This window comes from Bradyrhizobium commune (assembly GCF_015624505.1).
GTDB classification, from domain to species: Bacteria; Pseudomonadota; Alphaproteobacteria; order Rhizobiales; family Xanthobacteraceae; genus Bradyrhizobium; species Bradyrhizobium commune.
Window position 1 is genome coordinate 4,482,896 of the sequence record NZ_CP061379.1, and the last position, 57,671, is coordinate 4,540,566.

46 protein-coding genes (2 of these 46 running past the window's edge) are annotated in these 57,671 nt (G+C 63.9%); 17 read left to right on the forward strand and 29 right to left on the reverse strand.

All coding sequences use genetic code 11. The features are described 5' to 3' along the window. Positions 1–517, forward strand: partial view of a methyl-accepting chemotaxis protein gene (locus IC761_RS21280; RefSeq protein WP_283814444.1) — the end only. Its footprint begins 1,625 nt before the window's first position; only the last 517 of its 2,142 coding nucleotides appear in the window; the start codon falls outside the window, past its left edge; it ends in the stop codon at positions 515–517. 70 nt (positions 518–587) lie between these two features. On the opposite strand, the gene guaB is transcribed toward IC761_RS21280, so the two are convergent. Beyond that, the gene (gene guaB / locus IC761_RS21285) at positions 588–2,081 is read right to left on the reverse strand and encodes an IMP dehydrogenase (RefSeq protein ID WP_195798587.1); all 1,494 of its coding nucleotides are present in this window, start codon (positions 2,079–2,081) and stop codon (positions 588–590) included. Between the two features lie 442 nt (positions 2,082–2,523). On the opposite strand from guaB, the gene IC761_RS21290 reads away from it, so the two are divergent. Further along, on the forward strand, positions 2,524–4,014 hold the full coding sequence (locus tag IC761_RS21290; protein ID WP_195798588.1) for an MFS transporter: 1,491 nt from the start codon (positions 2,524–2,526) through the stop codon (positions 4,012–4,014). Between the two features lie 27 nt (positions 4,015–4,041). On the opposite strand, the gene IC761_RS21295 is transcribed toward IC761_RS21290, so the two are convergent. Both IC761_RS21295 and IC761_RS21300 read right to left on the reverse strand, forming a co-directional pair. After that, entirely contained in the window at positions 4,042–5,511 is a 1,470-nt protein-coding gene (locus IC761_RS21295) for a hypothetical protein (protein WP_195798589.1), read from the reverse strand. Between the two features lie 576 nt (positions 5,512–6,087). Beyond that, positions 6,088–7,563, reverse strand: a complete 1,476-nt coding sequence (locus IC761_RS21300; protein WP_195798590.1) for a hypothetical protein — start codon at positions 7,561–7,563, stop codon at positions 6,088–6,090. 266 nt (positions 7,564–7,829) lie between these two features. On the opposite strand from IC761_RS21300, the gene IC761_RS21305 reads away from it, so the two are divergent. After that, a complete protein-coding gene (locus IC761_RS21305) occupies positions 7,830–8,771 on the forward strand; it encodes a class I SAM-dependent methyltransferase (protein ID WP_195798591.1) in 942 nt (313 codons plus the stop codon). Positions 8,772–8,795: 24 nt separating this feature from the next. Here IC761_RS21305 and IC761_RS21310 read toward each other — a convergent pair whose 3' ends face one another. Then, a complete protein-coding gene (locus tag IC761_RS21310; protein WP_195798592.1) occupies positions 8,796–9,488 on the reverse strand; it encodes an RlmE family RNA methyltransferase in 693 nt (230 codons plus the stop codon). Position 9,489: 1 nt separating this feature from the next. Beyond that, positions 9,490–10,563 (reverse strand): Ppx/GppA phosphatase family protein, encoded by a 1,074-nt coding sequence (locus IC761_RS21315; protein WP_195798593.1) that lies wholly within the window; start codon positions 10,561–10,563, stop codon positions 9,490–9,492. Between the two features lie 213 nt (positions 10,564–10,776). Between IC761_RS21315 and IC761_RS21320 the strand changes: the two genes are divergently transcribed. Beyond that, positions 10,777–13,149, forward strand: coding sequence for a xanthine dehydrogenase family protein molybdopterin-binding subunit (locus IC761_RS21320; protein WP_195798594.1), 2,373 nt, complete (start codon positions 10,777–10,779; stop codon positions 13,147–13,149). 14 nt (positions 13,150–13,163) lie between these two features. Here the strand turns inward: IC761_RS21320 and IC761_RS21325 are convergent, their stop codons facing one another. Together IC761_RS21325 and IC761_RS21330 are read right to left on the reverse strand one after the other, a co-directional pair. Continuing rightward, a complete protein-coding gene (locus IC761_RS21325) occupies positions 13,164–14,606 on the reverse strand; it encodes a DUF5107 domain-containing protein (RefSeq protein ID WP_195798595.1) in 1,443 nt (480 codons plus the stop codon). Then, positions 14,607–15,407: a hotdog family protein gene (locus IC761_RS21330; protein ID WP_195798596.1), complete on the reverse strand. Its 801-nt coding sequence runs from the start codon at positions 15,405–15,407 to the stop codon at positions 14,607–14,609. Positions 15,408–15,512: 105 nt separating this feature from the next. Between IC761_RS21330 and IC761_RS21335 the strand changes: the two genes are divergently transcribed. The 3 genes from IC761_RS21335 to IC761_RS21345 are packed head-to-tail and all read left to right on the forward strand — an operon-like array spanning position 15,513 to position 18,900. Then, complete coding sequence (locus tag IC761_RS21335) at positions 15,513–16,004, forward strand: YaiI/YqxD family protein (RefSeq protein ID WP_195798597.1); 492 nt, start codon at positions 15,513–15,515, stop codon at positions 16,002–16,004. 2 nt (positions 16,005–16,006) lie between these two features. Continuing rightward, positions 16,007–17,818: an ABC-F family ATP-binding cassette domain-containing protein gene (locus tag IC761_RS21340; RefSeq protein ID WP_195798598.1), complete on the forward strand. Its 1,812-nt coding sequence runs from the start codon at positions 16,007–16,009 to the stop codon at positions 17,816–17,818. A gap of 2 nt (positions 17,819–17,820) precedes the next feature. Beyond that, positions 17,821–18,900: a D-TA family PLP-dependent enzyme gene (locus tag IC761_RS21345; protein WP_195798599.1), complete on the forward strand. Its 1,080-nt coding sequence runs from the start codon at positions 17,821–17,823 to the stop codon at positions 18,898–18,900. Between the two features lie 93 nt (positions 18,901–18,993). Here the strand turns inward: IC761_RS21345 and IC761_RS21350 are convergent, their stop codons facing one another. From IC761_RS21350 to IC761_RS21380, 8 genes are all read right to left on the reverse strand, one after another. Then, positions 18,994–20,172 carry a TIGR03862 family flavoprotein gene (locus IC761_RS21350; RefSeq protein WP_246791293.1) on the reverse strand — a complete coding sequence of 393 codons (1,179 nt, stop codon included), beginning with the start codon at positions 20,170–20,172 and terminating at the stop codon, positions 18,994–18,996. Between the two features lie 38 nt (positions 20,173–20,210). Continuing rightward, positions 20,211–21,128 carry an SDR family NAD(P)-dependent oxidoreductase gene (locus IC761_RS35910; RefSeq protein WP_246791294.1) on the reverse strand — a complete coding sequence of 306 codons (918 nt, stop codon included), beginning with the start codon at positions 21,126–21,128 and terminating at the stop codon, positions 20,211–20,213. A 230-nt stretch (positions 21,129–21,358) separates the two neighbouring features. Beyond that, positions 21,359–21,838, reverse strand: coding sequence for a MaoC family dehydratase (locus IC761_RS21355; RefSeq protein ID WP_195798601.1), 480 nt, complete (start codon positions 21,836–21,838; stop codon positions 21,359–21,361). Beyond that, entirely contained in the window at positions 21,839–23,557 is a 1,719-nt protein-coding gene (locus tag IC761_RS21360; protein WP_195798602.1) for an AMP-binding protein, read from the reverse strand. It lies immediately after the preceding gene. Continuing rightward, positions 23,557–24,447 carry a 3-hydroxyisobutyrate dehydrogenase gene (mmsB, locus tag IC761_RS21365; protein ID WP_195798603.1) on the reverse strand — a complete coding sequence of 297 codons (891 nt, stop codon included), beginning with the start codon at positions 24,445–24,447 and terminating at the stop codon, positions 23,557–23,559. Before mmsB ends, IC761_RS21360 begins: the two co-directional genes overlap by 1 nt. 24 nt (positions 24,448–24,471) lie before the next feature. After that, positions 24,472–25,539 carry an enoyl-CoA hydratase/isomerase family protein gene (locus tag IC761_RS21370; RefSeq protein ID WP_195798604.1) on the reverse strand — a complete coding sequence of 356 codons (1,068 nt, stop codon included), beginning with the start codon at positions 25,537–25,539 and terminating at the stop codon, positions 24,472–24,474. Continuing rightward, positions 25,536–26,681, reverse strand: coding sequence for an isobutyryl-CoA dehydrogenase (locus IC761_RS21375; protein WP_195798605.1), 1,146 nt, complete (start codon positions 26,679–26,681; stop codon positions 25,536–25,538). Before IC761_RS21375 ends, IC761_RS21370 begins: the two co-directional genes overlap by 4 nt. Before the next feature lie 22 nt (positions 26,682–26,703). Further along, a complete protein-coding gene (locus IC761_RS21380) occupies positions 26,704–28,200 on the reverse strand; it encodes a CoA-acylating methylmalonate-semialdehyde dehydrogenase (RefSeq protein ID WP_195798606.1) in 1,497 nt (498 codons plus the stop codon). A 98-nt stretch (positions 28,201–28,298) separates the two neighbouring features. Between IC761_RS21380 and IC761_RS21385 the strand changes: the two genes are divergently transcribed. Then, complete coding sequence (locus IC761_RS21385) at positions 28,299–29,207, forward strand: LysR family transcriptional regulator (RefSeq protein WP_195798607.1); 909 nt, start codon at positions 28,299–28,301, stop codon at positions 29,205–29,207. Between the two features lie 108 nt (positions 29,208–29,315). Here the strand turns inward: IC761_RS21385 and IC761_RS21390 are convergent, their stop codons facing one another. Further along, positions 29,316–29,936 carry a TetR/AcrR family transcriptional regulator gene (locus IC761_RS21390; protein WP_195798608.1) on the reverse strand — a complete coding sequence of 207 codons (621 nt, stop codon included), beginning with the start codon at positions 29,934–29,936 and terminating at the stop codon, positions 29,316–29,318. Between the two features lie 59 nt (positions 29,937–29,995). Continuing rightward, positions 29,996–30,535: a PaaI family thioesterase gene (locus tag IC761_RS21395; protein WP_195798609.1), complete on the reverse strand. Its 540-nt coding sequence runs from the start codon at positions 30,533–30,535 to the stop codon at positions 29,996–29,998. Positions 30,536–30,690: 155 nt separating this feature from the next. Between IC761_RS21395 and IC761_RS21400 the strand changes: the two genes are divergently transcribed. Beyond that, positions 30,691–31,461, forward strand: a complete 771-nt coding sequence (locus IC761_RS21400) for an enoyl-CoA hydratase (protein ID WP_195798610.1) — start codon at positions 30,691–30,693, stop codon at positions 31,459–31,461. Here the strand turns inward: IC761_RS21400 and IC761_RS21405 are convergent. After that, complete coding sequence (locus IC761_RS21405) at positions 31,458–31,868, reverse strand: hypothetical protein (protein ID WP_195798611.1); 411 nt, start codon at positions 31,866–31,868, stop codon at positions 31,458–31,460. The two genes, IC761_RS21400 and IC761_RS21405, sit on opposite strands and share 4 nt — an antisense overlap. A 187-nt stretch (positions 31,869–32,055) precedes the next feature. Between IC761_RS21405 and IC761_RS21410 the strand changes: the two genes are divergently transcribed. Continuing rightward, positions 32,056–33,252: an acetyl-CoA C-acyltransferase gene (locus IC761_RS21410; RefSeq protein ID WP_195798612.1), complete on the forward strand. Its 1,197-nt coding sequence runs from the start codon at positions 32,056–32,058 to the stop codon at positions 33,250–33,252. 113 nt (positions 33,253–33,365) lie between these two features. Continuing rightward, the gene (locus IC761_RS21415; protein WP_195798613.1) at positions 33,366–34,661 is read left to right on the forward strand and encodes an MFS transporter; all 1,296 of its coding nucleotides are present in this window, start codon (positions 33,366–33,368) and stop codon (positions 34,659–34,661) included. 6 nt (positions 34,662–34,667) lie between these two features. Here IC761_RS21415 and IC761_RS21420 read toward each other — a convergent pair whose 3' ends face one another. The 3 genes from IC761_RS21420 to IC761_RS21430 all read right to left on the reverse strand — a co-directional run bounded on the left by IC761_RS21420 (position 34,668) and on the right by IC761_RS21430 (position 37,993). Then, positions 34,668–36,071 (reverse strand): carbohydrate porin, encoded by a 1,404-nt coding sequence (locus IC761_RS21420; protein ID WP_195798614.1) that lies wholly within the window; start codon positions 36,069–36,071, stop codon positions 34,668–34,670. Positions 36,072–36,089: 18 nt separating this feature from the next. Then, on the reverse strand, positions 36,090–37,109 hold the full coding sequence (locus tag IC761_RS21425) for a transporter (protein ID WP_195798615.1): 1,020 nt from the start codon (positions 37,107–37,109) through the stop codon (positions 36,090–36,092). Between the two features lie 101 nt (positions 37,110–37,210). Continuing rightward, on the reverse strand, positions 37,211–37,993 hold the full coding sequence (locus IC761_RS21430) for an acetoacetate decarboxylase (protein ID WP_195798616.1): 783 nt from the start codon (positions 37,991–37,993) through the stop codon (positions 37,211–37,213). Positions 37,994–38,230: 237 nt separating this feature from the next. Here IC761_RS21430 and IC761_RS21435 point away from each other — a divergent pair, with 237 nt between their 5' ends. The 3 genes from IC761_RS21435 to IC761_RS21445 all read left to right on the forward strand — a co-directional run bounded on the left by IC761_RS21435 (position 38,231) and on the right by IC761_RS21445 (position 44,112). Continuing rightward, positions 38,231–39,424: a patatin-like phospholipase family protein gene (locus IC761_RS21435; protein ID WP_195798617.1), complete on the forward strand. Its 1,194-nt coding sequence runs from the start codon at positions 38,231–38,233 to the stop codon at positions 39,422–39,424. A gap of 524 nt (positions 39,425–39,948) precedes the next feature. Continuing rightward, positions 39,949–41,322 carry an aldehyde dehydrogenase family protein gene (locus IC761_RS21440; protein WP_195798618.1) on the forward strand — a complete coding sequence of 458 codons (1,374 nt, stop codon included), beginning with the start codon at positions 39,949–39,951 and terminating at the stop codon, positions 41,320–41,322. A 306-nt stretch (positions 41,323–41,628) separates the two neighbouring features. After that, positions 41,629–44,112: an alkaline phosphatase family protein gene (locus tag IC761_RS21445; RefSeq protein ID WP_195798619.1), complete on the forward strand. Its 2,484-nt coding sequence runs from the start codon at positions 41,629–41,631 to the stop codon at positions 44,110–44,112. A gap of 249 nt (positions 44,113–44,361) precedes the next feature. Here the strand turns inward: IC761_RS21445 and IC761_RS21450 are convergent, their stop codons facing one another. The 5 genes from IC761_RS21450 to IC761_RS21470 all read right to left on the reverse strand — a co-directional run bounded on the left by IC761_RS21450 (position 44,362) and on the right by IC761_RS21470 (position 49,777). Then, positions 44,362–45,024 carry a TadE/TadG family type IV pilus assembly protein gene (locus IC761_RS21450; protein WP_195798620.1) on the reverse strand — a complete coding sequence of 221 codons (663 nt, stop codon included), beginning with the start codon at positions 45,022–45,024 and terminating at the stop codon, positions 44,362–44,364. A 2-nt stretch (positions 45,025–45,026) separates the two neighbouring features. Continuing rightward, entirely contained in the window at positions 45,027–45,581 is a 555-nt protein-coding gene (locus IC761_RS21455) for a TadE/TadG family type IV pilus assembly protein (protein WP_195798621.1), read from the reverse strand. Between the two features lie 10 nt (positions 45,582–45,591). Then, a complete protein-coding gene (locus tag IC761_RS21460) occupies positions 45,592–47,019 on the reverse strand; it encodes a TadE/TadG family type IV pilus assembly protein (RefSeq protein WP_195798622.1) in 1,428 nt (475 codons plus the stop codon). Positions 47,020–47,313: 294 nt separating this feature from the next. Continuing rightward, a complete protein-coding gene (locus tag IC761_RS21465) occupies positions 47,314–48,873 on the reverse strand; it encodes an acyl-CoA carboxylase subunit beta (RefSeq protein ID WP_195798623.1) in 1,560 nt (519 codons plus the stop codon). Further along, positions 48,803–49,777, reverse strand: coding sequence for an IclR family transcriptional regulator (locus IC761_RS21470; RefSeq protein ID WP_195798624.1), 975 nt, complete (start codon positions 49,775–49,777; stop codon positions 48,803–48,805). The genes IC761_RS21465 and IC761_RS21470 overlap by 71 nt, the downstream gene beginning before the upstream one ends. 506 nt (positions 49,778–50,283) lie before the next feature. Here IC761_RS21470 and IC761_RS21475 point away from each other — a divergent pair. Genes IC761_RS21475 through glsA form a run of 3 tightly spaced genes read left to right on the forward strand, consistent with a single transcriptional unit; the run spans position 50,284 to position 55,426 of the window. Continuing rightward, on the forward strand, positions 50,284–51,450 hold the full coding sequence (locus IC761_RS21475) for a TAXI family TRAP transporter solute-binding subunit (RefSeq protein WP_195798625.1): 1,167 nt from the start codon (positions 50,284–50,286) through the stop codon (positions 51,448–51,450). Between the two features lie 41 nt (positions 51,451–51,491). Further along, a complete protein-coding gene (locus IC761_RS21480) occupies positions 51,492–53,564 on the forward strand; it encodes a TRAP transporter permease (protein ID WP_195798626.1) in 2,073 nt (690 codons plus the stop codon). A 20-nt stretch (positions 53,565–53,584) separates the two neighbouring features. Beyond that, positions 53,585–55,426 (forward strand): glutaminase A, encoded by a 1,842-nt coding sequence (gene glsA, locus IC761_RS21485; protein ID WP_195798627.1) that lies wholly within the window; start codon positions 53,585–53,587, stop codon positions 55,424–55,426. A gap of 1 nt (position 55,427) precedes the next feature. Here glsA and IC761_RS21490 read toward each other — a convergent pair whose 3' ends face one another. The 3 genes from IC761_RS21490 to IC761_RS21500 form a co-directional block, all read right to left on the reverse strand. Then, entirely contained in the window at positions 55,428–55,736 is a 309-nt protein-coding gene (locus tag IC761_RS21490) for a nucleoside triphosphate pyrophosphohydrolase family protein (protein WP_195798628.1), read from the reverse strand. Positions 55,737–55,762: 26 nt separating this feature from the next. Beyond that, a complete protein-coding gene (locus IC761_RS21495) occupies positions 55,763–56,290 on the reverse strand; it encodes a carboxymuconolactone decarboxylase family protein (RefSeq protein ID WP_195798629.1) in 528 nt (175 codons plus the stop codon). Positions 56,291–56,381: 91 nt separating this feature from the next. Continuing rightward, positions 56,382–57,671, reverse strand: partial view of a N,N-dimethylformamidase beta subunit family domain-containing protein gene (locus IC761_RS21500; protein WP_195798630.1) — the 3' portion only. The gene runs 939 nt beyond the window's last position; 1,290 of the gene's 2,229 nt are visible here — the last part of the coding sequence; its start codon lies off the right edge, out of view; it ends in the stop codon at positions 56,382–56,384.

Consider the following 57,671-nt stretch of genomic DNA (forward strand, 5'->3'; position numbering starts at 1 on the left):
AAGCCGGATCGGCGACGTCATCGAGCTCATCAACTCGATCGCGGGCCAGACCAATCTGCTGGCGCTGAACGCGACCATCGAGGCCGCGCGCGCCGGCGATGCCGGCCGCGGCTTCGCGGTGGTCGCCTCCGAGGTGAAGGCGCTGGCACAGCAAACCGCCAAGGCGACCGAGGAAATCCATCAGCAGATCGGAAGCGTCCAGACGGCGACGCAGGAATCCGTCGGCGCCATCAGGGCGATCGGCGAGACGATCGAGAGACTGTCGGAAATCTCCTCGACCATTGCCGCGGCGGTCGAAGAACAGGGCGCAGCGACGCAGGAAATTGCGCGCAACGTGCAGCAGGCGGCGCACGGCACCCAGCAGGTCTCCGCCAACATCAACGACGTCCAGCAGGACGCCAGCCGGACCGGCTCGGCCTCGTCCCAGGTGCTGACCGCCGCTCAATTGCTCGCCTCGGATTCGGGCCGCCTCAAGCTCGAGGTCGGAAAGTTTCTCGAGGCCGTGCGCGCAGCCTAAGGCCGCGCGCGACTAGAGCTCTGACGCGTTTTCTTTACGCGAACCGGTACCCACTTCGCTCGAAAACGCTCTAGCCCCCGCCCGGATAGTTCGGCGCCTCGCGCGTGATGGTGACGTCGTGGACGTGGCTTTCGCGCAGGCCTGCGCCGGTGATGCGGACGAACTGGGCCTTCTGATGCAGATCGTTCATATCGCGCGCGCCGACATAGCCCATCGCGGCGCGCAAGCCGCCGGCGAGCTGGTGCATGACGTTGCCGACCGGACCCTTGTAGGGCACCTGGCCCTCGATGCCTTCAGGGACGAGCTTGAGCGCATCCTTGATGTCCTGCTGGAAGTAGCGGTCGGCCGAGCCACGCGCCATCGCGCCGACCGAGCCCATGCCGCGATAGGCCTTGTAGGAGCGGCCCTGCCACAGGAAGACTTCGCCGGGCGTCTCGTCGGTGCCGGCGAGCAGCGAGCCGACCATGGCGATGTCGGCGCCGGCGGCAAGTGCTTTCGCCAGATCGCCGGAGAACTTGATGCCGCCGTCGGCGATGACGGGGATGTCGGACTTCTTCGCCGCCTCCACCGCATCCATGATCGCGGTGAGCTGCGGCACGCCGACGCCGGCGACGATGCGCGTGGTGCAGATCGAGCCCGGGCCGATGCCAACCTTGATGCAGTCCGCGCCGGAATCGATCAGCGCCTGCGCACCCTCTGCGGTGGCGACGTTGCCGGCAACGACCTGCACCGAATTGGAAAGACGCTTGATGCGGTTCACGGCGTGCAGCACGTGGCGGGAATGGCCGTGCGCGGTGTCGACGACGACGAGGTCGACGCCGGCGTCGATCAGCCGCTCGGTGCGCTCGAAGCCGGTGTCGCCGACGGTGGTTGCGGCCGCGACGCGGAGGCGGCCCTGCGCGTCCTTGCAGGCGAGCGGATGGGCGACGGCCTTTTCGATGTCCTTGACGGTGATCAGGCCGACGCAGCGATACTGATCGTCGACCACGAGCAGCTTCTCGATGCGGTGCTGGTGCAGCATCCGTTTGGCTTCGTCCTGGCTGACATTCTCGCGCACGGTCACGAGCTTTTCGCGCGTCATCAACTCGGAGACTTTTTGCTGCCGATCGGTTGCAAACCGCACGTCGCGGTTGGTGAGGATGCCGACCAGCCTGCCCGGCGTGGACTTGCCCGCGCCGGTGACGACGGGAATGCCGGAGATGCCGTGATCGCTCATCAGCTTCAGCGCATCGTCGAGCGTCGCGTCGGGGCTGATGGTGAGCGGGTTCACCACCATGCCCGACTCGTAGCGCTTGACCTGCCGCACCTGCGCGGCCTGCCCTTCGGGATCGAAATTGCGGTGAATGACGCCGAGGCCGCCGGCCTGTGCCATGGCGATCGCCATGCGCGCCTCGGTGACGGTGTCCATGGCGGAGGCCATGATCGGGATGTTGAGCGGGATCGCGCGGGTGACGCGGGAGCGGATGTCGACCTCGGAGGGAAGCACGTCCGAGAGGCCTGGCTTCAACAGCACGTCGTCGAACGTAAGGGCTTCGCGGATGCCTTGAAGTTGCACCGTGGCCATCTGCCAACTCCTTCCTGCGGCCATGCCGCAAATAGTTATGGATGAGCGCCGTCCTCGGCCTGCCTTGCGGCAGCGCCGTCGAATCGGAGCCCATCGGTGGGGTTGACGCGGGTCGATAGCACGGCCGCGTGACGAATCAAAGCAATTCGCACCGCTGGCCAGCCATGCACAGGCTTTTTACGTAAATTCGGCGTGGACAGCCTATGCGCGGCCCGATCGCCGCCGTTCCGGGACGCGACAAAGTCGCGAGCCCGGAATCCATCCCTCGGCGGTCCCTGCGGCTCAATGGATTCCGGGCTCGCGCCAACGGGCGCGCCCCGGAATGACGAAGGAACGAGCGCAGCATTTAGGTGCTATGCGTTGATCCGCAATGGTCCCGGCCGGGTGGCGGTGATAAGCCGCAATCCTCGCCCGTCCTTCCGATTTCCATTACCAATCCGTCATGGTCGACAAGCAACGCATCATTCCGCTGATCGTGGCCACCGCTCTCTTCATGGAGAACATGGACTCGACCGTGATTGCCACCTCGCTCCCGGCGATCGCGGCCGACATCGGCACCAGCCCGCTGACGCTGAAGCTCGCGATCACCTCCTATCTCCTGTCGCTCGCGGTGTTCATCCCGGCGAGCGGCTGGACCGCTGACAGGTTCGGCGCGCGGATGGTGTTCGCGATTGCGGTCGGCGTGTTCATGATCGGCTCGATCGGCTGCGCACTCTCGACCTCGGTCACCGATTTCGTGTTCGCGCGTATCCTCCAGGGCATGGGCGGCGCGATGATGACGCCGGTCGGCCGCCTCGTGCTGCTGCGCTCGGTCGACAAGAGCGCGCTGGTCAACGCGATGGCCTGGGTGACGGTCCCTGCCCTGATCGGTCCGGTGATCGGCCCACCGCTCGGCGGCTTCATCACGACCTATGCGTCGTGGCACTGGATCTTCCTGATCAACATCCCAATCGGTCTGCTCGGCATCTTCATGGCGCTGCGCTTCATCGATCCGATCAAGAGCGAGGATCAGGAGCCGTTCGATCTCTACGGCATGGTGCTCGCGGGCATCGGCCTTGCCGGCATCGCGTTCGGCCTGTCGGTCGCCGGCCTCAACCTGTTGCCGTGGGCTACGATCGTCGCGCTGGTCGCGGGCGGATCGATCGCGATGACGCTCTATGTCATCCACGCGCGGCGGACCGGATCGCCGGTGCTCGACTTTTCACTGCTCAATCTCCCGACGCTGCGGGCCGCCATTCTCGGCGGATTCCTGTTCCGGCTCGGCATCGGCGCACTGCCCTTCCTGCTGCCGTTGTTGATGCAGATCGGCTTCGGCCTGTCGCCGTTCCATTCCGGCCTCGTCACCTTCGCCTCCTCGCTCGGCGCCATGGGCATGAAGACGCTGGCCGCGCGCATCATCCGCGCCTTCGGTTTCCGCAATCTGATGACGGTGAACGCGATCATCAGCGCGTTCTTCCTCGGCGTCTGCGCGTTGTTCACGGTGACGACGCCGCTCCTGATCATCATGGTGATCCTTGTGGTTGGCGGCTTCTTCCGCTCGCTCGAGTTCACCGCAATCAATACGGTCGCCTATGCCGATGTCGAGAGCGCGCAGATGAGCCGCGCCACCACGCTCGTCAGCGTCAACCAGCAGCTTGCGGTCTCGGCCGGCGTCGCGGTCGGCGCGGCCTCGGTCGAGACCACGATGTGGCTCAGCCATGTCAGCGAGCTCAACGCCACCGTGTTCGCGCCCGCCTTCGTCGTGGTGGCGCTGACCTCGGCGGCATCGAGCTGGTTCTTCTGGCAGATGCCGGATGATGCCGGCCACGAGATCTCGGGCCGCAAGGTGGCGGAGATCGCGAGCCGCAAAGGCGCCGGCAAGGGCGCGGCCAAGGCTGCCGTCAAGGCCGCGACCGAGGATACCCAGGACGTCCGGGACCAGCGGCTGGGCTGATCCCGGACGTCACGATCTCGCGCGCGATCACGAACCGAGAAGATGCGGATCGACGACGCCGCTATCGTGGATCGCGTAGCACCCGGCCTGGCTTTCATGGATGCCGTCGAGCGTGAAGGCCGGCGTGTTGGGCTTCCAGAGATACTGGGGCGAGCCGGAATGGCCGACGGCCGTCTGCGACACCACAGAGGCGACGTCGAAGACGCGAACGTCGGTACCTGCTCGCAAGAGCGCGTTCAGCGCATTGAGATTCGAAGTCCCAGTCCCATTAGCTTGATCGAAGGTCGTCCATTGTCCGCTGACTGCCGACGCCGCACAGGGAAGCGTCAATGTCGCGATCGACGCCAGACTTTTCGTGCTTGTTGAAGTTGGAGCGACCCAGAAGTTCCAGATGGCCTTCTTGGTATTGAGCACGTCCAGGGGCGTCCTGCCTCTGTCCGCGGAAATGATGTCGGCACCCCCGAGATCCTCGATGAGATTCGTCGTATACGCCTTGGCGATGTGACTATACGCGTTATAGGCGTCTCCAATACCGATGAGATTGCCTTGGAAATCATCGGCCCGCATACCGGGAATGCCGAAATTGATATAGGCGAATTCATTGCCGATGCTGCGTTCGACCTCGCCTCTGTTGTTTGACAAGCCGTTGTAAGTGTCGCCGAGCCCGACAACCCTGCTGTCGCCCCACAGCGCAAATGACGGCTTTTGCGTCGGTCCCAGGATCGCGAGCGGTCGTGTGCTGATCCAGGGGACGTATGAGCCTGAAGGATCTCCCTGGTCCCAATAGTCGAACAGACAGGTCTGTGTTTGATTGCCGTTGTCGCGCTGAAATACCGGCTTGTCGATGATGGCCGGGAGGGGATTGAAGATGAAATTGGTCTCGCCGAGCCGGTTGCTGATCGACCGATCGTTGAACGGGCCCGGCTGCCCGTTGACGTCAAGCGCGGCCAGATTGCTCGTGAGATCGTGAAACAGCAAACCCGGCAACGTGCTGCTTGGCGGCGGCGCATCCGCCGATTGCCAAAGCCGCACCCAGAACATCGCATTGTCGGGAATCGGTGTCGGCAATACCAGCTCATCCGAAACGCTCCAGAGCCCGTCGGGAGTCGATACGAACGTGCCGTCCGAGGTCCCGGGGTTGGCCTCGGTCCACAGCACGGTATTGATGCTGCCGAGCGGATATTCGACCCGCGCGGCCCAAGTCCGGGGAGCGCCGGTCGGGGCAAAGACCGCAAAATTTGGCACCACAATTCGAATGCGCGACAATGCAGCGCCGGACCGGTTGAAGTGGGCCGATCTGTGCGCGGAGGATTGCAAGCTGTTGTTGTAGCTGTAGCGCGTCGTCGGCACCTGGCAGCTGGTCGCGACCTGGCCGATTCCGGTCAGATAAGTGGGCGTGGAGCAGCCTGCCGCGCGGCTGCTGCTCGTCGACACGAAGGTTGCCGACGGGATGGTGACCGCGCCTGCCTTCAACAGGTTACGTCGCGAAATGGACATTCTCACTGCCTTTGCATTGTTTGATAGAGCGCGCTGGTGACGGAGATCCGCAACGCGCAATGCAGAGACATGTAACCTTAGATTGTTATGTTATGATAACATATTAAACGCAATAAAGCACATCGCACGAAACTCTACGATACGACGCCAGCAAACCCTCTTCAATCTCTAGTCGATCAACAATGTTATTAATAACGTTGCCGATCATATCCAGCGCGCTGCATCAAACTGTCGTATTTCGCGTGATAGACGATCCTGGACGTGATGAAGGAGGTCTTCCCGGAATATTCTCCGATTCCGGACGTCAATGGCCTGAACGTGCCCAACACGACCGGTCACTTTCCGTCGTCGATCTACCTGCGTGTGCGCGGGTAGCGGAGAGTCGCGATCGGCGACTGCTCAGGATGCGCTGGTTCTTCTGGCAGATGCCGGATGATGCCGGCCACGAGATCTCCGGCCGCAAGGCGGCGGAGATCGCGAGCCGCAATGGCGGCCAAGGCTGCCGTCAAGGCCGCGACCGAGGATACCCAGGACGTCCGAGACCAGCGGTTGGGCTGATCCCGCACGTTGAGAGCGTCAAGAACCAAGAACATACGGGTCGATGACCCCGCTGTCGTGAATGACGTAGCACCCGGTCTGGCTTTCATGAATGCCGTCAACCGTGAAGGCCGGCGTGTTGGGCTTCCACAGATACTGGGAAGAGCCGGAATGACCTACGGCCGTCTGCGACACCACGGAGGCAACATCGAAGACCCGAACCTCGACGCCTGCCCGCAGCAGCCCATTGAGGACGTCAAGGTCTGGATTTCCAGATCCATCCGTTTGGTCGAAGGTGGTCCAATATCCGCTCGCGGCCGATGCCACAGACGGAAGCGTCAGAGTCGCTATCGACGACAGGCTCTTTGCACTTGTTGAAGTCGGTTTGGTCCAGACATTCCAGATGCTCCGCTTGGTGCCAAGCACAGCGTCTGGCGTTCTCGCGATGGTGCGGTCCAAAGGAATTATATCGTTGCCGCCGAGATCCTCGATGAGATTAGTCGTGTATGTCTTGGCAACGTACGTGTACGCGTTGTACGGGTCCTGAATGTTGATCGTATTTTGATAGAAATCATCCGCCCGCAGGCCGGAGATGCCGAAATTGATGTAGGCGAATTCATTGCCGATGCTGCGCTCGACCTCGCCTCGATTGTTCGATATGCCGTTATATTTGTCGCCGAGGCCAACAACGCGGCTATCACCCCACAAGGCAAATGACGGCTTTTGCGTCGGCCCCAAGATGGCGAGCGGACGCGTTGACATCCAATATATGTAAGCGCCGAGGGGATCTCCCTGGTCCCAGTAGTCGAACAGGCACGTCTGTGTTCCGTCACCATTGTCGCGCTGGTAGACGGGCTTGTCGAGGATGGCTGGAAAGGGATTGAAGATGAAATTGGTCTCGCCCAGTCGATTGCTGATCGACCGATCGCTGAACGGGCCCGGCTGCCCGTTGACGTCAAGCGCGCCCAGATTGCTCGTGAGATCGTGAAACAACAAACCTGGCAAGGTGCCGCTTGGCGGTGGTGCGTCCGCCGATTGCCACAGCCGCACCCAGAACATCGCATTGTCGGGAATCGGTGTCGGCAACACCAGCTCATCCGAAACGCTCCAGAGCCCATCGGGAGTCGATACGAATGTTCCGTCCGAGGTCCCGGGGTTGGCCTCGGTCCAGAGCACGGTATTGATGCTGCCGAGCGGATATTCGACCCGCGCGGCCCACATCCGGGGCGCGCCGGTCCCGGCAAAGACCGAAAAATTCGGCACAGCGATTCGAATTCGGGAAAGGGCCGCGCCCGATCGATTAAAGTGAACCGATCTGTGCGCAGAGGATTGCAAGCTGTTGTTGTAGCTGTAGCGCGTTGTCGGCACATGGCAGCTGGTCGCGACCTGGCCGATTCCGGTCAGATAGGTGGGCGTGGAGCAGCCTGCCGCACGGCTGCTGCTCGTCGACACGAAGGTTGCCGACGGGATGGTGACCGCGCCTGCCTTCAACAGGTTACGTCGCGAAATGGACATTCACTGCCTTTGCATTGTTTGATAGAGCGCGCGCTGGTGACGGAGATCTGCAACGCGCAATGCAGAGACATGTAACCTTAGATTGTTATGTTATGATAACATATTAAAACTCGATAGAACCACCTCGCATGACACTTCGCGCTACATTTCCTCTCGCCGGCCCTGCTCGACCATCAATGTTACTCATATAACGTTTGTCGATCACACTCAGCGCGCGCATTGCATCAAACTGTCGTATTTCGCGTGATAGACGATCTTCACCCCCAATGAGTGAGGACGCGATGAACCGGCCGGCCAGGGACATGATCAAATCGGCCTTCATGAAGGTGCATCGGGTGGCGCTGAGCGGCGGACTGGTGGTGCTCCCGAACCATTACTACACGCCGGTTGCCGACATCCGGGAGCTGGAACGGACCAAGGACAAATGGGCGAAACGGTCACCGATGACCGGAATAGATGCCGACCTTGGGCGGCAGGCGTCGCACTTGCGGGACATCGTCAAGCCGTTCGAGCCCGAATACCGCAACAACAGCACCTACAAAGAAGGCGCGGCCAAGGGCTTCGGACCGGGTTTCGGCTATGTCGAGGCGCAAGCCCTGCACGGCGTGCTGCGCTGGCTCAAGCCGAAGCGCATGATCGAGGTCGGATCCGGCGTGTCGACGCACTGCGCCACCAAGGCGCTGGCGATGAACGCCGCAGAGGGACACAAGGGAAAGCTCACCTGCATCGAGCCATATCCCAGCGACTATCTGAAAGGCTCCTCAGACGTCGAGCTGGTGGCCAGCAAGGTGGAGGAACTCGACCCCGCCACGTTCGATCAGCTCGGAGACGGCGATTTCCTGTTCATCGACACCTCGCATGTGGTGCGGCCGGTGGGTGACGTCACTCACCTCTATCTCGAGGTTCTCCCCCGCATCAAGCCAGGTTGCGTGATCCATATTCACGACATCTATTTCCCCTACTCGTTTCAGCGCGACCTCCTGACCGGGTTGTTTCAGGGCGCCGAGACGGCCGTGCTCCAGGCCCTCCTCACCAACAATGACCGGCTGGAAATCCTGTTCTGCCTCAGCATGCTGCACTACGACGCGCAGGACGTGATGAAGGACGTCTTCCCGGAATATTCTCCGATTCCGGACGTCAATGGCCTCAACGTGCCCAACACGACCGGTCACTTTCCGTCGTCGATCTACCTGCGCGTCCGCGGGTAGCGGAGCGTCGCGATCGGCGATGGCTCAGGTCGCGCCGCGAAACCCCGTCGCGAGCACGTAGCGCTCGGACGAGTCCTGCCGACTTGCTGCCGGCTTCACATGACGCACCGTCGCGAAATCGCGTTTGAGCTGGGCGAGCAGATCGGCGTCGGCTCCGCTCTGGAACGTTTTTGCCAGGAACGCGCCACCGGGCTTCAGGACATCGCACGCGAACGCAGCGGCGGTCTCGACCAGGCCAACGATGCGCAGCTGATCGGTCTTGCGGTGGCCCGTGGTGTTGGCGGCCATGTCGGACATCACGATGTCGGCGCCGCCGCCGAGCATCGCGGTGAGTTTTTCCGGCGCGTCATGGTCCATAAAGTCGAGCTGCGCGAAATCGACGCCGGGAATCTCGGGCATTTCCAACAGATCGATTGCGACGACCTTGCCCTTGCCGTCCACCGAGCCGACGCGCTTGGCGGCGATCTGGCTCCAGCCGCCGGGTGCCGCGCCGAGATCGAACACCGTCATGCCTGGTTTCAGCAGCCGAAACTTGTCGTCGATCTCGAGCAGCTTGAAGGCCGCGCGCGAGCGATAGCCAGCAGCCTTGGCCTTGGCGACATAGGGATCGTTGAGCTGCCGCTCCAGCCAGAGTTTTGACGACAATTTGCGCTTGCCGCCGGTCTTGACCTTGGTTTTGACTTGGACGTGCAAGCGGCCGGTGGTGTCCTTGGCCATCTCACCAGCTCCTGATCGCGCCGTCCTCGCGCATCATCTCGACCAGCATGCCCTCGCGCAGGCCACGGTCGGCGACGCGCAGGCGCGGCAGCGGAAAGGCGTGGCGGATGGCGTCGAGAATGGCGCAGCCGGCGAGCACGAGATCGGCGCGCTCGACGCTGATGCAGTTGTTGTTGGCGCGCTCCTCGTAGCTCATGCCGAGCAGCTTGCTGATGGTCGCGCTGAGGTCGGCATCGTTCATCCAGATGCTGTCGATGCGGCGGCGATCGTAGCGGGCGAGATTGAGATGGATGCCGGCGAGCGTGGTGACGGTACCGGAGGTGCCGAGCAGATGCATGTCGGCGAGATCGCGACCGTGCGCCGCGGCGAACGGCGCGACGTGGTTGGCGACCTCCCGCTCCATCGCGGCATAGATCTCCGGCGTGACGTCGCGGCCGCCGAACTGCTCGGCCAGCGTCACCACGCCGAGCGGGATCGACATCCAGGCCTTGATGCGCGGCTCCGGATTCGTGGGATCGCGCTCGATGCGCACGAGCTCGGTCGAGCCGCCGCCGATGTCGAACAGGATGGCCCCTCTGCCCCTTGGGTCGACCAGCGGCGAGCAGCCGAGCACGGCAAGCGCGGCCTCGGTCTCGCGGTCGATCACCTCGAGCTCGATGCCGGTCTCGGCCGCAACCCGGCTGCGGAAACCTTCGGCATTCGAGGCCGCGCGGCAGGCTTCGGTCGCGATCAGCCGCAGCCGCTTGGCCTTGCGCAGGTTGATCTTGTCGCGGCAGATGCTGAGCGCGGCGATGGCGCGGTCGATCGCGGCCTCGCTGATTGAGCCGGTCGCCGAGACGCCCTCGCCGAGCCGGATGATGCGCGAGAAGGAATCGACCACGCGAAAGCCGTCGCTGGTCGGACAGGCGATCAGCAGCCTGCAATTGTTGGTCCCGAGGTCCAGCGCCGCATAGACGCCGGTTCCCGGCGATGGCGCGGGGACGGTGGGCTCAGTGGCCAACGCCACCCCCACCATCGACCCCTCCAGCTCACCGTGCGGCACATGGCCGTCGCGGAGCCGCGTGTGGTCATTCATACAAACTGTCTTTCCGCGGCCCTAAGGGGCCGATCTGGAATTGCTTTTTCGCCTGAAACATTAGCAGCGCGGCGGGCCTGCGCAACATCGCATCACATAGGACCATGCCCATTCGTGCGTTGTCGTGAACGGGGCGGTGGGTTATCTGATAGGGGTCCGGCCCGCCACGGCGCCCACAAATCGCGCAATTTGCCGGCATTTCAGGTCATTCCCATGCAAGAACACACCAAATCGTCCACGCTCGAAAACGCTATTGCACTGCAAAAATACGGCGTCGGGCAACCGGTCCGCCGCAAGGAAGACGACACCCTGGTGCGCGGCAAGGGCCGCTACACCGACGATTTCAACCTGCCCGGCCAGGCCTATGCCGTGATCGTCCGCTCGACCCATGCCCATGGTGTGATCCGGGGCATCGGCACCGACGCCGCCAAGGCGATGCCGGGCGTGCTGGGGGTTTGGACCGGTACCGATCTCGATGCCGCCGGCTATGGCCCCTTCACCTGCGGCCTGCCGCTCAAAAGCCGCGACGGCTCCCCCCTGCTCCAGACCAACCGCCAGCCGCTCGCCACCGACAAGGTGCGCTTCGTCGGCGATCCCATCGCCTTCGTGGTGGCAGCGACACTGGCGCAGGCCCGCGACGCGGCTGAAGCCGTCGAGCTCGACATCGAGCCGCTGCCGGCGGTGACGGATCCGGAGGAAGCGACCAAGCCCGGCGCGCCGCAGCTTTACGACCACATCCCGAACAATGTCGCGCTCGACTATCACTATGGCGACATGGACAAGGTGAATGCGGCCTTCGCCGGCGCCGCCCATGTCACCAGGATCGACATCGAGAACACCCGCGTTGCGGTGGTCTCGATGGAGCCGCGCGTGGGGCTTGCCTCCTACGACAAGGCCAGCGAGCGCTACACCATCCAGATGCCGACGCAGGGCGTTGCCGGCAACCGTGCCAATCTCGCCAAGAACCTGAAAGTGCCGAATGAGAAGGTGCGCATCCTCACCGCCAATGTCGGCGGCTCCTTCGGCATGAAGAACGTCAACTACCCCGAATACATGTGCATCCTGTATGCGGCGAAGGCGCTGGGACGGCCGGTGAAGTGGCTCGACGAGCGCTCGACCAGCTTCCTCTCCGACAGCCACGGCCGTGCGCAGAAAATCCACGCCGAGCTCGCGCTCGATGCCGAGGGGCATTTCCTCGCCGCAAAGCTGTCCGGCTACGGCAATCTCGGCGCCTATATCACCGGCGTTTCGCCGAGCCCGCTCTCGCTCAACACCGGCAAGAATTTTTCCAGCGTCTATCGCACGCCGCTGATGGGCGTCGACATCAAGACGGTCTTGACCAACACCACGCTGATGGGCGCCTATCGCGGCGCCGGCCGGCCCGAGGCGAACTACTACATGGAGCGCCTGATCGACCGCGCCGCCGACGAGATGGGCATCAACCGGCTGACGATGCGCAAGCGCAATTTCATCAGGCCGAACCAGATGCCGTTCCCGGCTTCCTCCGGTGTCACCTATGACAGCGGTGACTTCCAGGCCGTCTTCAACAAGGCGCTCGACATCTCCGACCACGAGAATTTTGCCAAACGCAAGAAGGAAAGCAAGAAGGCCGGCAAGCTGCGCGGCATCGCGGTCGGCTCCTATCTCGAGGTCACCGCGCCGCCGAGCCCCGAGCTCGGCAAGATCGTGTTCGATCCCGATGGCTCGGTGCAGCTCATCACCGGCACGCTCGATTACGGCCAGGGCCACGCCACGCCGTTCGCGCAGGTGCTGTGCGCGCAGCTCGGCGTCCCCTTCGAGAGCGTCAAGCTCGTGCAGGGCGACAGCGACATCGTCCACACCGGCAACGGCACCGGCGGCTCGCGCTCGATCACCGCGACCGGGCAGGCCATCGTCGAGTCCTCGAAGCTCGTGATCGAAAAGGGCAAGCGCGCCGCCGCGCACATGCTGGAGGCCTCAGAGGCCGACATCGAGTTCGCCGACGGCACGTTCACGATCGCCGGCACCGACCGCAGCATCGACATCATGGAGCTGGCAAAACGCCTGCATGACGGCAAGGTGCCGGACGGCGTGCCTGACAGTCTCGATGTCGACCACACCAGCGAGGTGGTGCCCTCGGCATTCCCGAACGGCTGCCATGTCGCCGAGGTCGAGGTCGATCCCGACACCGGCATCGTGCAGATCGTGCGCTACAGCGCGGTGAACGATTTCGGCACGGTGATCAACCCGATGCTGGTGGCGGGCCAGCTCCATGGCGGCGTCGTCCAAGGCATCGGACAGGCGCTGATGGAGCACGTCCGCTACGACGAAAGCGGCCAGCCGATCACGGGCTCGCTGATGGACTACGCGCTGCCCCGTGCCGAGGACGTGCCGTACATGACGGTCGGCGATCACCCGGTGCCGGCGACGACCAATCCGCTCGGCAGCAAGGGCTGCGGCGAAGCCGGTTGCGCCGGCAGCCTATCGACGGTGGTCAACGCGGTGGTCGACGCGCTCTCCGACTACGGCATCAAGCACATCGACATGCCGCTGACGCCGGAGCGGGTGTGGCGCGCGATCCAGGACGCGAAAGGGACGGCGGCGTAGGGGGAGCAAAGAGATCACTTGATCGCCGTTTCGGCGGCGATCAACTCTTTTCCCTCCGTGGTCGTGATCGTCAGCCGTATCTTGTCCCCGCTGCGACCGTCGGCAATCGCTGCCGAAACGCGATTTCCGCTGTTCGGATCGGCGCTCACGATGCCGCTGAACAGAGCCGTGCCGCCGTGCCTCAACGTGACAAGCAACGGGATGGCCGGTTCGATGCTGAAGAACTCGACAATGGCGCGAGACGCCTCGGCCGAGAAATTGATCAGTATCTTATCGTTCGCATGCGTCACGTTGCTCATGCCGACGGTCGGACTGTAGGTTTCCGGAATCGACACTTCACTGCGTGCGGGAAAGTCTGCACTGTGGAAAAACTGGTCTGACACGCCCGCCCATAGTTCGACATACGGCCGCCACTCGTTCGGGTCCTTCCGGGCATCGGTTTCGCCGGTGAGCGACGGAAACCCCCACGTCCACATCTTCAAGCCCCGCGTGAGGGTATTGTCTGCAATGCGAATAATTCCTTCTGCGTTGTCATGGTTGATGACGCCCCAGAAATTCCCGCCCTGCATATCCGGTGCAGCATAGGCGATGCCCATCGTTGGCCAGTTCTTGAAGTAGCGCAGGTTTTCGAAGCGCCGCCTGCCCATACCCGCACTCTCATCGCCGTCTGCCAGACTGGTCGACCAGACAGGGGTCGTGTAAGTTCGGATCGGCGCGATGATTTCGGCGCCGCGCGTTGCCCTGGGATTTTTCGGCTCCGATCCTGGAGCGAGCGTCGTGCACGTCCAGTACTCGTATTGGACAGCCTCGTCGTTCGGATTCTTCAGCACCACGCGCGCATCGAGTGCGGCACGATCGGCCTTCAGCGTAACGTAGTAATTCGCCTCGATGCCGGTCGCGCGCCTGAACTTGCTGGGCCGCGCGGAATAGTCGAAGTCATCCCGGAACGACATCACGACCGTGATTTCGTCGGCGCCCTCTTTCACCACCCGGAAAGCCCACGGCTTCAACCACGTCTTGCCGTGCTCGGGATCCGGGAACGTCGGGAAGATACCGCCGTACACCATCAGCCAGTCGTAGTAGAAATTTCCGGCCTTCATGCCGTAAGGCACTCCGACTTCCGTGCGATAAAGCTGCTCGTGGCCGGTCGGCTTGTAGACGATGGAAAGAATACGCCCTCCGAATTCGGGCACGAGCGTTACCTTCAGATACCGGTTCTCAAGCACGTAGGATGTGAAACTACGTTCGACGATCATGCTCTTGTCGAGCGACCCGCCGACAAAGCCATTCTCCGCATCGACGGCGAACTTGACGGTGCTCCACGTCGTCGTCTGCTCGCTGAGCGACACACTATCGGGCACTGGTGCGGCGGCACGCACGACGCAAAGCGCATAGAACGAGAAAAGGAGTGCGATTGCGAAACAAACGAGGGCACGCAAGGAAACCTCGACTGGCATTCAGGCCGCCGCCTGCTCGCGCGGCTGGTAAATCGCGGTGTGCAGGCAATGCGCGATCGGCGTCGTGCCGTTGGCGACGACGAGCGCGTCGAGCTCGACGAAGCGGTGGCCTTTCTTTTCGTAGTTCGCGGTGACCTTTGCACGCCCGACGATCTCGTCGCCGGCGCGTGCGGGAGACAGCAGCTGCATACGGCTACCCACATGGATCCACGGACCCAGAATCGTGTTGTCGACGAGGACGCGGTTCATGACGCGCTGGATCAGGCCGGGATGGCCGAGCCCCTCGCGCGCGAAGATCGGATCGGTCTCCCTGACATCGGCGAGATAGTCGGTGGCCGCCTGCCCGGCCCAGCGGCGCGGCATCGTGCCGAGCCATTGGCCGGTCTCGAAGGTGGCCGGGCTGACCGGCTGGCGCTCGGCAACCGGGGGAACCTCGACATAGTCGTTCAATGAAACCGCGGGCGCAGCCTCCGGCAGAGACGCTGTCCCCGTGGCGCAAAGCTCGGTGCGGCTGAACACCTCGATTGTCAGCAGGCCGTTGTGCTCGGTCGCATCGACATCGGCGGTCTCGCCGTCATAGACCGGCTTGACAAAGCGCGCCTCGACCAGCCCGCGCGTGAGGAAATCGCGGCCCCAGCGGGCGACCGGCACGTGCATCATGTAGGCGAACACATCGACGCCCGGGACCAGCCCGCCGGAAAAGCCGAAGCGGCGCGCCACCGTGTCGTCATGCATCTTGTTTTCGGACTGTTTCGCGGTGTTGTAGGCTTCGACGCGGTAGGTTTCGAGCCGATTCGGCATGGCAGGCCTTCCCAAATTCTTATTGTTTCGGGCCTGATCGTAGGCCCCCGGAAAGGGCGGTCAATCCCCTCGCCTTTGCGGCCCGAATGGGGTACCACGCCGCCAATGGCTGACACCCCCGCCCGCATCTATGTCGACGCCGACGCCTGTCCGGTGAAGGACGAGATTTATCGCGTCGCGATCCGGCACGGCGTGCCCGTCAGCGTGGTCGCCGGCAACTTTATTCGCGTGCCACAAGATCCCCTGATCGAGCGGATCGCGGCCGGTGCCGGGATGGATGCCGCCGATGACTGGATCGCGGAGCGGGCCAAGCCGGGCGACGTGGTCGTGACATCGGACATTCCGCTGGCAAGTCGCTGTGTCAAGGCGGGCGCCGACGTGATCGCGCCGAACGGAAAACCGTTCACGGAAGAGTCGATCGGGATGACGCTGGCAGTGCGCAATCTGATGACGGATCTGCGCTCGGCCGGTGAAGTCACCGGCGGTCCGCGCTCGTTCGCGCCGCGCGATCGCTCCGCCTTCCTCTCGGCGCTCGACCAGACGCTGCGTCGGATCCAGCGCCGCCGTGCCGATCACACCGCGACGAGCCAAGGCTGACCATGGCGCCGCCGCTGATCCAACTGAAAGACATCAAGCTGACCTTTGGCGGCACGCCGCTGCTGTCAGGCGTCGAGCTCAACGTCGCGCCCTCCGAGCGCGTCTGCCTGATCGGCCGCAACGGCTCCGGCAAATCGACGCTGTTGAAGATCGCGGCCGGCCTGGTCGAGCCCGACGGCGGCACGCGCTTCGTGCAGCCGGGCGCGACGGTTCGCTATCTGCCGCAGGAGCCGGATCTCGGCGACCACAAGACCACGCTGGCCTATGTCGAGGCGGGGCTCGCGCCCGGCGACGATCAGCATCAGGCGCGCTATCTGCTGGAGCAGCTTGGGCTCACCGGCGACGAGAACCCGCATAATCTCTCCGGCGGCGAAGCCCGCCGCGCGGCGCTGGCCTGCGTGCTGGCGCCCTCGCCCGACATCCTGCTGCTGGACGAGCCGACCAACCATCTCGATCTCTCCACCATCGAATGGCTGGAACAGGAGCTCGACAGCCGCCGCAGCGCGCTGGTGCTGATCAGCCACGACCGCCGCTTCCTGACCAATCTCTCGCGCTCCACCGCATGGCTCGATCGCGGCAAGATCAAGCAGATCGATCGCGGCTTTGCCTCGTTCGAGACCTGGCGCGACGAGGTGCTGGCAGAGGAAGAGCGCGACCAGCACAAGCTCGACCGCAAGATCGTCGACGAGGAGCACTGGCTGCGCCACGGCGTGTCCGGCCGCCGCAAGCGCAATGTCAAGCGGCTCGGCAATCTGCATGCACTGCGCGACCAGCGCCGCAACTATCGCGGCACGGCCGGCACCGCCAGTCTTGCGGCCGCGGAAGCCGAGCAATCCGGCAAGCTGGTGATCGAGGCCAAGAACATCACCAAGGCGTTTGGCGACCGTGTGATCGTCGACAATTTCTCGACCCGCATCCAGCGCGGCGACCGGCTGGGCATTGTCGGTCCGAACGGCGCAGGCAAGACTACGCTGGTCAACCTCCTCACCGGCGGCGCGCAGCCAGACTCCGGCATCGTACGGTTAGGGGCCAATCTAGAGACCGCCACACTCGACCAGCACCGCGAAAGCCTCGATCCAAAGTCGACGCTGGCGGAGGCGCTGACCGGCGGGCGTGGTGACCAGATCATGGTCGGCGGGAAGCCGAAGCATGTCGTCGGCTACATGAAGGACTTCCTGTTCGCCCAGGAGCAGCGCGGCACGCCGGTCGAGGTGCTCTCCGGCGGCGAGCGCGGCCGGCTGATGCTGGCGCGCGCGCTGGCAAAGCCGTCGAATTTGCTGGTGCTGGACGAGCCGACCAACGATCTCGATCTCGAAACGCTCGACGTTTTGGAGGAGATGCTCGGCGACTACGAAGGCACCGTGATCCTGATCAGCCACGACCGCGACTTCCTCGACCGCGTCGTCACCTCCGTGATCGCGCCTGAAGGTAACGGCAAGTGGACCGAATATGCCGGCGGCTACAGCGACATGCTGGCGCAACGCGGTGCCGACCTCAAACGCGAGACGGCGAAGGCGCAAGCTCCCGCCGAGAAGAAAGAAGAGCGCTCCACTGCAACCGCTTTCGCGTCCAAGCGGAAGCTGAGCTTCAACGAGAAGCATGCGCTGGAAACGTTGCCGAAGAAGATGGAAACGCTGCAGGCGGATATCGCAAAGCTGCAGCGCGTGCTCGACGATCCCAATCTGTACGCCAAAGATCGCAAAAAATTCGATGACGCCTCGGCCGCTATCGCCAAGGCGCATGAGGAATTGTCCACCGCCGAAGAGCGCTGGCTGGAACTGGAAATGCTTCGCGAAGAAATAGAGCAGGCTTAAACATGACCACTCCTCTCGCCGCAAAGATCGCCCGCGAATACGGCACGCCCTGCGCCGTCATCGACATGGACAAGGTCGAACGCAACATCGCACGGATCCAGAAGGCCTGCGATGATGCCGGGATCGCCAACCGGCCGCACATCAAGACGCACAAAAACCCGACGATTGCGAAGATGCAGGTCGCGGCCGGCGCCAAGGGCATCACCTGTCAGAAGCTCGGCGAGGCCGAGATCATGGCCAATGCCGGCATCGACGACATCCTGATCAGCTACAATCTGCTCGGCGAGGAGAAGATGGCCCGCCTCGGCGCGTTGCAGGCGAAGGCGAATATGACGGTCGCCGCCGACAATTCGACCGTCGTTGCCGGACTGCCCAAGGCCGCCGCAGCCTCGGGTCGCCCGCTCTCGGTCGTGGTCGAATGCGACACCGGACGTAAGCGCGCCGGCGTCGAGACGCCGGCCGAGGCGATTGCGCTCGCGCGCGAAATCGCAGCGTCCAAGGGGCTCGAATTCGCCGGCTTCATGCTCTACCCGACCGAGACCGGCTGGGGCGATGCCCAGAAGTTCTACGACGAGGCACTGGCCGGCGTGCGCGCCGACGGGCTCGACGCCAAAATCGTCTCAACCGGCGGCACGCCGAACCTCGTCAACATCGGCAAGCTCAAGGGCGGCACCGAGCATCGCTTCGGCACCTATATCTACAACGACCGCATGCAGGTCGCGGCCGGCTCCGCCACCTGGGATGACTGCGCATTGCACATCTATTCGACGGTGGTGAGCCGCGCCGCACCCGAACGTGGTATTCTCGACGCCGGCTCGAAGACGCTGACGACCGACACCGGCGGCCTCGACGGCCACGGCCTGATCCTGGAGCATCCCGAGGCCAAGATCGCCCGCTTCGCCGAGGAGCACGGCTTCCTCGACCTCTCCCGCAGCAACACACGGCCGAATGTCGGCGACGTCGTGCGGATCGTGCCCAATCATGTTTGCGTCGTCGTGAACATGATGGACGAGGTGGTCATGGTGCGCGGCGAGGAGATCATCGGCACGCTGCCCGTGGCTGCACGCGGGAAGCTGCGGTAGCGGCTACTGTAGGGTGGCAAGGCGAAGCGTGTCCACCATCGCAGCGGCATATGCGGAGGCATGGTGGCACGGCGCTTCGCGCCTGTGCCCACCCTACGATTTCTCAAGCCACGCCAGCACACCCCTGCCCGCAGCCGCCCCCGTCGCAAACGACGCCTGCAACAGATAGCCGCCAGTCGGCGCTTCCCAGTCCAGCATCTCGCCGGCGGCGAACACGCCAGGCGATCTGCGCAACATGAAGTGGTCGTCGAGCTCGTCGAACATCACTCCGCCGGCGGTGGAGATCGCGCGATCGACCGGGGCTATGCCGGTGAGCTGAACCGGAATGGCGTTGATGAGATGCGCAAGCTCCGCCGGCGAGAAGGACGCCAGTGCTCGTCCGGACGCGATGGCGGCCTCCTGCATCAGGCCGATGCCGACTGGAGACAGCTGCGCGGCCTTGCGCAGGAAGTTCGCCAGGGATTGCTTGCCGCGCGTGCCTGATAGCCGCGTGGTCAGTGCGGTGGCGTCGAGGTCGGGCCGCAATGCGATCGTCAGCGTCGCTTGGCCCAGACCCAGCACCGCTTCGCGCAGCTCCGCCGACAGCGCGTAGATCGCGCCGCCCTCGATGCCGCTGCGCGTGATCATCGCTTCGCCGCGCACCATGTGCGTACCGATCGTCAGCGCCACGCCCTTGAGCGGCTGGCCCTCGAAACGGTCGCGGAACACATCGGACCATGCGACGGTGAAGCCGGAATTGGCCGGCCGCAACGTCGAGATGGCAACGCCTTTCGCCGCAAGGATATCGACCCAGCCGCCATCCGAGCCCAGCCGCGGCCAGCTGGCGCCGCCGAGCGCAAGCACCGTCGCGCTGGCTTCGATCGCCCGTTGCCCCTCTGAGGTGTGAAACAGCAACCGATCATGCTCGTCCCATCCGGTCCAGCAATGGCGAAAGGCAAATCGGACGCCACTGGCATCGAGCCGCCGCAACCAGGCGCGCAACAAGGGCGAGGCCTTGAACGTCTTTGGAAACACCCGGCCACTGCTGCCGACAAAGGTCGGCTCACCCAGCGCCGCGCTCCAGTCGCGCAGCGCGTCTGGCGGGAACGCCTCGACTGCGGCGCGCAGATGCGGCATCGCCTCGCGATAGCGCGCGAGGAATTCCGGCAACGGCTCGCTGTGCGTGAGATTGAGGCCGCCGCGGCCCGCCATCAGGAATTTGCGGCCCGCGGACGGCATGGCGTCGTAGACGGTGACGCGGGCGCCACCCTGCGCCAGCACCTCCGCCGCCATTAGCCCGGCGGGACCGGCACCGATGACGGCGACGTCCGTCAGAGCTTGATCCCCGCCCGGGCCGCGGCCTGCGCGACGTATTTCTGCGTCTGCTCGAATGCCCCGGCCAGCGCCTTGGCCTTCGACATGTCGCTGATCTCGGCGAAATGCGCGGCTACCGCATCCGGGGTCCATTCGGACTCCGGCAGGTTGATGCCTTCGCTCTCAAGAATCTTGATCACCGCGAAGGAGCCGGCACCGGCACCCATGATGGTGCGGGTCGGCGCGTCCTCGCTCAGCATGTATTCGACCGCTGGCGTGATCGCGTTCGGCTTCATCAGCTGCAACGCCTGCGGCGGCAACAACTCTTCGGTCATGCGGGTCGCTGCCGTCGGCGAGATGATGTTGACGCGGATGTTGTTCTTGCGACCCTCTTCCGCGAGCACATTCATCAACCCGATCATGCCGGACTTCGCCGCGCCGTAATTGGCCTGGCCGAAATTGCCGTAGAGGCCGGAGGACGAGGTGGTCAGCACGATGCGGCCGTAATTGCGGTCGCGCATGCCAGCCCAGGCCGCCTTGCAGCAATAGAAGGTGCCGACGAGATGCACATCGAGCACCTTCTGGAAATCGGCTGCTTCCATCTTGCCGAATGACTTGTCGCGCAAAATGCCGGCATTGGCGCACATCAGATCGACGCTGCCCCACTCCTTGGTGGTGCGCTCGACCATCGCGGTGACCTGCTCGAAATTGGAAACGTCGGCGCCGTCAGCCATCGCCGTGCCGCCGGCTTTGCGGATCTCCTCGACTACAGCTTCCGCCGGCGAGAGCGAGCCGCCCGAGCCGTCACGCGCGCCGCCGAAATCGTTGACCACGACTTTCGCGCCGCGGCTGGCGAGGCCCAAAGCGTGCGCCTTGCCGAGACCATTGCCCGCGCCGGTGACGATGGCGACGCGTCCGTCAAACCTGATTGCCATGAGTGTTTCCTTTCTTCCTTCTCCCTTGCGGGAGAAGGTGGCGCGCGAGCGCCGGATGAGGGGTATCTCTCGGCAGCGGAGCTCGTGGAGAGATACCCCTCACCCGGCTTCGCGTTCCGCGAAGCCACCCTCTCCCACAAGGGGGAGAGGGTAAGAACACCCCGCGAGAGATTTGGCAGCTTTTGAGCAGCGATGGATGGCCGGGTCAAGCCCGGGCATCACGATGGGGCTCAGGCAAAATAGGTCAACCCAAGCCACTCCGCGACTAGCGCGGGCTTGTCCTCGCCTTCGATTTCCACCGTGACGTTGGTGCGAGTCTGAAATTCGTTGGGCTTCCGCAGCCTGGCTTCGGCGAGCACGAAGCGGCCGCGGACGCGCTTGCCCGAACGCACCGGGGAGATGAAGCGCAGCTTGTCGAAGCCGTAATTGACGCCCATCGTGGCGCCGGCGATGACTGGCATCACCTCATAGGACATGATCGACAGCAGCGACATCGTGAGAAAGCCGTGCGCGATGGTGGTGCCGAAGTCGGTTTCCTTCTTCGCCCTTTCGGGGTCAACATGGATGAACTGGTGATCCTCGATCACGTCGGCATAGGCGTCGATGCGGGGCTGGTCGATCAGGTGCCATGATGACACGCCGATTTCCTTGCCGACCATGGCCTGATAGGCGTCCATGGCCAGCGGCGGCTTCTTCCAGACTTCGTTCACTTAGGTCTCACTCCGTGTTTTCGGCAGCTCCGGAAAATCCTCCTCACGGAATTCCTGGCCGCGCAGCGGATCGTTGCGATCATCGTCGCGCTCCAGCCGTCGTAGCTGCACGCGACGGATTTTGCCAGAGATCGTCTTCGGCAGCTCGGGGACGATCTCGATGCGGCGGATCCGCTTGAACGGCGCAAGCCGCGCGTGCAGGTGCTTGAAGATGGACAGCGCCGTCTCCGGCGTCCGCTCGGCGCCCGATGTCAGGAGCACGAAGGCCTTTGGGATCGCGAGCCGGATCGGATCGGGGCTTGGCACCACAGCGGCTTCGGCGACGAGCTCGTGCTCGAGCAGCACGCTCTCCAGCTCGAACGGGCTGATGCGATAGTCGGAGGACTTGAACACGTCATCGGAGCGGCCGACGAAGGTGAGATAGCCGTCCTCGTCTTCGAACACCACGTCGCCGCTGCGATAAAGTACGCCTTCGGCGCCGGAGAGCTTGCCGTCATCGCCCTGATAACCCTGCATCAGGCCGGCGGGACGGTCAGCGCCCAGCACCAGGGCCACCTCGCCCTCCTTGGCCGGATGGCCATCGGCGTCGCTGACCTGCACGCGATAGCCCGGCAGCGGCCGGCCCATCGAGCCGACCTTGATCTTTTGCCCCGGCGAGTTGCCGGCAAGCGCGGTGGTTTCGGTCTGGCCGTAGCCGTCGCGGATGGTGAGGCCCCAGGCCGCCTGCACCTGGTCGATCACTTCAGGATTAAGCGGCTCGCCGGCGCCGCAGACCTCGCGCAATGCGACCTTGAAGGCGGCCAGGTTCTCCTGGATGAACAGCCGCCACACCGTTGGCGGCGCGCACAGCGTTGTGACGCCGCAGCGGCCGATCGTGGCGAGCAGCGCCTTCGCATCAAAGCGCGGCTGGTTGACCACGAACACGGTCGCGCCGGCATTCCACGGCGCGAAGAAGCAGCTCCAGGCATGCTTGGCCCAGCCGGGCGACGAGATGTTGAGATGGACGTCGCCGGGTTTCAGTCCGATCCAGTACATCGTCGAGAGATGGCCGACGGGATAGCTGCGCTGGCTGTGCCGAACGAGCTTCGGTTTTGCCGTCGTGCCCGAGGTGAAATAGAGCAGCATCGGGTCGTCGGCGTTGGTCGGGCCATCAGCCGCGAAACTGTCCGAATCCTGCGCCGCATCGTCGTACGAAAGCCAACCGTCAGACGCCGCGCCGACCACGATGCGCACGACGTTCTCGACACCAAGGCTCGCGAATTTCGCGACCTGGTCTTGCGCAGCCACCACTGCCTTCGCCTTGCCGCGATCGAGCCGGTCGCGTAACTCATCCGCGGTGAGCAGCGTGGTGGCTGGGATCACGACGACGCCGAGCTTCATCGCAGCCAGCATCGTCTCCCACAGCGGCACCACATTGCCGAGCAGCAGCAAGAGATGATCGCCGCGCTTCAGGCCCAGCGCGCGGAGGAAGTTCGCGACCTGGTTGGAGCGCTTCGAGAGCGCCGCGAAAGAAAGCTTGGTCTGCTTGTCCTGCGCGGCATCGACGATCCAGAGCGCGGGCCGGTCCTTGCTGTCAGGCTTCGCCGCCAGCTCGGCGTCGAACCAGTCGAGCGCCCAGTTGAAGGGAACTGGATCAGGCCAGCGGAAATTCTTGACCGCGGCCTCATAATCCGTGCGGTGCTTTAGCAGAAACGCGCGCGCTTCCTGAAATGTCGTCATCAAGCTTTCCCGGCCAGCCCCCTAACGTGCTTGATAATTCCGGAAAAATCCACCCCGCCCTGACCGGCTGCGTCGAAAGACTGATAGATCTCCTGCGCATGCTTGCCGAGCGGCGTCGCCGCGCCTGCGGCCTTCGCGGCGTCCTGCGCGAGGGTCAGGTCCTTCACCATCAGCGCCGAGGCGAACCCCGGCTTGTAGTCGTTGTTGGCAGGCGAAGTCGGCACCGGGCCCGGAACCGGGCAATAGGTCGTCAGCGACCAGCACTGGCCCGACGAGGTCGAGGCGACGTCGAACAGCGCCTGATGCGAGAGCCCGAGCTTTTCGCCGAGCGCGAAAGCCTCGCTCACCGCGATCATGGAAATGCCGAGGATCATGTTGTTGCAGATCTTTGCCGCCTGGCCTGCGCCGCTGCCGCCGCAATGGACGATCTTCTTGCCCATCTTCTCCAGCACGGGCTTGGCTGCCGCAAACGCATTCTCCTCGCCACCACACATAAAGGTCAGCGTCGCGCCCTTGGCGCCGCCGGTGCCGCCGGAAACCGGCGCGTCGACTGAAAGCACACCGTGCCTGGCAGCGAGCGCATGGGCGGCCCTCGCGCTTTCGACATCGATGGTGGAGCTATCGATGATCAGAGCGCCCTTGATCATGACAGGAATGACCTCGTTCCAGACGCCGAGCACATGCTTGCCGGCCGGCAGCATGGTGACGACGACGTCGGCCCCCTTCACCGCACCCACAGCGCTCTCGGCAATGCCGGCGCCGTCCGCCTTCGCCTGATTGCGTGAGGCTTCGACGAGGTCGAACGCCACCACCTTGTGGCCGGCCTTGACCAGATTGGCGGCCATCGGACCGCCCATGTTGCCGAGACCGATGAATGCGATCGTGGCCATCTTCGTTTCCTCCGCTGAACGTTGTTAATTGAACTTGAGCTCGTCGGCGCCGATGTCGGCGAGATAAGGCGCAAGCATTTCAGGCGTCACGTCCTCAATCCGCGGCGGTGACCAGGTCGGATTGCGGTCCTTGTCGATCACGGCGGCGCGCACGCCCTCGCGGAAATCGTCGCTGCGGAACACTTCCAGCGCGGCGCGATATTCGCGCACAAGGCACTCTTCCAGGCTCGACGCCGTCCGCGCGAGCCGCAGCAGTTTGAGCGTCACCACCATGCCGCGGGGCGATTTCTCGTTGAGCGTCTTGAGCGTCGCCAGCGCAAGTTCGGAGCCGTCACGCTTGAGCGCGGCGAAGATGTCTTCCATGCGGTCGAAGCCGAACCATGCGTCGATTATCGGCTCTTTTGCGGCGACCGGCCCCGAGGTCTCACCGGTCGCAAAACCGTTAATGAGCTTGGTGACTTCGACCGCGGTCGCGCCGGAACCAACCTTCGTCAGCGCCTCGCGCAGCTCCGGCCATTTGGCGGCCGGCACCACGGTGTCCGCAAATTTCGCATGGATCGCATCGGGTCCATTCATGGTCTGACCGGTCAGACCAAAGTACGTGCCGATCTCGCCGGGCGAACGCGACAGCAGCCAGGTGCCGCCGACATCCGGGAAGAAGCCGAGCCCGACCTCGGGCATCGCAAGCTTGGTGCGATCGGTGACCACGCGGTGGCTCGCATGCGCGGACAGGCCGACGCCGCCGCCCATCACGATGCCGTCCATGAAGGCGACATAGGGCTTTGGGAACTTCTTGATCCGGGCATTGAGGATGTATTCCTCGCGCCACAGGATCTTGCCGAGATCGCCATTGACCTTCGAGCTTTCCCAGAGCGTGCGGATGTCGCCGCCGGCGCACAGGCCACGCTCGCCAGCGCCTTCCAGCAAAATCAATGCGACGGCCGGATCGGCCTCGAAACGATCGAGCGCCTGCTCGATGTCGCGAAACATCTCCAGCGTCACGGCATTGATGGCCTTGGGACGATTGAGCCGGATCACGCCGGCCGCGCCTTCAACGCGGGCGACGAGATCGCCCTCTTCCACTCCACTCATCGCGCGCCCTCGATCAATTTGCGCGCCACGATGAGCCGCATGATTTCATTGGTGCCTTCGAGGATCTGGTGCACGCGCAGATCGCGCACGATCTTCTCGATGCCGTATTCGCTGAGGTAGCCATAACCACCGTGGAGCTGGAGCGCATGGTTGGCGACCTCAAAACCGACATCGGTGCCGAAACGTTTTGCCATCGCGCAGAGCATGGTGGCATCGGGGTCCTTGCGGTCGAGCGCGGCCGCTGCGCGCCACAGAAAGGTGCGCGCGGCCTCGAGCTCGATCGCCATGTCGGCGAGCTTGAATTGCAAGGCCTGGAATTCGTCGAGCCGCTTTCCGAACGCCTTGCGCTCCTTCATGTAGCTGCGCGCCTTGTCGAGCGCGGTCTGCGCGCCGCCGAGCGAGCAGGCCGTGATGTTGAGGCGGCCGCCGTCGAGGCCGGCCATGGCGATCTTGAAGCCCACGCCCTCCTCGCTCAGGCGGTTGGCGACCGGCACGCGGGCGTTCTCGAACATCACGGCGCGGGTCGGCTGCGCGTTCCAGCCCATCTTGCGCTCATTGGCGCCGAAGGAGACGCCCGGCGTCTCGCCGTCGATGACGAGGGTCGAGATGCCACCGGGACCATCGCCGCCGGTGCGGACCATCGCGACCAATAGATCTGTGCCGCCAGCGCCGGAGATAAACTGCTTCTGGCCGTTAAGCACATAGTGATCGCCGTCGCGTACCGCGCGGGTGCGCAGCGCGGCCGCGTCGGAGCCGGCGCCCGGCTCGGTCAGGCAGTAGCTCGCGATCAGCTCCATGGTGCAGAGCTTTGGCAGCCATTTCTGGCGCTGGGTGTCGCTGCCGAAGGCATCGATCATCCAGCTCGCCATGTTGTGGATGGAAATGAAGGCGGAGGTGGTCGGGCACCCCGTCGCCAGCGCCTCGAAGATCAACGCCGCGTCGAACCGCGACATGGCGGAGCCGCCGACATCCTCGCGGATGTAGATGCCGCCCATGCCGAGGGCCGCCGCCTCGCGCATCACGTCGACGGGAAAGTGCTTCTCCTCGTCCCATTGCAACGCGTGCGGCGCGATCTTTTCCGCCGCAAACGCCAGCGCCATGTCGCGAACCGCGACCTGATCCTCGTTCAGAGCGAACTGCATCGTGCCCTCGCTCCTGAACGGGTTACTTCATCAGCGGGATCGAGAACTCCGCGCCTTCCTTGACGCCGGACGGCCAGCGCGAGGTCACCGTCTTGGTCTTGGTGTAGAAGCGGACCGAGTCAGGGCCATGCTGATTGAGATCGCCAAAACCCGACTTCTTCCAGCCGCCGAAGGTGTAATAGGCGATCGGCACCGGGATCGGCACGTTGATGCCGACCATGCCGACATTCACCTTAGCCGCGAAGTCGCGCGCGGCATCGCCGTCGCGGGTGAAGATGGCAACGCCGTTGCCGTAATCATGCTCCGACGGCAGCGCCAGCGCTTCCTTGTAGTCGTGCGCGCGCACGACCGAGAGCACGGGGCCAAAAATCTCTTCCTTGTAGATCCGCATGTCCTTGGTGACGTTGTCGAACAGCGAGCCGCCGAGATAAAAGCCCTTCTCGTAGCCCTGCATCTTGAAGCCGCGGCCGTCGACGGCCAGCGTCGCGCCTTCCTTGATGCCAATGTCGATGTAGCTCTTGACCTTCTCGACCGCCTCACGCGTCACCAGCGGACCGTAATCGGCGGACGGATCGATCGAGGTGCCGATCTTGAGGCTCTCGACGCGCGGGATCAGCTTGTCCATCAGGCGGTCCGCAGTGGTCTTGCCGACGGGCACCGCAACGGAAACGGCCATGCAGCGCTCGCCGGCCGAGCCATAGCCGGCGCCGATCAGCGCATCGACGGCCTGGTCCATGTCGGCGTCCGGCATGATGATGGCGTGGTTCTTGGCGCCACCGAAGCACTGGCAGCGCTTGCCGGTCTGGGCGGCGCGCTCATAGATGTACTGCGCGATCGGCGTGGAGCCGACGAAGCCGATGGCCTTGATATCGGGATCGTCGAGGATCGCGTCGACGGCTTCCTTGTCGCCGTTGACGACGTTGAGGATGCCGGCCGGCAGACCCGCTTCCATCATCAGCTCGGCGAGCAGCATCGGAACGCCGGGATCGCGCTCCGACGGCTTGAGGATGAAGGCGTTGCCGCAGGCGATCGCCGGAGCGAACTTCCACATCGGGATCATTGCCGGGAAGTTGAACGGCGTGATCCCGGCGACGACGCCGAGCGCCTGGCGCATCGAATAGATGTCGATGCCCGGGCCGGCGCCTTCGGTGTATTCGCCCTTCATGAGGTGCGGAATGCCGCAAGCGAATTCGGCGACCTCGAGGCCGCGCTGGATGTCGCCCTTGGCGTCAGGCACGGTCTTGCCGTGCTCGCGGGCGAGCAACTCGGCGAGCTTGTCGTAGTCGCGCTGCACCAGCTCGACGAATTTCATCATGACGCGTGCGCGGCGCTGCGGGTTGGTCGCAGCCCATTCGGGCTGTGCTGCGCGCGCGTTCTCGACGGCAGCGCGAACCTCGGCTTTGGACGCCAGCGCCACCTTGGCCTGGACGTCACCGGTCATCGGCTCGAAAACGTCGGCGGTGCGGCCCGAGGTGCCCTTGACCTCCTTGCCACCGATGAAATGTCCGACTGCGCGCATGGAATGAGCTCCTTAGGTCCCGGTCTGCTTTGACAAATCCTATCGACCTGCATTTTATAGGATTCAAGTCTGAGATAATGCACCATAGATGTGCGAAAATGCTGGATCAAGGTCACATCGACTGGGACGACTTTCGCTTCGTGCTGGCCATCGTGCGGGGCGGCTCGGTGTCGGCTGCGGCGAAACAGCTTGGGGTCGACCATGCCACCGTGATCCGCCGCGTCGACCGGCTGGAGAAGCACCTTTCGGCAAAGCTGTTTGACCGGCGCAAGACCGGCTATCTCCTCACCGAGGCCGGCCAGCGCGTTGCCGACAGCGCCGAGGCGATGGAATCGACCATCGTTGCCAACCAGGAGCAGGTCGGCGGATCGGTGGCACGGCTGACCGGCACAGTGCGGATTGGAGCACCTGACGGATTCGGAACCGCCTTCCTGGCGCCGCGGCTCGCCCCGTTCGCGGACCGCTATCCCGACCTCGATCTGCAACTCGTGGCGACTGCGCGCCTGTTCAGCCTCTCCAAGCGCGAGGCCGATATTGCCATCAGCCTGACCATGCCGAAGGAAGGCCGTATCGTCGGCCGCAAGCTGCTCGACTACCGACTCGGGCTGTATGCCGCGCCCGCCTATCTCGATCGCTTCCCGAAGATCGCCTCGCGCGAGGTGCTGCCGCAGCACCGTTTCGTCGGCTACATCGAGGAGCTGCTGTTCACGCCGGAGCTCGACTACCTGCCGCAGGTGTCGCCGCGCATCTCGGCCCGCTTCCGCAGTGCCAATCTGATCGCGCAGCTCAATGCGACGCTCTCAGGCTTCGGCATTGCCGTGCTGCCGCATTTCATGGCAAGCGATTATCCGCAGCTCGTCGCCGTGCTGCCGGAGGAGATCTCGATCACCCGGACGTTCTGGATGCTGATGCACGCCGACAGCAAGGATCTGGCGCGGATCCGGGCGGTGGCGGATTACATCGGTGAGATCGTGGAGCGCGATCGGTCGCTGTTTGCGGGAAGATAGGAAATCGTAGGGTGGGCAAAGCGAAGCGTGCCCACCATATCGGTCGCAATCGTGGAAACACGGTGGGCACGGCGCTGGCGCGCCTTTGCCCCCCTACGGCATCTCCGCCTAATTCTGCTTCGCCTTCTTTGCGGCCATCACTTTCGGCTCCCGCCGCGCGCCGTCCAGCGCACTGTCCTTGCCGGCCTTGAGCACCTCATCGGACAGCTCGCTCGAGCCCGCAATGCGCGCCAGCAGCATCGTGCCGGCCATCGTCGCCAGCGTCGCGATCGCCTGCTTGCGGGCAGCCTTGCGCGGCAAATTGGGGATGAAGTCCGTCATCATCTCGACCATCTCGTCGAGCTTGCCGGCAAACGCCTTTCGCGTCTTCGGGCTCTCGCGCGCGATCTCGGCGCCGAGCGCGGGGATCGAGCAGCCATGGCCGGGATTGTCGCGGTGCAGCGCCGAGAGATAGGTCTCGACCATCTGGGCGAATTGCTTCTCCGGCGCGACTTGATCGGACTGCTTGCGCCAGTGCTCCATCGAGCGGTCCATCGCGTAGGCAAACGCCTCGATCACCAGCGCCTCGCGGGAATCGAAATGGGCGTAGAAGCCGCCATGGGTCAGGCCGGCCTCCTTCATGAGGTCGGCGACGCCGATGCCATGGGCGCCCTTTTCGCGCAGCCGGACCGACGCCTTCTTCACGATGCGGTCGTGGGTTTCCTGCTTGTGTTCCCGGGAATAGCGCATACGGCTCTCATTGAATGTCGGAAATCATCTAATAACACGGATATCGGTCGAACGGCGCATTAATTCCCGGTAAAATTGTTGCCGATCATGGAAAAGGTCGCGGTTGCATGCACGGCGAGTGCCCCCTTACCGTCGCGGACGAACCCTTCCGTGTAGCTGGACTGGCGCCCCAGCTTGATCACCTTGCCTTCAGCCGAGATCAGCCCGGAACGGACCGAGAGCGGACGCAGGAAGGTCATCTTCAGGTCGAGCGTCACCGATCCCTGCCCGGCCTCCAGCCTCGTCGAGATCGCACAGCCCATGGCGGTATCGATCAACGCCGCAGCCGTCGCCCCGTGCAGCAGGCCGATGGTATTTTCGAGGTCCTCGCGCGGCTCCAGTTCCATCACGATCCGGCCGGGCTCGACCACGGCCATGACGAAGCCGATCAGCTTTGCAAACGGCGGCGGCGGCAGCCGGCCGTCGCGGATGCCCAGCATGGCATCCATGCCTGATAGCCCCATCGCCACTTTCGCGACCGGCGTCGGAGCTTGCCAGTCCACCACACGCTCGCGCCGTCCCGCGGGCGAGAAGAGGTCGCGTTGATCAGGGGCAGTCATGAGGGGCCTCTTTGTATGATATTTGTCATACTATCCCGCGGACTTCGCACTGGCAACTCCGCCGCCTGCCCGCTTGACAAGCCGGGTATTTCGGCCCGGAAGTGATCCCGACTGGCGCACCTCGCGCATGTCCACGAAACCTTCGAGATGTCACGATGGAAATGCTCAACAACCACTGCGGCGTGACGCGCGATGCGCGCGGCGTCGTCCATGTCGCGATCTGCAATGCCGGCTCGCTCAACATCCTGGGCTCGCCCGTCACCGATGCGGTGCGCCAAGGCTTGCAGCAGCTCGCCTCCGACCGCAATATTCGCGTCGTGGTGCTGCGCGGCCAGAGCGAAAAGAGCATGATCGGCGGCGCCGACATCAAGGAGATGGCGAAGCTCGACCAGGCATCGGCGGAAGCTTTCATCAGCCGCCTGCGCGATCTCTGCGAGGCCGTGCGCCAATTCCCCGCGCCGATGATCGCGCGCATGCCCGGCTGGTGTCTCGGTGGCGGGCTTGAAGTCGCAGCCGCCTGCGATTTCCGCATCGCGGCGCATGACGCGCATTTCGGCATGCCGGAGGTGCGCGTCGGCATCCCCTCGGTGATCCACGCGGCGCTGTTGCCGCGCCTGATCGGCTGGGCCCGGGCGCGCTGGCTGGTGATGACCGCGGAGAACATCGACGCGCCGACGGCGCTGGCTTGGGGACTGGTCGACAAGGTCGCGCCGGACGGCGGTCTGGATGCCGAGATCGAGCACCTCGTAGCGGCACTGCTCGAATGCGGTCCCGAGGCGCTGCGGTCGCAGAAAGCGCTGCTGCGGCAATGGGAGGAACTGCCGCTGACGGAGTCGGTGAATTTGAGCGTGAAGGTCTTTGGCGAATCCTTCCTGACGGACGAGCCGACGCGGCTGATGCAGGCGTTTGTGAATCGGAAGCGCTAGGTGCCCAAGTGCGAGCGCCGTCGCGCGACGACAATCCGCCATAGATGGAACACGAACATGATGGCGACCAAAGCAAATGCAGCCTGGGAAAGCTCGATATTCGGATATGTGCAATCCGGCGCGTGCAGCGGCGTGATCGTTCGGCTGGGATGAAAGATCAGCACAAGGGCAACGACGATCAGGCTCCAGAACCAGCGGCGCCGATAGAACGCGACAAGCACGCAAATGATACCAAGCAAGGCTGTGGCTAAAAGATAGTAGTTTGAGATCCTGATCGACGCCGCGCTGGCGGCGGCCTCATCCACAAAAGAGCAGGCCCGGATGGGATTGGCCCAGAGCGCGACAGCTAATCCCAGCGCGATCCGAAACAAGAGTCGCGGCGTTGTTCCCTCCACCCCCATATCCAAACATCCCCCTCCCAGTCTTGCGCAACCTAGGTAACAGAATCGGCGCTACGACGGCACCAGGCCCACCAGTTCAAGCGGGCAAATTATCATCAGAACCACGACATTTTCTCATGCCGGTAGCGGTTGCATTTTTTGCATCGCATCATATGATGACCATAATCCAACCGTCATCGCAGGGAGTTCCGTCATGGCCGAAGCCGCCGATCCCGTCGTCATCGTTTCCGCCGCCCGCACCCCGCTCGGCCGTTTCATGGGCGAATTGTCACCACTCGCAGCGCACAAGCTTGGATCGCATGTGATCGGCGCTGCCCTAGAGCGCGCGAAGCTCGCGCCGGAAAAGGTCGACGAGGTCTTCATGGGCTGCGTGCTGCCGGCCGGCCAAGGCCAGGCACCGGCGCGCCAGGCGGCGCGTGCGGCTGGTCTGCCCGATGCGACCGGCGCCACCACTGTCAACAAGGTCTGCGGCTCCGGCATGAAGGCAACGATGCTGGCGCACGACATCATCCGTGCAGGCTCGGCCGACATCGTCGTCTCCGGCGGCATGGAGAGCATGAGCAACGCCCCTTACCTGCTGGCCAAGGCGCGCGGCGGCTACCGCGCCGGCCATGACCGCATCATCGACCACATGATGATGGACGGGCTGGAGGACGCCTATGAGACCGGCCGCTCGATGGGCGATTTCGGCGAGGCGACCGCGGAAGCCTACCAGTTCACCCGTAAGGACCAGGACGCCTATGCGATGGAGACACTGAGTCGCGCCCGCAAGGCGGTCGAGGGCGGCGCGTTCAAGGCCGAGATCGCGCCGATCACCCTGACTGAGAAAGCTGGTCCGCGCGTCATCGCCAATGACGAGCATCCGCTGAAGGTTGACCCCGCAAAAATCCCCGGCTTGAAGCCGGCGTTCCGCGCCAATGGCACCATCACGCCGGCGGCCTCCTCGGCCAACGCCGATGGTGCCGCCGCTTTGGTGCTGACAAAGCGCTCGCTCGCCGATCGTAGCGGCCTGCCGACGCTCGCGGTGATCAAGGGCCACGCCACCCACAGCCAGGAGCCGCAATGGTTCACCACCGCACCGATCCCGGCGATCCGCAAACTGCTGGACAAGGTCGGCTGGAGCGCGGGTGACGTCGACCTGTTCGAAATCAACGAGGCGTTCGCCGTGGTGGCGATGGCGGCACAGCGCGATCTCGGCATTCCCCGCGACAAGCTCAACATCAATGGCGGCGCCTGCGCGCTCGGCCATCCCATCGGCGCCACCGGTGCGCGGTTGATCGTGACGCTGCTGCATGCGCTTGAGGCTCAGAACCTCAAGCGCGGCGTTGCCGCGCTCTGCATCGGCGGCGGTGAAGCCACCGCGATCGCAGTGGAGCGCATCGCGCACTGACGCCGTCAGGTCCGAAAATAAGGGAAGTCTGGCATTTCAGACTTCCCGTTTTCGTGCCAGACTGCAACGATGACGCGGGTCTCACCATGCCCGCCAACCGACATTGAGGCCCAATGATTTCGAACTGGCTCGCGGCAGCACTCGGCCGCCGCAATATCCACTATGGCTGGGTGATGGTCGGAGTGACCTTCTTTGCCGCGCTGATCAGCGCCGGCACGGTCGGTGCGCCCGGCGTGTTCATCGTTCCGCTTCAGAAGGAGTTCGGCTGGAGCACGGCGGAGATCTCGTCGGCGCTGTCGATCCGCTTCATCCTGTTCGGGCTGATGGCGCCGTTCGCAGCCGCCCTGCTCAACCGCTATGGCCTGCGCAACGTCACGCTGACGGCCCAGCTCATCGTCGTCTCGGCGTTGGTTACCTCGCTCGGCATGACGCAAGTCTGGCAGCTGATCGCGCTCTGGGGCGTCGTGATCGGCATCGGCACTGGCATGACCGCGCTGGTGCTGGGCGCAACCATCGCCACGCGCTGGTTTGCGGCAAGGCGCGGCCTCGTCATCGGCATCATGACCGCGAGCGTTGCGACCGGCCAGCTCGTGTTCCTGCCCCTGCTTGCAAGCCTGACCGAGCGCTTCGGCTGGCGACCGGCGCTCGGCTTCGTCTGCATCATGCTCGGCGTTTCCGCAGTTGCAGTCCTGCTCATCATGCGTGACCGGCCGAGCGATGTCGGTTTGCGTCCCTTCGGCGACGAAGGCACCGCGCCGCTGCCCACACCGCCCGTGAACCACGGCTCGATCACGGCGGTGGCGCTCGGCACGCTGCGCGATGCCTCGAAGTCGAGCGCATTCTGGATCCTGTTTGCGACCTTCTTCGTCTGCGGCGCCTCGACCAATGGCCTGGTCCAGGTGCACTTGATCCCGATGTGCCTCGACTTCGGCATTCCGCAGGTGCAGGCGGCAAGCCTGCTCGCGGCAATGGGAATCTTCGACTTCTTCGGCACCATCATGTCGGGCTGGCTGTCGGACCGTTACGACAATCGCTATCTGCTGTTCTGGTATTACGGCCTGCGCGGGCTGTCGCTGATCTTCCTGCCGTTCAGCGATTTCTCGTTCTATGGCCTCTCGATCTTCGCGATGTTTTATGGCCTCGACTGGATCGCGACGGTGCCACCGACGGTGCGCCTCACCGCGCAGAAATTCGGGCCCGAGCGCGCCAATCTGGTGTTCGGCTGGATCTTTGCCGGCCACCAGCTCGGAGCCGGCACCGCCGCCTTCGGCGCGGGTCTGTCGCGGACGCTGCTGCAAAGCTATCTGCCGGCCTTCTTCGTCGCCGGCGCGCTCTGCGTGTTCGCCTCGCTGATCGTGCTGGCGCTGGCGCGGCAGCCGAAGCCGCAACCGCAGCCCGCGATGGCATGAGCCGGCCTAGTACCTGAACGTGGTGGTGAACCCGAACACGGCGGCGTCGCCGATCCGCGAGGTCCCGGTCGGATCGTTCGGATTCGGGATGCCGCCGGAGGGACGCACCACATACTGGAAATAAGGCGCGATCAGCCAGCCCGGCTTGATGTGGGCTTCATAGATGATTTCAAGCAGGGCTTCGCTGCTGCGCACCGGGCTCTGGATGCCGCTGAAGATCTGGGTGTCGACGTCGAGGCTTCGCGCGGCGCCTGAAATCCGCATATAGGCCACCCCGATCCCGAACCGGTCAAGCGGACGGCCGGGCGTAAAGCCGACAAAGCCGACGCCGCCGTCGAGATAGAGGTCGATCAAATTGCGATCCGGCGGGCTGTAGGCGATGCGGCCGAACGCGGTGACGCCGGGTATCGAGGCCGACACGGTCTTGTCGGGCTCGGCCCCCGGCGGCCGCCAGAGCGTCTGCTCGATGACCGCGTAGATGCCGTAGTTGCCGCGAAGCTTGGCCGGGATGCCGGATCCGGTCGGGTCTGCGAGCGAGAATCCGTCCGCGGTGAAGCGCTGACTGTCGAAGTCGCCGAAATGATACCAGCCGCCGGGCGTGAAATTGCCGGCGAGCGAGCTGCCGCCGATATCGAGATGATAGTCGAAATGGACCTGCCCGATCACCCATGCCGGATCATTGACGCGGAACGCGAGACCATGATTGTCGCGGGTCTGCGGATCGCCATCGCCGGGTGCTGCCGCGCTACCGTTGAACACGGCACCGAAGACGGTGACGTTGTCCGCGACCTGGGCCTTGACGCGAATGCCGGGGACCGCGATCGGGGGCGCGGGTCCGCCGGCCGGCAGATTGGTGGCCTTGATCGCGGGCCAGCCGAACGTGCCGTTGATGAAGAGGTCGTCGGTCTCGCTGTCGAAGAACTCGACGTCGGCGGCCTGCTGGCCCGCCCTGATGTTCAGCCGCCCGTCGAAAAAGCTCTGCTCGAAATAGGCGTTGTAGAGCCGCTGGTCGGGCAGCGCCTCGATCTCGCTGATGGTGGCGAGGTTCATGATGTAGTTTCGCGTCAGCCCGCGGCCGTAGATGATGAAGCCGTTGGCGTAGAAGCGTCCCCCGGTCCAGCCGACGAGCTTGTCGAGATCGGCATCGACCGAGAGATCGAGCCGGCCGAAATTGATGGCGCCGCGTGACACCCCGCCCGAGACATTGCCGATGTTGTCGACGATGTAGGTCGCGCCGAAGTTCAGGCCCTTGTTGGCGAGCCCGTCATGCCATTCGTTGAACCATTTTGGAAACAGCCAGTCGGCCGCGCTCTCGTCCTTGGCGCCTGCAAACGCACTCGTGCCCGCAAACAGCACCGCTGCCACCGCGAGCGAGCCACGCAACGCAAACACCTGGGCAGACCCACTCACGGCTGATACCGGCTGGCGCTATTTCTTGAAGATGCCTGTGCGCCGCATGAACAGATAGGCGAGGCCGATCGAGCACACCATCATCGCAGCAGCCCAGAGGAAGCCCTCATCGACATCGGTGAGCGGCAGGCCCTTGGTGTTCATGCCGAAAATGCCGGTGATCAGCGTCGGCGGCAGCAGGAGCGTCGTCACGATCGACAGCGTGTGAAGGTGGCGGTTGCTCTCCTCCTCGTTCTTGAAGCGCAGCTCTTCCTCGAGCAGCCGGCTGCGTTCGCGGAGCTCGACGATGTCGTGATCGAGCCCGTCGAGCCGCTGCGCCAGCCTTGCGGCATGAATGCGCAGGGACGGGGCCAAATGATCCGTGTTCTTCTGGTCGAGGCGGTGAAACAGCACGCGCAGGCCCGTGAGCTGGCGGTGCAGCCTGACGCAAGTCCGGCGCAGCCGGCCGAGGTTGCCGCGCATATCCGACTTCACATCGTCAGCGAGGATGCGCTCCTCGATGCCGTCGATCTCCTGTCCGAGCTTGTCGGCCATCCGGTCCAGCGTGTCGGCGACCTCGTCGACGATCTTCTCCAGCAGACGAGCGACATTGTCGACGCGGTAGCCGCCTTCGAGCACCCGGCGGGTCGCATCCGCCGAGCAGAGCGCCTGGTGGCGGCCGGAGACGAGGAGATGCTCGGTCATGACGAAGCGCAGAAACGCGGTCTCCTCCGTCGGGCTGTCGATGTCACGGACGAGGTCGGAGAACACACCGTAGACGCAACCGTCGATGACGTGGAGCTGCTGGAATGTGTCGTTGGACAGCAACAGCTCACGCGCGAGCGGCGGCAGGCTCGCGGCCGAAATCCACGGCTTCGCCCGCACGTCGTTCAGGTTGAAATGCAGCCAGAGCCGGCCGTCATGGCTGAACTCGATCCGCTGGTCGATCGGGAGCGGTTCCGCGCTGCCGTCGCTGTGCAGGCGGAACGCCCACACCAGGCCCGGTATAGCGGGTACGGCGTCCGATAACGCGCTGACAAGCTTTGCCGGCTCAGCCATGCTCACCCCCACAATGCAGCCCATGTCCGGGGGGCTTCGCCTCCTCCGGATCTCCCGCGGGTACTGAATTACGCCAGTGTTACAGTTTGATGATGGCCGCCCTATTCGGCGGCCATCCCCGTCGCGGCGGCCGCCTCGGCCTCCTTGACGTAGTCGTGCACGACGCGGCCGAACGGCAAGGTCAGGTCGGCGATGTAGTGATGCGCGCCGAGGCAGCGCCGCACCGGGAAATCGGCAACCGGTGCATTCACATGGGGAACCAGATGCAGCCGGCCTGGGCCGATCCAGGAGCCCTTCGGCACGATGTCGATCAGGTTGATCGCGACTAGCTGGCAGACTTCGAGATGGCCATCGACGCCGGGGATCATCTTCAGGTTGATCTGCGTCTTCGACAGCGTCGCGCGGGTGAGATCGCCGTTGCCGGCCATGCTCTCATGCTTGTAGCCCATCGTGCCCATGGCGACGAGCTGGCCGGCATATTCCAGCGTGCCCGTCAGCGTGTCCTTGACGATCTCGAGCTTGGGATGGGCGTACTTCTTGGGAAAGCCCCAGATCTCGCGGCCGGCGGCGATCGGCGGATCGTCGTCGAGATACATCTGCGAGACGAAATTGACCTCCTCGCCGTTGAGGCGCGCGGGGATGACGAGGCCGGATTCGGTGTAGCTGCCGAAGCCGGAGGAGTCCGGCATCCTGATCCATTCATAGTGCACGATCGGCTGATCGATCGGCTCCAGCGGCTCGGGCAGGCCGCCGCGGATCAGGTCCGGATCGGTCTCATAGGTGATGACCAGGAATTCGCGGTTGACGAAGCGATAGGGCCCGGCCGGATAGCTCGGTCCGGCAGCCGGCATGGACGGAAGTCTGAGCAATTCTTCCCTGCGCATCGCGGATCTCCTGTGTGATGTCTGTGATGTCGGCCCCGGCAGCTTCTCGCCTGATGCAAATGGCTAGCCGTCCTCATTGACTCCCATGTGAAGGATTTCCGTCAAGCCCACGACCTCTGCCATTCCCGTATGAGTTGACGTGCATGCGAACGATGCACCGGCGCCAACTTTGTCATCACATCGTCACCGCGGGACGCAATCGTTTCCCCAGATCATGCTCGGCAGGAGGCATCGGCCATGGACGCCCGGACGTCGCAAGCGACACAGACGTCGCAACCGACCCATCAGACCCATCAGCCGCCCGCGCGAGGCTGGCGCCCCGAGCGCTGCGACCGCGTCGCGCTGGTGCTGCAAGGCGGCGGCGCGCTCGGCGCCTACCAGGCCGGCGTCTACCAGGCGCTGCACGAGGCCGGCATCGAGCCCGACTGGGTCTGCGGCGTCTCGATCGGCGCGATCAACTCCTCCATCATTGCCGGCAACAAGCCGGAGAAGCGGCTCGAAGCGTTGCGCATCTTCTGGGAGCGTATCACCAACCGCAAGATCTGGCACTACACGCCCGACGGCGACATCTTCCGCCAATGGCGCAATCTCTACAGCTCCTGGATGACGTCCGCGATGGGCCAGCCGGGCTTCTTCACCCCGCACCAGGTCAATCCCTGGCTCAGCCCCGTCGGCGCCCGGACCGCGACGAGCTATTACGACACGGCGGCGCTCAAGGCGACCCTGCTCGAGCTCGTCGATTTCGACCTCATCAACGAGAAGAAGGTCCGCTTCGCGGTCGGCGCTGTGAACGTGCTCTCCGGCAACTTCATCTATTTCGACAACGCCCATGACGACATCGAGCCGGAGCACATCATGGCCTCGGGCGCCCTGCCCCCGGCGCTGCCGATGGTGCGGATCGGCACCGATCATTTCTGGGACGGCGGCATCGTCTCCAACACGCCGCTCCAGCATCTGCTCGACCAGGAGGATGCGCTCAATTCGCTGGTGTTCCAGGTCGACCTGTTCAGCGCGCGTGGCGTGCTGCCGCGCTCGATCCAGGACGTGATGGCCCGCCACAAGGACATCATGTATTCCTCGCGCACCCGCCACAACACCGACGTCTATCGCCGCAGCCACAATCTCAAGGTCCTGCTCTACAAGGCGCTGACGAAGATCCCGGACGAGCAGCTGTCCGACGAGGACCGACAGCTCAAGGCCAGCCTGCGCAACATGCCGGAGATCGCGATCCTGCATCTGATCTACCAGCAGAAGGCCTATGAGGGCGACGCCAAGGACCACGAGTTCTCGGGCACCTCGATGCGCGAGCACTGGACCTCAGGCTACGAGGACACCAAGCGCACGCTGAAGCGGCGCGACTGGATCAAGATGCCCGAGGAAGGCATGGGGCTCGTGGTGCACGACGTGCACCGGGAGACGGAGAGCGCGTAAGCGATGCGACGCGGGGCCAAAGCAATCGCCTTTTGCTCGATGTCGTCCCGGCGAAGGCCGGGACCCATACGCTCAGAGTGCAGCCATAGCGCAAACTGATAACTCCGAGTTTTCGCCAAACCACTTCCGTGGTTATGGGTCCCGGCCTTCGCTGGGACGACGGCCGGGAGCTAGTCCGCGCTGCCAATACAAAAATGCGAAAACAACCCCATGCACAGTAGCCGGGCGTGGCGGATCAATGTGACTTACGCTTTCCCGAAGAGAATTTGACTCGTCGGGCAAAACAGGGGCATGATGTCATCATTGCAAAATCGCACGATCGCTCCGCTCCGCGCTGACCGGCGACGTGGCCAGGCGACGCCCCGTACCATAATCTGCTTCAGGTTCTGCCTGAACTCCGGTTCCGCATCACCTGACGCTTAAGCGGTTTTGCTTCAATTGACCTCGGGTCCCGCGGCGCCGAGCTAGACTGCGAGCGCGCGACGACGCTCCAGCACCACGCAAAGACATCCATGGAGATCATGATGCTCAAAGTTGTCCAGGCCTTCGACCGCAAGGAGATCACCGAGCTCGCCAGTGACGACGCCGCCGCGCTGGAGGCCAAGTTCGAGACCGCACGAAAACTGCTCGCGGACCGGAAGGCCTGGCTGAAGCCGCATCAGCGCATCGCCATTCTCCACAAGCTCGCTGATCTCGTTGCCGAGAAGCGACAGGACTTTGGCATTCTGATCGCACGAGAGGGCGGAAAGCCGCTGACGGACGCGTTGATCGAGACGGACCGGGCGATCGACGGCATCCGCTCGGCGGCGGATTTTCTGCGAACCCGCGGCGGGGTCGAGATCCCGATGGGCCTCACGCCTGCGAGCGACGGCCGGCGGGCATGGACGATCAAGGAACCCATCGGCATCGTTGCGGCAATCTCAGCCTTCAATCATCCCCTCAACCTGATCGTTCACCAGCTCGCGCCAGCGATCGCGACCGGTTGCCCGGTGATCGTCAAGCCCGCGGGCACAACGCCCCTATGCTGCGTCGAACTGGTGAAGCTCATTCACAAGGCCGGCATGCCGGAAGGCTGGGTTCAGACGTTTCTGCCGGAGGATCACAGCCTTCCGGAAAAATTTGCGACGGACCCGCGCGTCGCCTTCCTGAGCTTCATCGGTTCGGCGCGCGTCGGCTGGCATCTGCGATCAGTCATCACCCCCGGCGCGCGCTGCGCGCTCGAGCACGGCGGTGTCGCTCCCCTCATCATCGACCGCAGCGCCGACCTCGACAAAATCGTCGAGCCGATCGTCAAGGGTGGGTATTACCACGCCGGGCAAGTCTGCGTGTCGGTCCAGCGCATCTATGTTCACTCTTCGCTTCAGAAGGAATTCATCGACAGGATGGCGGCGCGGGTCGAGGCGCTCAGGGTGGGAGATCCGACGCTCCCCGAGACCGAGGTCGGACCGTTGATTACGCCGCAAGAGGCCAACCGGGTCGAAGGCTGGATTGCCGAAGCAACATCGGCCGGGACACGCCAGATCGGCGGCGGACGGCTGAGCGAGACCACGCTCAAGCCGTCGATCCTGATTTCGCCACCGCGTGATGCAAAAGTTTCGACGCTCGAGGTGTTCGGCCCGGTGACCTGCATCTACCCCTTCGAGCACATCGACGATGCGATCAACGAGGCCAACTCGCTTCCCGTCTCGTTCCAGTCCGCCATCTTCACGCGCGATCTCGCGGTTGCACTCGATGCGGCGGAACGCCTCGACGCCGCGGCAGTGATGATCAACGACCATACCGCTTTCCGCACCGACTGGATGCCTTTCGCCGGCCGCCGCGTCTCAGGACATGGCGTCGGCGGTATTCCCTACACGATGCATGAGATGACGGCCGAGAAGATGATCGTGTTCAAGTAGATGCCGGGATCGGCATCAATGCATCGTGCCGCAAATGTTCGACAAGGTCGGCGGCGTCGCGGCCGCGCGGAACTCCAACGCGGACAGCTCCGCATCACATATCGTTTATCGTAGTGTTACATAGCGTGTCTTATTGTGTCTCCGCGAGAGTCCAGCACGTAGCTTAATCGGCCGTATCGACACCCTCTGACGTCCACGCGTCAGGGGCTGGTTTGCTATGGCCTCGTTTTTAATGCGGAGGAAACGGTGAACAGATTTCTGAATCACACTTCGTCATTGCACAATCGGCTATTCGGAGTGGCAGCGATGGCTGCGACGGTGCTCTGGCTGACGCCGGCGAGCGCCGAGGAGCACGAGCGCAAATCCTGCCAGCTCGGATCGCCCGGTCACGAGGTAAAGCACGTCATCTACATCCAGTTCGACAACGTGCACCTCACGCGCGACAACCCCAACGTTCCGTCCGATCTGGAGCAGATGCCGCACCTCTACAATTTCCTGAAGGACAACGGCACGCTCCTGAACAAGCACTACACCGTGCTGATCTCGCATACGACCGCCGGCATCACGAGCTCCTTGACCGGCCTCTATCCCGACCGGATGGGGCTCACGGTCACCAACTCCTATGACTATTACAATCCCGCCACCGGCGTTCCGACCTTCACGTCGGCATTCAAATATTGGACCGCTCCGGTTGCCGCGCCGATCGATTCCCGCCCGAACATGATCACGACCGGCGGCAAGAACACGCCCGCCCCGTGGGTGACCTACACAAGGGCCGGCTGCGACGTCGGCTACGTTCCGACCGCGAACGCCGTGCTCGAGAACGCTGTGGCCGGCGCGTTCAAGGCCGGTCCGACCGATCTCTTTTCCGCGGCCAACGCCGGCGATACCCAGATCGACCTGTTCAGCAACAAGGGCTTCAACGTCGGGGATACGATCGTCATCGATCAGGGCGCCAATCAGGAAACCGCCAAAATCGACCATTTTTCCGGTTTCTTTACGGTCCTGACGAGCCCGCTGACCAAGAGCCATGCGCAGAATGTGAGCGTCTGGGAACCGGCCGCGGATCCGATTGACCGCACCGGGGACATCACGACGATCTTCGGCGCCAATTCGTCTGAGTGGCTCGACGCGCTCGACTCGCAGGAAGCGCCATTCGGCTCGGCCGCGGCGGCGAAGGCGACGACGGACTTCGTCGGCATTGCAGTGCATTGCGGCAACGGCAGGACAAGCCTCTGCGCAAGCACCTCCACCGCGCGGCCCGACCTGCTGCCGGATGAGCCGGGCGGGTACCAGAATTTCCGTGCTCTGTTCGGGGCGAAGTACGTCAACCCGGCGATCACGCACGGCTCGCCGTCGGTGAATGACATCAACGGCGCGCCGATTACCGACCAGTTCGGGCATCCGGGCTTCCCGGGCTTCGATTCGATGTCGGCGGCGGTCACCCTGGGCTATGTGGCCCAAATGCAGGAGGCCGGCATTCCCGTCACCTACGCCTACATCTCCGACCTCCACGACAACCACGCCGGCGGCGGTGCCTACGGACCCGGCGAGGCCGACTATGTCGCGGCGCTGAAGAGCTATGACGACGCGTTCGCGAAATTCTTCGCCCGGCTCGCCACGGCCGGCATCAACAAGAACAACACCCTGTTTATCGTCACGGCGGACGAGAACGATCATTTCGCCGGCCAGCAGGCGCAAAATTGCAACGGCGTGACGACCGCGTGCGTCTACAACGCGGCCTCGGGCAACCCGCGCCATGGCCGGTTCGATCTGACCAACAACGGCCAGGACGTCTCGACCTGGACCGGGCCGTCGACATGGCCGCCGGCCACGGCCAACGGACCGCTTGTCGGCGAGGTCGGCTACAACATGTCCTGGCTGATCGGCTCCAAGATCAATGGCACAGGCTACGACATCTCGTTCGACTCGGCGCCGAGCTTCTACATCTACGGCCAGCCGCAGGCGTTCGATGCCACCGGGCACGTTGTCGTCAACCCGGTCCTGCGCGCCTTCGAGAAGGCAGCGGCGGGCCTGAAGGCGTTCGATCCCTATGTCGATGCCACGCAGCTGACGCCGGTCGCGAACTACCTCGTGGACGGGCCGACGCTGAAGGCGCTGCACATGATCAACGCCGATCCGCAGCGGACCATGTCGTTCACGATGTTCTCAAAGCCGGACTATTACTTCCAGACGTTCAGCCCCTGCCCGGGAAAGAGTCAGGGCTGCTTGAACGACGCCTTTGCCTGGATCCACGGCGACTATTCGAACGATATCGGTCAGACCTGGCTTGGAATGGCCGGCCCCGGCGTGAAGAACGGCGCGATCGACGACACGACCTGGACCGATCACACCGACATCGTCCCGACAGTGAACACCCTGCTCGGGCTGAAGCCGGACTATCAGGCGGACGGACGCGTAATCGCGCAGATCCTCCATCCGTCGGTAGCCAGGGGCCGGGATGGCGAGGCGCATACGCGACTGGGTGACCTCTACAAGCAACTCAATGCACCCTACGGCGCGTTCGCCCACGCGCTGATTGTCGCCTCGACAGCGGCAATCAAGGCCGACGATGCGACCTACCTGTCCGTCGAGCTGAAGATCCAGGCGTTGACCACGCAGCGCGACGCGCTTGCACAGCAGATGAAGGACGTGCTCGACCCGCAACCGGTCGGGGAAGGCCGCGACGAGCGCGACGAAGCCCGCTTCGGCCCCAACGGCCACTCCGTGCAGCTGATCGGCGAAGGTTTCAAACTGCTCGCTGCGGCGCAGTCGCTCGCCGGTCTGTAAGCACCAACGCGGCAGAAAGGGCTCGAACTCGCAGCACGCGCGGAGTTCGAGCCCTTGATTTTGCAGCCATCGCACCAACGCGCTTCAACGTATGTGGCGCGTCCAGGGTTTCACGGAGCCCAGCCCGCAACGAAGAAACTATACGGACCTAAAGCGCGATGAGATCGGGATGAATCATCATCGCGCTTTAGGTTGTTGTTTGAGCATGATCTTTTCGGAAAACCGCTTCGCACTTTTCCGGATCATGCTTTAGCAGCTCTTCTGCTGCAAATGCTGGATGCAGGTACAGCCCGTCGTCGCCGGGTACTTCACGTCGTAATAAGGAAAGCTCGACGTGGTCGGGCTGTTGGTCGAGCAGCGCGGAAACAGGTAATAGCTGTCGGACAGGGTGACGCTGCCGGCGATCGTGTAGCCGAGATTGGGCGTGTAGACATAGGACACCTCGCTCAGGATGAGCGAGATGTTGGCATTGTTGGAGCTGTTCGTGCCGGTCGCGGTGAAAGCCGACAAGGTCATCGCCTGCCCCACGGGCCTTGCGCCGGTCGAGCTGGTCGACTTGCTCCATTGGACCGTCGCATTGCCGTTGGCGTCGGTGGAAACCTCGGAGACCGTGATCGTCATCAGTGAGGCTCCGCCACTGGCGGTGATGGGATAGGGAGCCATGATGGCCGTCGCCGCCCCAAGGATCCCGGTCATCTGCGATGCCGTGACCTGCGTGTTTTGCGAGATCATGTCGGCGACACTGTGCGCGGTCGCGCTGACCTTGACGTTCATGGCCATGCCGTTGCCGAGCTCGACGCCGCCGACATAGAGCACCAGCATGAACGGGGTCACGATGGCGAACTCGGTTGCCGCAACGCCGCGAACGTCGGTCCACAGGTTCCGTGCGCGAAACGACAGGCCGGCAATCATCGCTAGCTCCCTGGCTCGTTCTGGAACGCGGCGGACGACATCATCAGCCGGTTGCCGTTGGACATATTCGAAAGATTGAAACCGAGCGGCCCGAGCATGACCGGCCACACATACATCACCCGGAGCACGACGATGTCGCCGGCATTCCCGGCATTGTACGACCAGGCGTTGGTGACGGCCCCGCTGCTGTCGAAAGTCAGGGTGGGCATGGCCGTATTGGTCGACGACCAGGAGCTGGCGACCTGCATGTCGACCATGATGCCGCTGCAGTTGAACAGGATCTTGATCTGGTTGCAGACCGCTTGCTGGAATTGCGCCTGCGACATCTGCGCAGACTGGACCTGCCCCGTCATAACCAGGCGCGACGATTGAAGCACAATGGATTCGAGCAGCTGTTGGGCGAAGAAGACGAGAAACGTCTGGATCAGTGCGATCAGGAGCGCGAGGAACGGCGCGCCAACGAGCGCGAACTCCACTGCCGTGGCGCCCTTGCTGTCGCGCGCGAAAGCGCCGCATCGGCTGCGGCGTCGTTTCGTTGTTGTGACGGGTTCGGTCATGGCGCCTTCTCTACTGCACGAGGCTGGCCGTGCTGGACGCGACCTTGATGAAGAGGTTGGTCAGCGCCGCAGAAATGTCGCCACCTGTCTGCACATTCGCATACAGGCCGGGCGACGCGCAGGATTGCAACCGCGTTGCGATCGTACCGGTAGACGAGGATGGATTGTTGAATTGCGCGATGCGGGTGTTGTACCAGCTCTCGGTCGGCAGTGGCAGATACTCGGTGTAGAGGACCGCGATGCGAATGCCGCGATTCTTGATGGTCGTGCAGACCGTCGTGTCGAGCGGTTGCTGACAGCGCAAGGTCGTGCTGTTGGCGGTCGGAAGCGCATAGGTGGCATTGGCGTCACAGCTGCCCCCCGTCTTCGGGATCAGCTTGTCGTCGACGCCGTCGGTGACGAGGAAGACCACCTCCTGGGGCGTATCGCCCTGCTGATTGGTGCCGGTGCCCGGCGCCGGCATCACGTTGTTGACGCCCGTCAGCCCGCCAGAGATATCCGTGCCGAAGTCGGTGGTGTAGGTGCAAGCGCCCTTGCTGTCGACAACGGGGCAGTTCTGATGGTCGACCGTCAGGAGCGAAATGTTGGAGATCTTCGTGCCGGCGGTGGTTGGCGTCGTCAGCGTCTGGACCGTATTCAGATTGTAGTCGAAGGTGTAGATCGCCGCCTTGTAGGTGGTGTTGTTGATCGCCGACATGCACTGCATGACGCCGCCCGACACACCCGACTGCGGACACGACCAGGGTCCGACCAGCAATTGCGTGACGGCGTTCTGCACGAGATCGATGCGCAGCGTGATGTTGTTGGCGCGCGCGACGGTCAGATTGTCCTTGTTCGAGGAGCTCGCGGCCTTGCCACCAGGATTGGCCTCATGACAGGCGAAGCCGCAATTCGCCGCGTAGGACGGCTGGCTCTTCGTCGCGGTGATCATGTTGTTGATGTCGGTCTGCGTCGCGGCAATCGCCATCGACGGAGAATCGTCCAGCAACAGGTAGAAGTTCATGTTGGGCGCGCTGGAGGCCTTCGCCGTCGCCGAACCGGTGACCTGCCAGGTCTGCCGGCCGAGAACGCTGGGGAAATTGTTGACGGACTGTGCGACATAGGAAACCGTGATGGTCCGCGACAGCCCGGAATCGGTGACGGTGATGGTCGGTGTCGGCGTCGTCGACAGGCCGGGCAGGTTCGCCTTCGCCGCAAAGACCGCCGCCGCGGTCGCCTGGACGACGGTGTCATCGGTCTGCGTCAGCATCGCCGGCCTCACGGCCGCGATCGCGGCCGCGTCGGCAGCCGCATTCAGCTGCTCCTGCCTGCGCTGGGCTACCGTGTAGTCGAGCGTCATGCCCAGCAGGAAGACGATCGGCACCATCATCAGCGCGAAGATGACGGCGACGTTGGCCTTCCGGTCTCCAGCGAAACGAAACATGACGCGGCCGAGCATGACCCTTAACCCTGATTGCCGTCGCTGCGGCGGAAAATGCATTCCAAAACGCTTGCGACCGGAGGAGTTTTCAGGATTTTTGGCCTCGGCCCCGCGCTCGTATTCGGCGGACTATGGAGATGGCCTTGTTAATCAACACTTACGGGCAACCGATAAACACGGACTGCAACGGATTGATGCGTTATATCGAGAGAGCATTATTAACGCGGCTTAAACGAATTCGTTGCGAATTGGCACGAGCGGAGGGCCTGCGGGGCAAGCAGTCCGCTACACGCTCGCAATGACGGTTAATGATTACGGCCTGATCGTCATGTTCTCCGGCGGCCCCGGCTTGCGTAGCGGCTCGGCCAGCCTTGCGAACTCGCACAGCAGCGAGCGCGTCTTGCGCGGGTCGATGATCTCCTCGACCCAGAATTTTTCGGCCGAGCGGAACGGCGAGCGCAGCTTGTTGAGGCGCTCCTCGATCTCCTTCAGCTTCCCTGCCTTGTCCTCGGCCGCGTCGATGTCGGCGCGGTAGGCGGCCTCGATGCCGCCTTCGAGCGGCAGCGAGCCCCAATAGGCCGACGGCCAGGCGTAGCGGATCGAGAAGCGGTCCGCCGGCTGATGCACGACGCCGGCGACACCGAAAGCGTTGCGCAGGATCACCGTACACCAGGGCACCGTGGTCTGGTTGACCGCAGCCATGGCGCGGACGCCGTGACGGATGGTCGCGGCTTTCTCGGCATCGAGGCCGATCATGAAGCCCGGGCAATCCATGAGATAGACGATCGGCAGATGGAAGGTCTCGGCGAAGTCGACCCAGCGCACCACCTTCTGACAGGCATCCGCCGTCCACGAGCCGCCATAATGAAAGCTGTCGCTGGCGAGCAGCATCACCGCCCGGCCCTCGAGCCGCGCCAGGCCCACGATGATCGGCTTGCCGAAATTGGCGGCGACCTCGAAGAACGAGCCCTTGTCGACGACCTGCTCGATGATCGGCCGCATCTTGTAGACCTGCTTGCGGTTGCGCGGCACCGCCTTCATCAGGGCTTCTTCGCTGCGCTCCGGATTGTCGGTGCAAGGCACGGTCGGCGGCAGCTCATAGACCGACGCCGGCAGATAGGACAGGAATCGCCGCGCGCAGGCGAAGGCCTCCTCCTCAGTGTCGACGGCATGATCGACCGCACCGGCGCGGGTCTGGATGTCGGCGCCGCCGAGCTCCTCCTTCGAGAGGTTCTGCCCCAGCGCCTTCACCACCGGTGGCCCCGCGACGAACATCGCGGACTTCCGCGTCATGATGGAGTAATGGCTGGCCGCAAGGCGCGCCGCACCAAGCCCCGCAACCGAGCCGAGGCCGAGTGCGACCACCGGCACGCGCGACAGATTCTCCGTCGTGAAGCGATACCAGCGGGTGCCGCCGATGCCGCCCGGCAGATTGGCCGCGCCCTTGGTCTCGATGGTCTTGACCGAGCCGCCGCCGCCGGAGCCTTCGATGATGCGGACGATGGGCAGGCGGAAATCGTGCGCCATCTCCTCCGCCATCAGCGGCTTTGCCGAGATCGAAGCATCCGCCGAACCACCGCGCACCGTAAAATCGTCGCCGACGACCACGACCGTGCGGCCATCGACGCGCGCGCGGCCGAACACGCAGTTCGCCGGCGTCACGTTCCTGAGCTCGCCCTTTGGATCGTACTCACCGACGCCGGAGACGGCACCGATCTCGTGAAAGCTGCCCTTGTCGATCAGCTTCCCGATGCGCTCCCGAACAGTCAGCCGGCCCTGGTCATGCTGTCGCTTGACCTTGTCAACGCCGCCCATCTCCCGCGCGAAGGCTTCGCGCCGGGCGAGCTCGTCGAGTTCCGGCTTCCAGTTCATTCACTCCCTCCGAATTGATCGGCTTGTTATTGTTATGCACGGCCATTGCGACCGGTTTGCGCGAGATACGGTTGTTGAAGACGTCGCCTTCGGCGCCTTCGACGAGGCTTGCGAGCGAGCGGCCGAGCCCGACCATCACTGGAGCGACTTCGGCATGCAAACGCTGCTCGTCATACATCGCCGCGAGAAGCCCGATGGTGATGACCACGAAGGTCTGGTACTGCGGCGACCAGATCGGCACCGCGAGGCCGTTGATGTGCGGGCTCCACAGGCCGCAGGCCGTGACATAGCCGCGCTCGCGCAGCGACTGCCGGTTGGCCTCGATGCGGGGCCGCAGGATTTTTGCAGCTTCGGGCGCTTCCCGTTCCATGTCGTTGATCAAGGCATCGCCGATCTCCGGCGACAACGCGGCCGTGTAGGCCGCGCCCGCGGCGGTGGATGCCATCGAGATGCGGCTGCCGGTGCCCTCATGCAGGCCGAGTGCGGCCGCCGAGCGCGCGAACTGGAGATAGACGAGGTGGAAGCGATCGGGCACGACGAAGCCGACCGTGCCCGGCACTTGCTCGGCCACTTCCTGGAGCCGCTGCCGGATCATGCTGCGCAGCTGCGCGCCCTTCATCATCGAGGCGCTCATCGCCACCGCGCTCGGGCCGATCCGATATTTTTGATCGCGCGGCAGATAGACCAGCTGGCCCATCCGCGTCAGCGTGTGCGTGAGTCGCGACACCGTCGAGCGCGGCAGGCCGCAGCGATTTGAAATCTCGAGATTGCCGAGTCGGGCCTCGTGGCCCTCGAAGCATCGCAACACGTCGAATGCGCGCGACACCACCTGGATGACATCACCCTCACCGGCTTCGCCAGCGAGCGCACCTTGCCTACTCAACCGCTCCGAACGTCGTCCCATGTTCCCTACCATATGTTCCGCTGTGCGGAATTAAATTCCACTTGCAGACGACGCTACCTCAGGCACTTTGCGACGACAACAAAAAGGCGATGGCATGCCAGAAATAAAGATCGTCACTGATCTCGTCGCCGAAGGCCAGGCGATCGCGATCGCTGAGTCTTGAGTGCGCTTACGCCGGACTCGTGGTTGCGCAATCTTCTTGTGGCCATCCTTCGGGACGCCCGCTTTGTGCGGGCTCCTCAGGATGAGGACGGAATGTGCGGCAGCAATTTGACAGGCACCGATGCCGCTTAGCCTCATCCTGAGGAGACCGCGAAGCGGTCGTCCCGAAGGACGAGGCGCGCTCCATTGCATATCACCGCGACAATGTGTCTGGCTGACTTTCACGCTGACTGTACGGCGTTGCCATGGCTGATTGCCGATGACATGATCTGTTCAAACAAAACTCTGTTTCAAACAAAGAATGAAAGTCTTCGCGGCAAACGCGAGGATCATCGGAGGGAAACATGCGTCGTGGGCTGCTCATGCTCGCGCCTGCCTTGGTTGCGGGCATTTCTTTTGCGTCTACACGCTATGCATTCGCCGAAGACATCAAGCTGCCGGCGACACTGACCTTCACCGCCTATGACACCGGCACCGCCGGCTTCAACATCGCAGTCGGCGTCGGCAAGATGATGAAGGACAAGTACAACACCGACGTGCGCGTGCTTCCCGCGGGCAACGACGTCGCGCGCCTCGCACCGCTGCGCGCCAAGCGCGCGGCGTCGTCTGCGATGGGATCCGGCACATACTTCGCGCAGGAGGGCGTGTTCGAGTTCGGCAGCAGGGAATGGGGACCGCAGCCGTTGCAGCTGATGCTCTCGAGCGTCGACTGCAATTGCGGCTCGCTTGGTGTTGCCGCCGATTCCGGCGTGAAGGAATTGAAGGACCTCAAGGGCAAGCGCGTCGGGTTCGTCGTCGGCTCGCCGGCGCTGAACCAGAATTCGCTCGCGGTGCTGGCTTTCGCCGGGCTGACGCAGAAGGACGTCAAGATCGTCGAGTTCGCAAGCTATGGCGCGATGTGGAAGGGGCTGATCAACAACGACACCGATGCCGCCTTCGGCACCACCATCACCGGTCCGGCCAAGGAAGCCGAGACCTCGCCGCGCGGCCTGATCTGGCCGCCGCTGCCGGCCAAGGACAAGGAGGGCTGGGCGCGGATGCAGAAGGTCGGCACGTTCTTCTTTCCGCAGCTTGCCACCTGCGGCGCCGGCATCACCCCGGAAAAACCGATCGAGCTTGCCAACTACCCCTACCCGATCTTCGTCGTTTACGCCTCGCAACCGGCTGACCAGGTCTATGCGATGACCAAGGCGATGATCGTGAACTACGATGCCTACAAGGATTCCGCGCCCGGCGCCGGCGGCCTGGCCTCCGACCGCCAGACCAAGAACTGGGTGGTGCCGGTGCATCCCGGCGCCGTGAAGGCGCTGAAGGAAGCCGGCCAATGGAGCGACGCGCAGGAGGCGCACAACAACAAGCTGATCAAGCGGCAGGAGGTGCTTGGCGCTGCCTGGGCTGACTACAACAAATCCGGTCCGCCGTCGGACGACAAGGCTTTCCTCGACGGCTGGATGAAGGCACGCGCGACGGCTCTGGCGAAAGCCGAGATGCCGAACGGGTTCGAGGATTAATTAGTTCACTGGCCGAGAGCAGCCCAGACGCGGGGTCGATCATGTCTGTTTCCGCAACCACCGACCCGCAAGACGAGGCCAAGCGGGTCGTGTTCGACGATCCGCATGGCGCTGCCGGCAACATGCAGGAGGCGGAGGTCACGCGCGTGCGCAGCTTACGCGGTGGCTGGCGCTGGACGCTGGTGGCGGCGACCGCGGCGACCATCCTGCTTTGCATCAACCAGCAATTCTCGCTGCGCTTCTTCGTCGGCTACACCCAGCTCAACACCGAGTATTTCTATCTCCTGATCGCGCTGATGCTGCCGTTCACCTTCCTGATCTTCCCGGGCACGGGGCGGGCGCCGCTCGACCGCATTCCCTGGTACGACCTCGTCTTCTTCGTCGTGACCTTTGCGGCCGCGCTGATGCTGATGTCGAACGTGCGCAAGGCGGCCGAAGCGGGCTGGGAATTCGGCGGCGCGCCGACCAGCGTGATCGCCGCCGGCCTCGTGATGTGGGTGATGCTGATGGAGGCGCTGCGCCGTACCGGCGGCTGGAGCCTCTTGCTGAGCGTGCTGCCCTTCACCGTCTACCCGCTGTTTGCGGAATCCGGCTGGCTCGGGCCGTTCCGCGGCACACAGTCGACGCTGGAGCAGGCGACCGCCTATCACGTGCTCTCGGGCGAGAGCCTGCTCGGCATTCCCATCCAGGCGTTTGCCGACACCGTGATCGGCTTCCTCGTGTTCGGCACTGCGCTGATGATGACGGGGGCCGGAAAGTTCTTCATCAACCTCGCCTTTGCGCTGTGCGGCACCTTCCGCGGCGGCGCGGCCAAGGTCTGCATCTTTGCCAGCGGCCTGCTCGGCATGATGTCGGGCTCGATCATCTCCAACGTGCTGACCGCCGGCACCATGACCATCCCGGTGATGAAGAAGAGCGGCTTTCGCGCCTCCTATGCCGGCGCGATCGAGGCCTGCGCCTCGACCGGCGCGGTGCTGGCGCCGCCGGTGATGGGCGCAACCGCATTCGTGATCGCGCAGTTCCTCAATGTCAGCTACGCCGAGGTCGCGGTCGCCGCGATCATTCCCGCCGCGCTCTATTATGCCGGGCTGTTCATGCAGGTCGACGCCTACGCGGCGCGCCACGGGTTGAAGGGGATTCCGCGCGCCGAGCTGCCGCGGATCATGGATACGATCAGGGACGGCTGGTATTACGTCTTCGTCATTGCGCTCCTGGTCGTGATGCTCTTGTACTTCAAGCGCGAGAGCCACGCGCCGTTCTATGCCACCGCGCTGCTGCTGGTGCTCAACCAGCTGTTCTCCAGGGACACGCGCTGGACGGTCGCGACGATCGGCAAATTCCTCGAGGTCAACGGCCGCACCTTCGTCGAGCTTGTCGGCATCCTCGCCGGCTGCGGCCTCCTGATCGGCGCGTTCTCGATGACCGGCGTGGTGTCGAGCCTCGCCAACGACCTCCTGACGCTCGCCGGCGACAATCCGTTCCTGCTGCTCGGCATGTGCGCCTTCACGAGCCTCATTCTCGGCCTCGGGCTGACGACCACGGCCTGCTACATCTTCCTCGCCATTTTGGTGGCGCCGGCGCTGGAGAAGCTCGGACTGAACAAGATGGCGGTGCACATGTTCATCTTCTATTGGGGCATGCTGTCGTCGATCACCCCGCCGGTCGCGATCGCCTCGTTCGCAGCCGCCGGCATCGCCGGCTCGCCGGCGATGAAGACGGGCTGGGAATCGATGTGGGTCGGCAGCATCATCTATTTCATCCCGTTCTTCTTCGTGCTCAATCCGGCGCTGGTGTTGCAAGGACCGAGCCCGTATCTGGCCGCCCTCGGGCTGATGGCGATGGCCGCGTTCGGCACGCTGTTCATCTGCGGCGGCATCCAGGGCTACCAGCCTTTCGTCGGCGATCTGCGCGGCGCCGGCGTGCTGGAATGGCCGATCCGCGTGCTGCTGGTGATCGGCGGATTCGTGGTGGCGACGCCCGGCGGCGGAATCATGCCGCTGTCACAAATGCAGGTGACTTTGCTGGGGCTCGCCATCCTGGCGCCGACGGCTTTGATCGCACTGCTGCTGGTCCGGCGGCAATCGCCGCTGGCGGACGGGTTGCGCGTGCCCTGATTGCGTTGCACAAGGAGGCGATGACATCGCCGCTCGCCTCTGCCTGGACCCGCTCGAAGCCGCCTCTGCTGCGGTTTCTCGACGCCTGCCTCAACGAATTCTCCGCCGAGACCTCCGGCGCTGTCGCCGATTACATCCCCGAACTGAGCAAGGCCGATCCTGCCCATTTTGGCATCAGCCTGGCGACGCTCGACGGCCATGTCTACGAGGTCGGCGACAGCCGGGTGCCCTTCACCATCCAGTCGATGTCGAAGCCGTTTGTTTTCGCGCTGGCGCTGGACCTGTTGGGCGCAAACAAGGTGGAAGCCGCGATCGGTGTCGAGCCGTCGGGCGATCCCTTCAACTCGATCCGGCTCAATTCCGACAACCATCCGTTCAACCCGATGGTCAATGCCGGCGCAATTGCCTGTACCGGGCTGATCCACGCGAGCAAGGGCGACGAAGCCTTCGAGCAGATCCGGCTTGCGCTCGGCCGTTTTGCGGGGCGCGATCTCGGCGTCGACGACGCCGTCTACACGTCGGAAAGCCAGACCGGCGACCGCAACCGCGCCATCGGCTACCTCTTGAAGACCAATGCGGTGATCTCGGACAATGTCGCAGCCGTGCTCGACGTCTATTTCCGGCAATGCGCCGTGCTGGTCACGGCGCGCGACATCGCGGTGATGGCGGCGACGCTTGCGAACCGCGGCGTCAACCCGGTCACCGGCGAGCAGGTGATGAGCGCCTACGCGATCTCGCGCACGCTGTCGGTGATGACGTCGTCGGGCATGTACGACTACGCCGGCGAATGGATTTACCGGATCGGCATCCCCGCAAAAAGCGGGGTCGGCGGCGGCATCCTGGCGGCGCTCCCCGCCCGTCTCGGGCTCGGCAGCTATTCGCCGAAGCTCGACAAGCACGGCAACAGCGTGCGCGGCATCAAGGTCTGCGAGGCGCTGTCCTCACATTACGATCTGCACATGCTCAACCGCAGCGACGACGCCCGCAACGCCGTCATCGCCGACTACGACATCGGCAAGAGCCCGTCCCGCCGCGTCCGCCGTCAACAAGAGCGCGATCTCCTCGCCGCCCATGAGCAGGAGGTGCGGATCATCGAGCTGGTCGGCACACTGTCGCTGTCCGCAGTCGACTACATCTCGCGCCGTCTTGCCGGGCGGCCGCGGCCGCAATTCGTGATCTTCGATCTGCACCGCGTGACCTCGACCACCCGCGCCGGCGCGCGGCTCGTGGCTGAAGCCTTCGAGGAGCTTGCGGCGCTCAACGTCACGGTGGTGCTGTCAGGCGTCCGGCGCGCGTCGAAGGAATGGAATACGCTGCGGGAATGGACCGCGGAGCTGAAGAACGTCCGCGACTTCTATCTGCTCGACACCGCGATCGAATGGGCGGAAGACCAGATCGTCTACCGCCATGGCGGCTCGATCGACTTTCACGAGACCACCGAGCTTGTCGAGCAGCCGCTGCTCGACGGATTGAGCGCCGGGGAGCTGACGGAGCTCGGTGCGATCTGCAGCATCAAAACCTATCAATCCGGCGAGAAGATTGTTTCGACTGGCGATGCTGCGGACGCCCTGTTCTTCCTGCGCAGCGGCGCCGTGCATGTCACGCTGCCGGACGGCGTGCGGCTGGCGACGCTGACCGCCGGCATGGCGTTCGGGGAAATGGCGCTGCTGGAACAGACACGCTCCGCCGACGTCTTCGCCGACATGGCGGCAACCGCCTACGAAATCCCGCTGAAGGATTTTGAAAATTTCCGCCAGCACCACCCGCGGGCCTCAGAGCGCATCATGCGCAATCTGGCAAAGCTGCTCGCGGACCGGCTGATCGTCGCCAACGCCAAGGTGGATATTTTGACATCGACGTAGGCTACGCAGAGCGGCTCGCCGCCTCGCTAATCCGACGTTTGATCTTGGCGGCGCTGGCCGTCAGCAATTCGGATGGCTGTTGGCCGGTCGCGGCGCACAGGCAGGCCCAGTAGTAGATGACATCGCCGAGCTCCTCGATGAGACCCGCCTTGTCCAGCCAGTCGTCGCGCAGCAGCTTCTTGATGTGGTCGGCAACCTCGCCGGATTCACCGGCGAGGCCAAGGCCGAGATAGGACAGCCGCTCGTTGGACGGATGCTCGTCGACTTTCGCAACGCTCGCGGCCCAGGCTGCATATTCATCGATCGTCATCGGCATCCCTCGCCGTTGTTGTCGGATCAGCCCACCACTTCCGTGACCGGCTGGAGATCGATCTCGAACGTCTCCAAGAACTTCGAGGTCATGATGTAGAAGCCGACCGAGAGCTGCAATTCCACCAATGCACCCGGCGTCAGCTTCGATGCGATCGCCCTGAAGGTCGCGTCCGTCGGCTTGTTCAGCCTCACGATCTCGTCGGTGAAGGCGAGCGCAGCGCGCTGCACCTCGCTGAAGCAGGACGCGGCCTGCCAGTTCGCGAGCGCCTCGTTCTGCTCGTCGGTGACGCCGACATTCTTGCCGATGCGCTTGTGCGCGACGATCTCATACGGCGCCTCGCACAAGATCCCGGTGCGGGTGATCGCGAGCTCGCGCACGACCGGATCGAGCTCGCCCTTGTGGCGGATGGCGCCGCCGAGGCGGCAATATTGCTCAAAATAGCTCGGCGAATGCGCCATCATGCGGAAAATGTTGGCGTGGCGGTTCTTGTCGAGGATTTCGCGGGTGCGGTCGGACGCATTGATTGGATCGCTGTAGAGGATGCGGGCCATCAGTCACCTTGGGTCTTGGTCTTGTTATGGTTTTCCAGGAGCCTCCAAGACTAATCGTGCGCCGACCCAAGAGCAACATCACCGCGCAACATCATCGCGTCATGGCCGGCACCGGGAATGGCGTGGAATCGGCGAAGCGCTTGACGATGTTGGTGATCAGCAGGGCCGCCACATTGTTGTAGCCGTCGATTGGGAGCGCGCCGATGAAGTTCATCGAGCCGACGGAAAACACCGCGCCGCCGTTTCCCGTCTCGAAGAAGGTCAGGTCGGAGCGGATAATGTCCTCACGCGAGGCCGGCCAGGTGTGGTCATAGCGTTCTTCGTTGACAGGCTGATAGGTCGGATCGGTCAGAACAGCGCGGCCGATGATGATGGCGTGATGCGGCGTGCCGAGGCGCGTGTCGGCGCGGTCGAGCTCGTGCCCGGCCGCGCCGCCGCCCATGAAGCCGCGCTCGCCGAGCTTGCTGCCGGGCCTGGCCAGATCCTCGATGCCGTCGCGCATGAAGGCGACGCGCGGATCGAGAATGCCGTCGAGGAAGGTATAGGGGAAACCCATGTATTCCCCTTGCGTGCTGAAGCCGACGCCGACCAGCGCCTGCGGCGGGCGGCCGAGCCGCCGCCACAGGCCGCCATAGGACCCGTCGAACGCATGATAGCTTTCGCCGGGCAGCGTTTCCCAGAGACGGATGCCGCTCTCTGCGCGGCGCAACTCGAACGCCCAGGTGCCCGTCCCATGCGGCACCACCTTCCAGTAGAAGCCGTTGCCGCCGAGATACATGAAGCGGCCACCATGGCCGATATAGGCGCCGAGCGCATCGAGCGTCTCGTGCGTATGATATTCCGGATGCTGGCCGGTCAGGACGACCGAATAGTTCGCCAAGAGATCGACACCTTCGGCGTGGACGTCGTGATCGGTGATGACCTCGAAGTCGATGCCCTTGCGGGTCAGGAGATCGGTGATCGCGCTGTCGGCGGAGATCCAGTAGAGCCCGGAACCGTAATCGCTGGGATCGACCAGATGAATCTGGTTGACGCGCTTGTCGATCAGCGGGCGGCGCATGGTCGACATCACCACGCCGCTGCCGTCTGAATGAAAATTGTAGGGCGAGACGCCGTATTCGGGATGCCCGTCCGGCGCCTGCGCCAGCGCGCCCCAGGCCAGCGACCGCTCCGTGATCAGGGCCTGCCGGCCCTTTTTCTGGTACTGGCTGTAGACCGTGTAGCTGAAGGTCGGCGCGAGGAAGGCCACCTTGGCCTGTGATCCCGGAACCCTGGCGCGGACATAAAAGACGATGTTGTCGTGCGCGCCATCCTTTTCGAGATGCAGCGCGTAGACGCCGCTCTGCCAGTCCTCCGGCACGGTGAAGGTCAGCGAGAGCTG

What these genes read in the sequence shown, in the direction of transcription:
- guaB (WP_195798587.1), bottom strand. Translation starts at nt 2,081, where the DNA reads ATGGCCACGGTGCAACTTCAAGGCATCCGCGAAGCCCTTACGTTCGAC.
- IC761_RS21290 (WP_195798588.1), top strand. Translation starts at nt 2,524, where the DNA reads ATGGTCGACAAGCAACGCATCATTCCGCTGATCGTGGCCACCGCTCTC.
- IC761_RS21295 (WP_195798589.1), bottom strand. Translation starts at nt 5,511, where the DNA reads ATGTCCATTTCGCGACGTAACCTGTTGAAGGCAGGCGCGGTCACCATC.
- IC761_RS21300 (WP_195798590.1), bottom strand. Translation starts at nt 7,563, where the DNA reads ATGTCCATTTCGCGACGTAACCTGTTGAAGGCAGGCGCGGTCACCATC.
- IC761_RS21305 (WP_195798591.1), top strand. Translation starts at nt 7,830, where the DNA reads ATGAGTGAGGACGCGATGAACCGGCCGGCCAGGGACATGATCAAATCG.
- IC761_RS21310 (WP_195798592.1), bottom strand. Translation starts at nt 9,488, where the DNA reads ATGGCCAAGGACACCACCGGCCGCTTGCACGTCCAAGTCAAAACCAAG.
- IC761_RS21315 (WP_195798593.1), bottom strand. Translation starts at nt 10,563, where the DNA reads ATGAATGACCACACGCGGCTCCGCGACGGCCATGTGCCGCACGGTGAG.
- IC761_RS21320 (WP_195798594.1), top strand. Translation starts at nt 10,777, where the DNA reads ATGCAAGAACACACCAAATCGTCCACGCTCGAAAACGCTATTGCACTG.
- IC761_RS21325 (WP_195798595.1), bottom strand. Translation starts at nt 14,606, where the DNA reads ATGCCAGTCGAGGTTTCCTTGCGTGCCCTCGTTTGTTTCGCAATCGCA.
- IC761_RS21330 (WP_195798596.1), bottom strand. Translation starts at nt 15,407, where the DNA reads ATGCCGAATCGGCTCGAAACCTACCGCGTCGAAGCCTACAACACCGCG.
- IC761_RS21335 (WP_195798597.1), top strand. Translation starts at nt 15,513, where the DNA reads ATGGCTGACACCCCCGCCCGCATCTATGTCGACGCCGACGCCTGTCCG.
- IC761_RS21340 (WP_195798598.1), top strand. Translation starts at nt 16,007, where the DNA reads ATGGCGCCGCCGCTGATCCAACTGAAAGACATCAAGCTGACCTTTGGC.
- IC761_RS21345 (WP_195798599.1), top strand. Translation starts at nt 17,821, where the DNA reads ATGACCACTCCTCTCGCCGCAAAGATCGCCCGCGAATACGGCACGCCC.
- IC761_RS21350 (WP_246791293.1), bottom strand. Translation starts at nt 20,172, where the DNA reads ATGGCGGCGGAGGTGCTGGCGCAGGGTGGCGCCCGCGTCACCGTCTAC.
- IC761_RS35910 (WP_246791294.1), bottom strand. Translation starts at nt 21,128, where the DNA reads ATGGCAATCAGGTTTGACGGACGCGTCGCCATCGTCACCGGCGCGGGC.
- IC761_RS21360 (WP_195798602.1), bottom strand. Translation starts at nt 23,557, where the DNA reads ATGACGACATTTCAGGAAGCGCGCGCGTTTCTGCTAAAGCACCGCACG.
- mmsB (WP_195798603.1), bottom strand. Translation starts at nt 24,447, where the DNA reads ATGGCCACGATCGCATTCATCGGTCTCGGCAACATGGGCGGTCCGATG.
- IC761_RS21370 (WP_195798604.1), bottom strand. Translation starts at nt 25,539, where the DNA reads ATGAGTGGAGTGGAAGAGGGCGATCTCGTCGCCCGCGTTGAAGGCGCG.
- IC761_RS21375 (WP_195798605.1), bottom strand. Translation starts at nt 26,681, where the DNA reads ATGCAGTTCGCTCTGAACGAGGATCAGGTCGCGGTTCGCGACATGGCG.
- IC761_RS21380 (WP_195798606.1), bottom strand. Translation starts at nt 28,200, where the DNA reads ATGCGCGCAGTCGGACATTTCATCGGTGGCAAGGAGGTCAAGGGCACC.
- IC761_RS21385 (WP_195798607.1), top strand. Translation starts at nt 28,299, where the DNA reads ATGCTGGATCAAGGTCACATCGACTGGGACGACTTTCGCTTCGTGCTG.
- IC761_RS21390 (WP_195798608.1), bottom strand. Translation starts at nt 29,936, where the DNA reads ATGCGCTATTCCCGGGAACACAAGCAGGAAACCCACGACCGCATCGTG.
- IC761_RS21395 (WP_195798609.1), bottom strand. Translation starts at nt 30,535, where the DNA reads ATGACTGCCCCTGATCAACGCGACCTCTTCTCGCCCGCGGGACGGCGC.
- IC761_RS21400 (WP_195798610.1), top strand. Translation starts at nt 30,691, where the DNA reads ATGGAAATGCTCAACAACCACTGCGGCGTGACGCGCGATGCGCGCGGC.
- IC761_RS21410 (WP_195798612.1), top strand. Translation starts at nt 32,056, where the DNA reads ATGGCCGAAGCCGCCGATCCCGTCGTCATCGTTTCCGCCGCCCGCACC.
- IC761_RS21415 (WP_195798613.1), top strand. Translation starts at nt 33,366, where the DNA reads ATGATTTCGAACTGGCTCGCGGCAGCACTCGGCCGCCGCAATATCCAC.
- IC761_RS21425 (WP_195798615.1), bottom strand. Translation starts at nt 37,109, where the DNA reads ATGGCTGAGCCGGCAAAGCTTGTCAGCGCGTTATCGGACGCCGTACCC.
- IC761_RS21430 (WP_195798616.1), bottom strand. Translation starts at nt 37,993, where the DNA reads ATGCGCAGGGAAGAATTGCTCAGACTTCCGTCCATGCCGGCTGCCGGA.
- IC761_RS21435 (WP_195798617.1), top strand. Translation starts at nt 38,231, where the DNA reads ATGGACGCCCGGACGTCGCAAGCGACACAGACGTCGCAACCGACCCAT.
- IC761_RS21440 (WP_195798618.1), top strand. Translation starts at nt 39,949, where the DNA reads ATGCTCAAAGTTGTCCAGGCCTTCGACCGCAAGGAGATCACCGAGCTC.
- IC761_RS21445 (WP_195798619.1), top strand. Translation starts at nt 41,629, where the DNA reads ATGGCTGCGACGGTGCTCTGGCTGACGCCGGCGAGCGCCGAGGAGCAC.
- IC761_RS21450 (WP_195798620.1), bottom strand. Translation starts at nt 45,024, where the DNA reads ATGATTGCCGGCCTGTCGTTTCGCGCACGGAACCTGTGGACCGACGTT.
- IC761_RS21455 (WP_195798621.1), bottom strand. Translation starts at nt 45,581, where the DNA reads ATGACCGAACCCGTCACAACAACGAAACGACGCCGCAGCCGATGCGGC.
- IC761_RS21460 (WP_195798622.1), bottom strand. Translation starts at nt 47,019, where the DNA reads ATGCTCGGCCGCGTCATGTTTCGTTTCGCTGGAGACCGGAAGGCCAAC.
- IC761_RS21465 (WP_195798623.1), bottom strand. Translation starts at nt 48,873, where the DNA reads ATGAACTGGAAGCCGGAACTCGACGAGCTCGCCCGGCGCGAAGCCTTC.
- IC761_RS21470 (WP_195798624.1), bottom strand. Translation starts at nt 49,777, where the DNA reads ATGGGACGACGTTCGGAGCGGTTGAGTAGGCAAGGTGCGCTCGCTGGC.
- IC761_RS21475 (WP_195798625.1), top strand. Translation starts at nt 50,284, where the DNA reads ATGCGTCGTGGGCTGCTCATGCTCGCGCCTGCCTTGGTTGCGGGCATT.
- IC761_RS21480 (WP_195798626.1), top strand. Translation starts at nt 51,492, where the DNA reads ATGTCTGTTTCCGCAACCACCGACCCGCAAGACGAGGCCAAGCGGGTC.
- glsA (WP_195798627.1), top strand. Translation starts at nt 53,585, where the DNA reads ATGACATCGCCGCTCGCCTCTGCCTGGACCCGCTCGAAGCCGCCTCTG.
- IC761_RS21490 (WP_195798628.1), bottom strand. Translation starts at nt 55,736, where the DNA reads ATGACGATCGATGAATATGCAGCCTGGGCCGCGAGCGTTGCGAAAGTC.
- IC761_RS21495 (WP_195798629.1), bottom strand. Translation starts at nt 56,290, where the DNA reads ATGGCCCGCATCCTCTACAGCGATCCAATCAATGCGTCCGACCGCACC.